At 61.7% G+C, this 56,633-nt stretch carries 54 protein-coding genes and 2 pseudogenes (1 of these 56 cut by a window edge); 27 read left to right on the forward strand and 29 right to left on the reverse strand.

Features of this window, described 5'->3' with window-relative positions:
- The first annotated feature begins 445 nt into the window (after nucleotides 1–445).
- From USDA257_RS10005 to tnpC, 6 genes are all read left to right on the forward strand, one after another.
- Nucleotides 446–1,207 carry an HAD-IA family hydrolase gene (locus tag USDA257_RS10005; RefSeq protein ID WP_014762821.1) on the forward strand — a complete coding sequence of 254 codons (762 nt, stop codon included), beginning with the start codon at nucleotides 446–448 and terminating at the stop codon, nucleotides 1,205–1,207.
- Nucleotides 1,208–1,334: 127 nt separating this feature from the next.
- Nucleotides 1,335–2,447, forward strand: a complete 1,113-nt coding sequence (locus tag USDA257_RS10010) for a pyridoxal-phosphate-dependent aminotransferase family protein (RefSeq protein ID WP_014762822.1) — start codon at nucleotides 1,335–1,337, stop codon at nucleotides 2,445–2,447.
- Between the two features lie 595 nt (nucleotides 2,448–3,042).
- On the forward strand, nucleotides 3,043–4,158 hold the full coding sequence (locus tag USDA257_RS10015) for an IS110 family transposase (RefSeq protein ID WP_014762823.1): 1,116 nt from the start codon (nucleotides 3,043–3,045) through the stop codon (nucleotides 4,156–4,158).
- A 297-nt stretch (nucleotides 4,159–4,455) separates the two neighbouring features.
- A complete protein-coding gene (gene tnpA / locus USDA257_RS10025; RefSeq protein WP_223843413.1) occupies nucleotides 4,456–4,938 on the forward strand; it encodes an IS66-like element accessory protein TnpA in 483 nt (160 codons plus the stop codon).
- Nucleotides 4,935–5,291 (forward strand): IS66 family insertion sequence element accessory protein TnpB, encoded by a 357-nt coding sequence (gene tnpB, locus USDA257_RS10030; protein WP_041414058.1) that lies wholly within the window; start codon nucleotides 4,935–4,937, stop codon nucleotides 5,289–5,291. Before tnpA ends, tnpB begins: the two co-directional genes overlap by 4 nt.
- Before the next feature lie 72 nt (nucleotides 5,292–5,363).
- Entirely contained in the window at nucleotides 5,364–6,896 is a 1,533-nt protein-coding gene (gene tnpC, locus USDA257_RS10035; protein ID WP_014762827.1) for an IS66 family transposase, read from the forward strand.
- A 245-nt stretch (nucleotides 6,897–7,141) separates the two neighbouring features.
- Here the strand turns inward: tnpC and USDA257_RS10040 are convergent, their stop codons facing one another.
- From USDA257_RS10040 to USDA257_RS10055, 5 genes are all read right to left on the reverse strand, one after another.
- Nucleotides 7,142–7,348, reverse strand: a complete 207-nt coding sequence (locus USDA257_RS10040) for a hypothetical protein (protein ID WP_014762828.1) — start codon at nucleotides 7,346–7,348, stop codon at nucleotides 7,142–7,144.
- 12 nt (nucleotides 7,349–7,360) lie between these two features.
- Nucleotides 7,361–8,242 carry an SDH family Clp fold serine proteinase gene (locus tag USDA257_RS10045; RefSeq protein ID WP_014762829.1) on the reverse strand — a complete coding sequence of 294 codons (882 nt, stop codon included), beginning with the start codon at nucleotides 8,240–8,242 and terminating at the stop codon, nucleotides 7,361–7,363.
- Nucleotides 8,243–8,323: 81 nt separating this feature from the next.
- The gene (locus USDA257_RS37510) at nucleotides 8,324–8,659 is read right to left on the reverse strand and encodes a DUF6527 family protein (protein ID WP_086018003.1); all 336 of its coding nucleotides are present in this window, start codon (nucleotides 8,657–8,659) and stop codon (nucleotides 8,324–8,326) included.
- Nucleotide 8,660: 1 nt separating this feature from the next.
- A complete protein-coding gene (locus USDA257_RS10050) occupies nucleotides 8,661–10,052 on the reverse strand; it encodes a HesA/MoeB/ThiF family protein (RefSeq protein ID WP_014762831.1) in 1,392 nt (463 codons plus the stop codon).
- Nucleotides 10,049–11,149 carry a multiubiquitin domain-containing protein gene (locus tag USDA257_RS10055; protein ID WP_014762832.1) on the reverse strand — a complete coding sequence of 367 codons (1,101 nt, stop codon included), beginning with the start codon at nucleotides 11,147–11,149 and terminating at the stop codon, nucleotides 10,049–10,051. Before USDA257_RS10055 ends, USDA257_RS10050 begins: the two co-directional genes overlap by 4 nt.
- A 96-nt stretch (nucleotides 11,150–11,245) precedes the next feature.
- Between USDA257_RS10055 and USDA257_RS10060 the strand changes: the two genes are divergently transcribed.
- From USDA257_RS10060 to USDA257_RS10065, 3 genes are read left to right on the forward strand one after another with little or no spacing between them, the layout of a single operon-like run.
- A complete protein-coding gene (locus USDA257_RS10060; RefSeq protein ID WP_014762833.1) occupies nucleotides 11,246–11,611 on the forward strand; it encodes a helix-turn-helix domain-containing protein in 366 nt (121 codons plus the stop codon).
- Nucleotides 11,612–11,626: 15 nt separating this feature from the next.
- Nucleotides 11,627–11,800, forward strand: coding sequence for a hypothetical protein (locus tag USDA257_RS37090; protein ID WP_014762834.1), 174 nt, complete (start codon nucleotides 11,627–11,629; stop codon nucleotides 11,798–11,800).
- Complete coding sequence (locus tag USDA257_RS10065) at nucleotides 11,797–12,414, forward strand: hypothetical protein (RefSeq protein WP_041414059.1); 618 nt, start codon at nucleotides 11,797–11,799, stop codon at nucleotides 12,412–12,414. The genes USDA257_RS37090 and USDA257_RS10065 overlap by 4 nt, the downstream gene beginning before the upstream one ends.
- 179 nt (nucleotides 12,415–12,593) lie before the next feature.
- Here the strand turns inward: USDA257_RS10065 and USDA257_RS10070 are convergent, their stop codons facing one another.
- Nucleotides 12,594–13,835, reverse strand: coding sequence for a hypothetical protein (locus USDA257_RS10070; protein ID WP_014762836.1), 1,242 nt, complete (start codon nucleotides 13,833–13,835; stop codon nucleotides 12,594–12,596).
- 401 nt (nucleotides 13,836–14,236) lie between these two features.
- Nucleotides 14,237–14,470, reverse strand: a complete 234-nt coding sequence (locus USDA257_RS37685; RefSeq protein WP_231698932.1) for a DUF1612 domain-containing protein — start codon at nucleotides 14,468–14,470, stop codon at nucleotides 14,237–14,239.
- A 655-nt stretch (nucleotides 14,471–15,125) separates the two neighbouring features.
- Between USDA257_RS37685 and USDA257_RS10080 the strand changes: the two are divergent.
- A pseudogene (locus USDA257_RS10080) lies at nucleotides 15,126–16,789 on the forward strand (IS66 family transposase).
- A 2-nt stretch (nucleotides 16,790–16,791) separates the two neighbouring features.
- Here USDA257_RS10080 and USDA257_RS10090 read toward each other — a convergent pair.
- Entirely contained in the window at nucleotides 16,792–17,112 is a 321-nt protein-coding gene (locus USDA257_RS10090) for a hypothetical protein (RefSeq protein WP_014762840.1), read from the reverse strand.
- A 473-nt stretch (nucleotides 17,113–17,585) separates the two neighbouring features.
- Between USDA257_RS10090 and USDA257_RS10095 the strand changes: the two genes are divergently transcribed.
- Nucleotides 17,586–17,840, forward strand: a complete 255-nt coding sequence (locus USDA257_RS10095; RefSeq protein ID WP_014762841.1) for a type II toxin-antitoxin system VapB family antitoxin — start codon at nucleotides 17,586–17,588, stop codon at nucleotides 17,838–17,840.
- A complete protein-coding gene (locus USDA257_RS10100) occupies nucleotides 17,840–18,226 on the forward strand; it encodes a type II toxin-antitoxin system VapC family toxin (protein WP_014762842.1) in 387 nt (128 codons plus the stop codon). The genes USDA257_RS10095 and USDA257_RS10100 overlap by 1 nt, the downstream gene beginning before the upstream one ends.
- Nucleotides 18,227–18,268: 42 nt before the next feature.
- Here the strand turns inward: USDA257_RS10100 and USDA257_RS10105 are convergent, their stop codons facing one another.
- Nucleotides 18,269–18,547 carry a type II toxin-antitoxin system Phd/YefM family antitoxin gene (locus tag USDA257_RS10105; protein WP_014762843.1) on the reverse strand — a complete coding sequence of 93 codons (279 nt, stop codon included), beginning with the start codon at nucleotides 18,545–18,547 and terminating at the stop codon, nucleotides 18,269–18,271.
- 70 nt (nucleotides 18,548–18,617) lie between these two features.
- On the opposite strand from USDA257_RS10105, the gene USDA257_RS10110 reads away from it, so the two are divergent.
- Entirely contained in the window at nucleotides 18,618–19,793 is a 1,176-nt protein-coding gene (locus USDA257_RS10110; protein ID WP_014762844.1) for a site-specific integrase, read from the forward strand.
- A 26-nt stretch (nucleotides 19,794–19,819) separates the two neighbouring features.
- On the opposite strand, the gene USDA257_RS10115 is transcribed toward USDA257_RS10110, so the two are convergent.
- The 7 genes from USDA257_RS10115 to USDA257_RS10145 form a co-directional block, all read right to left on the reverse strand.
- Complete coding sequence (locus USDA257_RS10115; RefSeq protein ID WP_014762845.1) at nucleotides 19,820–20,302, reverse strand: RES family NAD+ phosphorylase; 483 nt, start codon at nucleotides 20,300–20,302, stop codon at nucleotides 19,820–19,822.
- On the reverse strand, nucleotides 20,299–20,730 hold the full coding sequence (locus tag USDA257_RS10120) for an antitoxin Xre-like helix-turn-helix domain-containing protein (RefSeq protein ID WP_014762846.1): 432 nt from the start codon (nucleotides 20,728–20,730) through the stop codon (nucleotides 20,299–20,301). Before USDA257_RS10120 ends, USDA257_RS10115 begins: the two co-directional genes overlap by 4 nt.
- Nucleotides 20,731–21,302: 572 nt before the next feature.
- Entirely contained in the window at nucleotides 21,303–22,214 is a 912-nt protein-coding gene (locus tag USDA257_RS10125; RefSeq protein WP_014762847.1) for a nucleotidyltransferase and HEPN domain-containing protein, read from the reverse strand.
- A 318-nt stretch (nucleotides 22,215–22,532) separates the two neighbouring features.
- On the reverse strand, nucleotides 22,533–23,264 hold the full coding sequence (locus USDA257_RS10130) for an amino acid ABC transporter ATP-binding protein (protein ID WP_014762848.1): 732 nt from the start codon (nucleotides 23,262–23,264) through the stop codon (nucleotides 22,533–22,535).
- Nucleotides 23,245–23,904, reverse strand: a complete 660-nt coding sequence (locus tag USDA257_RS10135; protein WP_014762849.1) for an amino acid ABC transporter permease — start codon at nucleotides 23,902–23,904, stop codon at nucleotides 23,245–23,247. The genes USDA257_RS10130 and USDA257_RS10135 overlap by 20 nt, the downstream gene beginning before the upstream one ends.
- Nucleotides 23,901–24,605 carry an amino acid ABC transporter permease gene (locus USDA257_RS10140; protein WP_014762850.1) on the reverse strand — a complete coding sequence of 235 codons (705 nt, stop codon included), beginning with the start codon at nucleotides 24,603–24,605 and terminating at the stop codon, nucleotides 23,901–23,903. Before USDA257_RS10140 ends, USDA257_RS10135 begins: the two co-directional genes overlap by 4 nt.
- A 67-nt stretch (nucleotides 24,606–24,672) precedes the next feature.
- Nucleotides 24,673–25,476 (reverse strand): transporter substrate-binding domain-containing protein, encoded by an 804-nt coding sequence (locus USDA257_RS10145; RefSeq protein WP_014762851.1) that lies wholly within the window; start codon nucleotides 25,474–25,476, stop codon nucleotides 24,673–24,675.
- Between the two features lie 290 nt (nucleotides 25,477–25,766).
- On the opposite strand from USDA257_RS10145, the gene USDA257_RS10150 reads away from it, so the two are divergent.
- Nucleotides 25,767–26,786, forward strand: coding sequence for a LacI family DNA-binding transcriptional regulator (locus tag USDA257_RS10150; protein ID WP_080605774.1), 1,020 nt, complete (start codon nucleotides 25,767–25,769; stop codon nucleotides 26,784–26,786).
- Between the two features lie 45 nt (nucleotides 26,787–26,831).
- Here the strand turns inward: USDA257_RS10150 and USDA257_RS10155 are convergent, their stop codons facing one another.
- From USDA257_RS10155 to USDA257_RS10180, 6 genes are all read right to left on the reverse strand, one after another.
- Nucleotides 26,832–27,932: an ABC transporter substrate-binding protein gene (locus USDA257_RS10155; RefSeq protein WP_014762853.1), complete on the reverse strand. Its 1,101-nt coding sequence runs from the start codon at nucleotides 27,930–27,932 to the stop codon at nucleotides 26,832–26,834.
- Between the two features lie 47 nt (nucleotides 27,933–27,979).
- The gene (locus tag USDA257_RS10160) at nucleotides 27,980–29,044 is read right to left on the reverse strand and encodes an ABC transporter permease (protein ID WP_014762854.1); all 1,065 of its coding nucleotides are present in this window, start codon (nucleotides 29,042–29,044) and stop codon (nucleotides 27,980–27,982) included.
- Nucleotides 29,045–29,060: 16 nt separating this feature from the next.
- Nucleotides 29,061–30,557, reverse strand: a complete 1,497-nt coding sequence (locus tag USDA257_RS10165) for a sugar ABC transporter ATP-binding protein (protein ID WP_014762855.1) — start codon at nucleotides 30,555–30,557, stop codon at nucleotides 29,061–29,063.
- Nucleotides 30,558–30,654: 97 nt separating this feature from the next.
- Nucleotides 30,655–31,248, reverse strand: coding sequence for a BON domain-containing protein (locus tag USDA257_RS10170; protein ID WP_014762856.1), 594 nt, complete (start codon nucleotides 31,246–31,248; stop codon nucleotides 30,655–30,657).
- 72 nt (nucleotides 31,249–31,320) lie between these two features.
- The gene (locus USDA257_RS10175) at nucleotides 31,321–32,055 is read right to left on the reverse strand and encodes a DUF1236 domain-containing protein (protein ID WP_014762857.1); all 735 of its coding nucleotides are present in this window, start codon (nucleotides 32,053–32,055) and stop codon (nucleotides 31,321–31,323) included.
- A gap of 394 nt (nucleotides 32,056–32,449) precedes the next feature.
- Nucleotides 32,450–33,154 (reverse strand): SDR family oxidoreductase, encoded by a 705-nt coding sequence (locus USDA257_RS10180; protein ID WP_014762859.1) that lies wholly within the window; start codon nucleotides 33,152–33,154, stop codon nucleotides 32,450–32,452.
- Between the two features lie 108 nt (nucleotides 33,155–33,262).
- On the opposite strand from USDA257_RS10180, the gene gcvA reads away from it, so the two are divergent.
- The 9 genes and pseudogenes from gcvA (at nucleotide 33,263) to USDA257_RS10225 (ending at nucleotide 42,894) form a co-directional block, all read left to right on the forward strand.
- Entirely contained in the window at nucleotides 33,263–34,171 is a 909-nt protein-coding gene (gene gcvA, locus USDA257_RS10185) for a transcriptional regulator GcvA (protein ID WP_014762860.1), read from the forward strand.
- Between the two features lie 270 nt (nucleotides 34,172–34,441).
- On the forward strand, nucleotides 34,442–36,820 hold the full coding sequence (locus tag USDA257_RS10190; RefSeq protein ID WP_041414061.1) for a putative bifunctional diguanylate cyclase/phosphodiesterase: 2,379 nt from the start codon (nucleotides 34,442–34,444) through the stop codon (nucleotides 36,818–36,820).
- 2 nt (nucleotides 36,821–36,822) lie between these two features.
- A complete protein-coding gene (locus tag USDA257_RS10195) occupies nucleotides 36,823–37,545 on the forward strand; it encodes a substrate-binding periplasmic protein (RefSeq protein ID WP_014762862.1) in 723 nt (240 codons plus the stop codon).
- Between the two features lie 578 nt (nucleotides 37,546–38,123).
- Nucleotides 38,124–40,586 (forward strand): phosphoketolase family protein, encoded by a 2,463-nt coding sequence (locus USDA257_RS10200; RefSeq protein ID WP_014762864.1) that lies wholly within the window; start codon nucleotides 38,124–38,126, stop codon nucleotides 40,584–40,586.
- A 17-nt stretch (nucleotides 40,587–40,603) separates the two neighbouring features.
- Nucleotides 40,604–40,921 carry a histidine phosphatase family protein gene (locus tag USDA257_RS10205; protein WP_223843415.1) on the forward strand — a complete coding sequence of 106 codons (318 nt, stop codon included), beginning with the start codon at nucleotides 40,604–40,606 and terminating at the stop codon, nucleotides 40,919–40,921.
- The gene (locus tag USDA257_RS10210; RefSeq protein WP_014762866.1) at nucleotides 40,918–41,178 is read left to right on the forward strand and encodes a hypothetical protein; all 261 of its coding nucleotides are present in this window, start codon (nucleotides 40,918–40,920) and stop codon (nucleotides 41,176–41,178) included. Before USDA257_RS10205 ends, USDA257_RS10210 begins: the two co-directional genes overlap by 4 nt.
- A 14-nt stretch (nucleotides 41,179–41,192) precedes the next feature.
- A pseudogene (locus tag USDA257_RS10215) lies at nucleotides 41,193–41,611 on the forward strand (glucoamylase family protein); the annotation flags it as partial.
- Nucleotides 41,612–41,722: 111 nt separating this feature from the next.
- A complete protein-coding gene (locus tag USDA257_RS10220; protein ID WP_041415112.1) occupies nucleotides 41,723–41,923 on the forward strand; it encodes a DUF2905 domain-containing protein in 201 nt (66 codons plus the stop codon).
- 80 nt (nucleotides 41,924–42,003) lie between these two features.
- A complete protein-coding gene (locus USDA257_RS10225) occupies nucleotides 42,004–42,894 on the forward strand; it encodes a hypothetical protein (RefSeq protein WP_014762869.1) in 891 nt (296 codons plus the stop codon).
- 41 nt (nucleotides 42,895–42,935) lie between these two features.
- Here the strand turns inward: USDA257_RS10225 and USDA257_RS10230 are convergent, their stop codons facing one another.
- Nucleotides 42,936–45,479: an NAD-dependent epimerase/dehydratase family protein gene (locus USDA257_RS10230; protein WP_014762870.1), complete on the reverse strand. Its 2,544-nt coding sequence runs from the start codon at nucleotides 45,477–45,479 to the stop codon at nucleotides 42,936–42,938.
- A 321-nt stretch (nucleotides 45,480–45,800) separates the two neighbouring features.
- Between USDA257_RS10230 and USDA257_RS10235 the strand changes: the two genes are divergently transcribed.
- Nucleotides 45,801–47,030: a glycosyltransferase family 4 protein gene (locus USDA257_RS10235; RefSeq protein WP_014762871.1), complete on the forward strand. Its 1,230-nt coding sequence runs from the start codon at nucleotides 45,801–45,803 to the stop codon at nucleotides 47,028–47,030.
- Here the strand turns inward: USDA257_RS10235 and USDA257_RS10240 are convergent.
- The 4 genes from USDA257_RS10240 to USDA257_RS10255 form a co-directional block, all read right to left on the reverse strand.
- Nucleotides 47,024–47,851 (reverse strand): HpcH/HpaI aldolase family protein, encoded by an 828-nt coding sequence (locus tag USDA257_RS10240; RefSeq protein WP_014762872.1) that lies wholly within the window; start codon nucleotides 47,849–47,851, stop codon nucleotides 47,024–47,026. The genes USDA257_RS10235 and USDA257_RS10240 overlap by 7 nt on opposite strands.
- A 70-nt stretch (nucleotides 47,852–47,921) precedes the next feature.
- The gene (locus USDA257_RS10245) at nucleotides 47,922–48,935 is read right to left on the reverse strand and encodes a TRAP transporter substrate-binding protein (RefSeq protein ID WP_014762873.1); all 1,014 of its coding nucleotides are present in this window, start codon (nucleotides 48,933–48,935) and stop codon (nucleotides 47,922–47,924) included.
- Nucleotides 48,936–48,973: 38 nt separating this feature from the next.
- Entirely contained in the window at nucleotides 48,974–50,254 is a 1,281-nt protein-coding gene (locus USDA257_RS10250) for a TRAP transporter large permease subunit (RefSeq protein WP_014762874.1), read from the reverse strand.
- Between the two features lie 109 nt (nucleotides 50,255–50,363).
- Nucleotides 50,364–50,915: a TRAP transporter small permease gene (locus tag USDA257_RS10255; RefSeq protein ID WP_014762875.1), complete on the reverse strand. Its 552-nt coding sequence runs from the start codon at nucleotides 50,913–50,915 to the stop codon at nucleotides 50,364–50,366.
- 185 nt (nucleotides 50,916–51,100) lie between these two features.
- On the opposite strand from USDA257_RS10255, the gene USDA257_RS10260 reads away from it, so the two are divergent.
- The gene (locus tag USDA257_RS10260) at nucleotides 51,101–52,150 is read left to right on the forward strand and encodes a LacI family DNA-binding transcriptional regulator (protein WP_014762876.1); all 1,050 of its coding nucleotides are present in this window, start codon (nucleotides 51,101–51,103) and stop codon (nucleotides 52,148–52,150) included.
- A gap of 29 nt (nucleotides 52,151–52,179) precedes the next feature.
- Nucleotides 52,180–52,941, forward strand: a complete 762-nt coding sequence (locus USDA257_RS10265; protein ID WP_041414063.1) for a fumarylacetoacetate hydrolase family protein — start codon at nucleotides 52,180–52,182, stop codon at nucleotides 52,939–52,941.
- Between the two features lie 342 nt (nucleotides 52,942–53,283).
- Here USDA257_RS10265 and USDA257_RS10270 read toward each other — a convergent pair whose 3' ends face one another.
- Nucleotides 53,284–55,146: a HAMP domain-containing methyl-accepting chemotaxis protein gene (locus tag USDA257_RS10270; protein ID WP_041414064.1), complete on the reverse strand. Its 1,863-nt coding sequence runs from the start codon at nucleotides 55,144–55,146 to the stop codon at nucleotides 53,284–53,286.
- Nucleotides 55,147–55,484: 338 nt separating this feature from the next.
- Entirely contained in the window at nucleotides 55,485–55,874 is a 390-nt protein-coding gene (gene crcB / locus USDA257_RS10275) for a fluoride efflux transporter CrcB (RefSeq protein WP_041414065.1), read from the reverse strand.
- Between the two features lie 667 nt (nucleotides 55,875–56,541).
- On the opposite strand from crcB, the gene USDA257_RS10280 reads away from it, so the two are divergent.
- Nucleotides 56,542–56,633, forward strand: the 5' portion of a protein-coding gene (locus USDA257_RS10280; protein WP_014762881.1) for a methyl-accepting chemotaxis protein. It continues 1,828 nt past the right edge of the window; the window shows 92 of its 1,920 coding nt (coding positions 1–92); the start codon lies at nucleotides 56,542–56,544; its stop codon lies beyond the right edge, outside the window.

The raw sequence follows: 56,633 nt of genomic DNA on the forward strand, positions 1-56,633 counted from the left end.
CGAGCGCCTCAATGAGCGCCGGAGCGAATTTCTCAGTGCCGCATAGCGATCCACTGCCACATTGCCGTTTGATTGAGGGCATCGGTGAGGGGTTCCAGGTCGATCAAGGTCGCGCCGGCGTGATGCTGTGTAGCGCTGGGCAGATAGGCAGGAGATGCGGCCATAACCGGAGCCGTACAAGGCTGTGGCAAAGCCATGCTGGGCAGCCGTCGCAAGTCTTTCGTAGCGAGAAGTCAGAGCCATCGAGTAAACAGGCCGTCTCAGACCATTGCGGCATGCCAGACGCGGACACGCTGGCGATCTATTTAGCAAGGCTTTGGGCACTCGTGTGATCTGGCCGGCAAGACAGCGTGTCACAGGGAGCCGCCCGGATTCCCGATTGAAGGCGGGGGAACTTCGCTTAACCTTGGGCTCGGGGCACCGTTTCTGAAGAGGCCGGTTGGACATGCCACTCAAGGGGCTGATTTTCGATGTCGATGGGACGCTCGCCGAAACCGAGGAGCTTCACCGTCTCTGCTTCAACGACGCGTTTGCGAATGCTGGGCATGACTGGGAGTGGCCCCGTGAGCTTTACTGCCAGCTCCTGAAGGTCACGGGCGGCAAGGAACGCATCCACCACTATCTCGACTGCATGGGCCTTGACCTCGGCACGGACGCTGCGGCGCGGATCGCCGAGCTGCATGCCGAAAAGAACAGGCTTTATGCGCGCAGAACGGCTTCGGGCGTGGCGCTCCGGCCGGGCGTGAGGCGTCTCATCGCCGAGGCGCGCGCATGCGGACTAGCGGTGGCGGTTGCCACGACGACCAGCCGAGGCAATCTCGACGCCCTGATTGCGGCGGCGTTCGGGACCGCCGCAGCGGGTTGGTTCTCGGCCGTTGTGACCGGCGAGGACGTCAGCCGGAAGAAGCCGGACCCCGCAGCCTATCTTCAAGTGCTGGACCAGCTTGGCCTAACGCCGAGCGAATGCGTTGCCTTTGAGGACTCGCGCAATGGGCTGCTGGCGGCAAAGGCGGCCGGGCTGCCAGTGATACTTACTCCGAGCCTCTACACCCAGGATGAGGATCACGGGGAAGGCGATTGCGTCGTTTCTGACTTGGGTGAGCTCGGTCGGCCCCTGCGGCACATCAGTGGCTGGAAGCCGGCGGGCGATGTGATCGACCTCGCCGCCCTGCAGGCATTGCTGGAGCATCGCACCTGCGAACGGTGATGACGGCGGTAAATCTTGCTTAGCGCAATGCTAAGCAAAGTAAACTTTACTTATCGCCGCTCGTGCCGTCATCTTTGCTCTGCGCAGCAACAAGCCGGTTGAACCGGCCGGCAGAGGGAATGCCCGAATGAATGCTTTTTCGCCACCGCCCCGCCTGCTGATGGGCCCCGGTCCGTCCAACGTCGCGCCGGAAGTGCTCGCGGCACAGGCGCGACCGACGATCGGCCATCTCGATCCAAGTTTCGTCGGATTGATGGACCTCATCAAGGACCAACTCCGCGTCGCTTTCCGAACAGACAACCGGGTGACCTTCCCCCTCTCGGCCCCGGCCTCGCTCGCCATGGAGATGGCGTTAGTGACGCTGCTCGAACCGGGCGACACTGCGATCATCGCGCAAAACGGCGTGTTCGGCGGACGCATGGCCGAAATTGCGCGGCGGGCGGGCGCGGAGGTGCGGCTGGTTTCCGCCGAATGGGGCAAGCCTGTTGATCCCGAGGCGGTCCGCGCATCGATCCTGGAGGCGCCGCAGGCCAAGCTGCTCGCTTTCGTGCACGCGGAGACCTCGACCGGAGTGCGGTCGGATGCGACCGCGCTCTGCGGCCTGGCGCGCGAGGCGGGCATGCTGTCGGTCGTGGACACCGTGACTGGCCTCGGCGGCATTCCGGTGCTGGCCGATGACTGGCAGGCGGACGCGGTCTATGCCGGTACGCAGAAATGTCTGTCCGCGCCGCCGGGCCTTGCGCCGATCACCTTTTCCGACCGCGCCGTCGCGGCGGTGAAGGCGCGCAATTCGCCGATCCAAAGCTGGTTCCTCGATCTCGGTCTGATGCTTGGCTACTGGGACGGGGAAGGTGCCCGCTCGTACCACCATACCGCGCCGGTCAATGCGCTGTACGGCCTGCACGAGAGCCTTTCCCGCCTGCTTGGGGAAGGATTGGAGACCGCATGGGTGCGCCACAGCGCAGCCCATGAACGGCTGGTTGAACGATTGCATGGGCTCGACGTCGCCTTCGTTGTCGACGAGGAGCACCGCCTGCCGCAGCTGAATACAGTATGGATCCCGGAAGGCGCGGAGGACGCCCGCGCACGCAGACGTCTGCTCGATGAATTCGGGATCGAGATTGGCGGAGGACTCGGGCCGCTCGCCGGGCGCATCTGGCGCATCGGCCTGATGGGCGAAACATGCCGAATGGAGAATGTGGACCGTCTGGCCGACGCGATCGCGGCAATTCTGCCGTAGGGAACGCCAGCTGGTCATGCCGCGCAGGAATCGCCATTTAACGTGTTCGGGAGGCTTCGGCGGTGCGGGGGGCGGCGATAGCGTGCGTGAGTTGTTGGAGTTGAGCAGGTGCGCGTATTGCTGGACCTTCCGATCAGCCGGATCGGGACTGTATCGAGACGCGCGACACTGCCTAGTCGCATCTTGAAAAAGTCGGGCGGAAGGAGCTTCGAGCGTTGGAGAAGCCTCTTGCGGCCTTCGTGGAACGCTCCAGCGAACTACCGGTTGCCCAAGCCTGGACTGCTCATCCGCGCATAGCAGCCGCGCAGCACCTGCCCAATGGACTTCCGCAGTCCACCCACCTGAGACGATCGATGGATGGCCGATGCGACCGTCGCCCTCGGGAGTCGACTGTGCATCCGTCGCCTTGAAGGGATTCGAACCGTCGCCCCAGCGATGCCCGATCGCTTAAGCTACTGAATCCTTAGGGCTTGGGACCACTGTCTGGGTGTAAGACCGTATGTCCGTTTTCGTGCCTGAGGTGGCTCGCCCTACACTGGTCTTCCGAGGGTTGCTCGGATAGGCCGAGCCGATCCTCATCACAGGAGGACGAGCCGTGGCAGATTATAGAGAAGCCTTTGTCGGAATCGATGTCGCCAAGCTGAAGAATGCTATTGCTGTTGCTGAATCCGGCCGGGAGGGAGAGATCCGCTATGTCGGCGAGATCGAAGCGTCGGATGTCACCATGCGCCGTATCATCCAGCGGATCGCCGCTAAGTTTGATCGCGTGCATTTCTGCTATGAGGCCGGGCCCACCGGTTACGGTCTCCACCGGCTCATCGTCTCACTTGGCTACGAATGCATAGTCGTCGCCCCATCCTTGATCCCAAGGAAGCCAGGCGACAGGGTGAAGACGAACCGTCGAGATGCGCTTGCGCTCGCCCGGCTACTGAGGGCCGGCGAGCTCACGCCGGTGTGGGTTCCAGACCAGGGTCACGAAGCGATGCGAGATCTCGTTCGTGCTCGAGCTGCCGCAGTCGAGACATTGCGGGTCCATCGGCAACAGATAAGCGCCTTCATGCTCAAACATGGCCGCATCTACCCACGCAAGAAAGGCTGGACAATGCGATACTTGCGCTGGCTGCAGGAGCAGCAGTTCAATCATCCGGCACATCAGATCGCACTGCAGGAAATGGCCGAGGCGGTCCGCGTCTCGAAAGAGCGCGTCGAACGGTTGGAGAAGGTGATCGAGGAGTTCGTCCCGAATTGGTCTCTCGCCCCTGTTGTTCGAGCGCTGCAGACCCTTCGAGGTGTGGATCTGATTGTCGCCGTCACCTTCGCCACGGAAGTTGGTGACGTCACTCGATTTGAAAGCCCTCGCCAACTGATGGGGTATCTCGGTTTGGTTCCGGGTGAGCGCTCCACGGGCGAGACGGTGAGACGAGGCGGAATAACGAAGGCGGGTAACGGTAGGGTCCGGCACCTACTGGTCGAGAGCGCATGGACCTATCGGCATCCGCCAAGGGTCGGCACAAGGAAACTCTACCTCATGGAGCATGCGCCCTCGAGAGTTCGAGAGATCGCTTGGAAGGCTCAGAGTCGGCTAACGGCTCGCTATCGCAAGTTGGCTGGACGGGGTAAACGAACGACGGTGGTTTGCACTGCAATTGCCCGCGAGCTGGCCGGCTTCATGTGGGCGGTTGCAAGGGAGGCGCAGGCGATCAAATCGTAGGGCATCACCACGAACATACACCTCGCGCATTGGCGGAGGCGGGACAACGGCAGGGGAATATCCGTCACCGCTTTGTGGCCGGCAGCGACCGACGCCCGCAGTAAGATAGGAACAGCCCCGGACGCACAATCGGGAATGCGGTAGCCAACCCGCGCATCAGAGTTTGATCACCGACGTCCTTGAGTTCCGCCTCCACCAATGCGCGACGATCTTTCTCGGCCGTTCGTTCGAACGGGTGCTTACTTGTGCCAAAATCGTTGACAACGGGTGTTTTGCGCCCACCTTCCGGATCACGTCGTGATTGACGATGTTGAGCCCGAACGAGGGCTTGGACATATGTCGATTTCACAGCTTACGCTTAAATCTAGCGATGAAGAGCCGGCGCGCCGGTTCGAGGTTTTCACGGGCAGCGGCCGACGGCGCGAGTGGAGCGACGAGCGCAAGGCGCAGATCGTCGCCGAGAGTTATGAGCCGGGTGTGAAGGTCTGTGCCGTGGCTCGGCGTCATGGATTGACCCCGCAGCAATTGTTCACCTGGCGTCGGCTCGCCCGCAAGCCGCTCGAAGCTGTGCCGGTCGTCGAGGACGTTCCGATGTTTGCGCCAGCGGTCCTGGATGTGCCTACGAAGCCTGTGGCGAAAGAGCCCGCGCGTGCATCGAGAAAGAAGTCGAGCAGCGGCGTAATCGAATTGGAGATCGGCGGCGCGATCGTCAGGATCGCATCCGGCGCGGACGCCGCTACGATTGCCGCCGTCATTCAGGCGGTAAAGGCACAGTCGTGATTGGGCCGTCGGGAGCGGTAAAGGTCATGGTCGCCACCCGGCCTGTCGACTTTCGCAAAGGTGCGGAGGGCCTGGCGGCGTTGGTCAAGGCAGAGATGGGTGCTGACCCGTTCTCCGGCACGATCTACGTGTTCAGAGCCAAGCGGGCAGACCGGATCAAGCTCGTCTTCTGGGATGGCAGCGGCGTGTGCCTGGTGTCCAAGCGGCTTGAGGATGGCGAGTTCCATTGGCCCCGGATGCAGGATGGTGCGATGCGTCTGACGGCCGCTCAGTTCTCAGCATTGTTCGAGGGGCTGGATTGGAAGCGCGTTCATGCACCAATCGAGGCGCGTGTTCCGGAGAAGGCGGGATAGCCCACCGCGACCAATTGAATCAGGCTCACCCACACCCTCGTCTTGGTCGCTGGATTATGCTGTTGTCGCTCCATGACGATGACGGCCGACGAGCTTCCCGACGACCTGAACGCGCTCAAGGCCATGGTGCTTTCGCGCGAGGCGGAGAATGCCCGGCTCCGCCAGATCATCAAGGAATTGCAGCGCCATCGCTTCGGCCGCCGCGCCGAGACGCTACCCGAGGATCAGCTTCTCCTGGGGCTCGAAGAAGCCGAACAGGTCGAGGCGGACGGTCTGGAGGAGAAGGAGCAGGCTTCGAGCGATCTGCGCCGGGAGCGGGCTGCAAAGCGGCGAATGAACCGGGGCGCTCTTCCCGCTCATCTGCCGCGCATCGATGTGGTGGTCGACATCGAGAGTCATGACTGCCCCTGCTGCGGCAACGACCTGCATCGGATCGGCGAGGATGTCAGCGAGAAGCTCGACATCGTGCCGGCCCAGTTCCGCGTTCTGGTGACGCGCCGTCCCAAATATGCCTGCCGTGCATGTGAGGAGGTCGTCGTCCAGGCTGCAGCTCCCGCGCGCCTGATCGAGGGCGGCATTCCGACCGAAGCGACCGTTGCCCAGGTGCTCGTTTCCAAATACGCCGATCACCTGCCTCTTTACAGGCAGGCGCAAATCTACAAGCGCCAGGGGATCGATCTCGACCGCTCGACGCTCGCCGACTGGGTCGGTCGAGCCGCCTGGCATCTGCGCCCGGTTCACCAGAAGCTTCTCGAGCACCTGAAGGCCTCGTCCAAGCTCTTCGCCGACGAGACGACCGCCCCGGTGCTCGATCCGGGGCGGGGAAAGACGAAGACCGGGCAGCTCTGGGCCTATGCTCGTGACGACAGGCCATGGCAGGGAGCCGATCCGCCCGGTGTCGTCTATGTCTATGCGCCCGATCGCAAGAGCGAACGGCCGATGGCACACCTCAATGGCTTCGTCGGCGTCCTGCAGGTAGACGGATACGCGGGTTATCGAGCGCTCGCCGCCGGCAACAGCGTGTCTTTGGCATTTTGCTGGAGCCATGTGCGTCGGCGCTTCTATGAACTGTCGGCCGCCGGTCCCGCGCCCATCGCCAGCGAAGCGCTCAGGCGTATCGCCGCACTCTACAAAATCGAGGACGATATCCGCGGTATTACCCACGAGGAACGCCGCGCCGTCAGACAGGAAAAGAGCCGCCCGATCACCGACAGTCTCGCGCCTTGGCTGACCGAGCAACTCACCCTTATCAGTCAGAAGACCAAGCTCGCCGAAGCCATCCGCTATACGCTCTCACGTTTGGACGGGCTGACCCGCTTCATCGACGACGGCCGCATCGAGATCGACTCCAACACCGTCGAGCGTTCCATCAGGCCGATCGCCCTCAATCGGAAGAATGCACTCTTTGCTGGCTCCGATGCGGGCGCTGAACATTGGGCTACCATCGCCTCGCTCATTGAAACGGCAAAGCTCAACGGCGTCGAGCCGATGGCCTATCTGACAGACGTGATCACCAGGGTCGTCAACGGCCATCCCAACAGCCAAATCGACGAGCTGCTGCCGTGGGCCTATGCAGAGAAGCCAGAAACCAAGGCCGTGGCCTGAGAACACCGCTTACGTCTGGGTCAGAACTTGGTTCGTTCTTCCGACCGGCCGATTGTACCGTTCGACGAGCGCCAAAGGTCCAGGCACTAGAGATCGGTTCTTTGATCGATCGATTTTCGATGTACATGGGCCGCGCTCCCGTCCAAAAGCGTGCCCAGTCGGACGGATTTTGTGCAGTCGAACTCTGTCTGCAACATGTGCCTGCCGCCCCAATCCAGGGTAGCATGCAGCTAGACGTATCCGGTCTAGCGGGAGTAGGTCATCCGAAGTTCAGTATTGCCCTGCCGCTGGCTGGTTGACGGCTTTCCACCAAAGGACGGAGCGAGGTCGTATTCGCCCGACCCGAAGCCAGCATTGCGTAGTTGCTCTACCAACTCGAAGGCTTTACGGATCGTGTCGGCATCACGTTCGGCCTTTGGGTTTGCTTTCATGTGAGCTTCGAACTTATCCATCTCTTTCGTCCTTCACATTGCCACAAAGCGTTCGCGCGTCTGCAGCGCGACGGTGACCCCAATTCCAGTCATGTGATCCTGCAGCAGTCGATAATACGAACGGACCTTCCTGTTCAACTCTGGATTCGCTCCAAAGTTCTCGATCAAGAGATTTAAATCACCTTTTAGGACGTCCATTGACAACCCGCGCCCATGCGAGCGCCAGCGCTTCGTGTCGTTCAGTTTCTTCGCGATCCCTGATGCACGCGCCTCACGCATCTTGCCAGAAACCGGCTTTCGACTGGTTTCAGTCACGGCCCAATTTTTGAACTTATACTGCACCAGCCATTTTTTCAGAAGATCCACCGAGTGATCGCGAGCCTGCTCGAAGCGATGAATTTGAGCCGGGTCGAACTTCTGAATGAGAAAAGCGAGTTCCGCGGATAATAAGCTTCCCTTACTGGATCGCTTCATCAGCTCGTCATATTTCTCCAAGTATCCCAATGCCGGTACGAATTGGCCGTCGCGATTGCGCACCTGCGGATCGATTGGGCCCAGGATCGAATAATAATCCATGTAGATATTGTCACCAGACATCACCAGGACAGTGCCGGCCGACATAGCATAGTTGGGGACCAAGAAATTCACTTCGTCCGGATAATGATAGCGGAACACGTCCGCGATCCGCTCCGCCGTCTCGATCGACCCCCCATTGGTTTCGATGATGACAAGGAGTTTCTTGCGCTTATCCTGTATGTCCTCGATATAATCTCGGATCAAGTCATCCATCGGCTGGCTGATCGGGTGAATGCACGTAATGACATCGCAGTCCAATTCCTCTTCGATGGACTTGAGACGTCGCGTCAGCTCGGACTCAACGTATTTTGTCGTATGCGTAAGCTCGTCGATTTCCACCATCGCCCCCGAATGGTTTTGATTCGACAATCATAGGATGAATTTTAGACCTACGCTATGGTTGCTGCGGCTGCAAACTGGTCAGCACCAATGTATTTCTCCATGGCGCAGCCAGAAATGTGATCGGCAGCCGTCAGCGATCCATACCGAAGGATGAAGGGATGGAAGGCCACTGTTGTCAATCGAGAGATCCCATCGTGGCTTGACCTCGTCAAGTAGCATAACTTCCAACCGACGCCCACAACCGCAGGGGCAGTTAAGGCCGGCACTCCACAGCTCGCCATCCTCGCGCGCAACGTATAAATTTCGTGTTGCGAAATGGACCGGTAGCTCGTCGCCCTCAATGAACTCCACCCCGCGTGGCCTCTCCGCAAAGAGGCCACGTACCCACGAGATCAGTTTCTGAAAGAGTTTCATTTTAAGCTCCGAGTTCCGGCAAGCCAAGCAACGGCTCCCGCACCCCTACTGCGACCTCCAAGATACCGCTGTTCGGAAAATCGGCCTCCCGGAAATGATCTTCATCACCATCCGCCAGAGCGAATACGCTCCTGGCCATTCCCGCGTTACCCTCATGGCGGAACGGGAAAGCGCGCGCGACGAACTCAAGAACGGCGGCACTGGCGGCACGCATGTTGAGCGCAATGACTGACGGCGCCTCCTCAATCGTTCCCTTGATATAGCCGGCTTCCAGTTCTGACGCATAGCTCTCCGGAGCTACACGGGCGAGATATTCGGCGCGCAAAGATGCGGCCGTGTAGACGGCACGATCACTCAATGTGGAGCCGGACGGTTGGATATAATCAACGCGACCAATAACCTCGGCGATTGCCGTATGGCCATCGGGACGCCGTCGCGTGGGTATTGAGACGCCCACATCAAAAAGCGGGATCATGAAGGCCCGCGCGATCCGGTCTGCAATGTGTCGACCTTCCGCTGAGTCGACGCAGGAGAAGATGACATCAGCCTCAGCAGCGGCAAGAACCGCCTCGCGCGACGCAATCGTCTGGCCGACAGTTACGACCTCGAGATCGGCGCGATAGCTGGCAATGGCTGCGGCAAACATGTCCACCTTGCGTGCATTGCTGTTCGCATCCGACAGGGTGGAATTCAAGATTCGATTGAGGTTCTTGGCTTCCACAAGATCGTAGTCGATCAGGGTCATTTTCCCAAAACCCATTCTAGCCAGTTGCTCGGCGACAATGGAGCCAGTGCCGGAAACACCAATGATGCAGGCATGCAGCTTTCCAAGTTCGCGGGTCATACCGGCGCCAAATGCCATCGGCGCCTCGCTGCTTTCGCAACCGTGTCGCCAAAACCTTATTACATCACCCACGACAGAGACTACGTCGACCGACCTGCACTGGTGCCGATTGTCATAGACCCGTCCAATCAGCTCACCATCCGGCATCATGATCGCAGAGCCGTGACCAGCTCGCGGCGCGTCGCCGGCCCACCCAGCAAAAATGGACGCAATTACCTCCGCATCGCTTTCGTTGTCGAGATCCGAAAACTGCCGAAAGCCACCAGGATGGGAGTGCAATAGAATAATCGAAAGGCCATCTTCCTCGGCCACATTGATCGCATCAGCGATGAACTGGCCAGGCCAAACGAGAAGATACGGGGATCTGCGGCACTGATCGTGGGGAACCAATGTCACATCAACGACCATCAGCTTGTGATCGCTCACGCCTGCATCACGGCACAGAAGAACCGCCGCAGCTTCAAGGCCGTCCCCAGGGAATAGATGCGAGTGGAGCTGGCCATGCTGCCTCCCCGTCATTGTCAACAATGTACGAGGATGGATTGTCATACTTCGACCTCACGCAACAGGGCAGCCTCGACAAGAGCGAGATGGGTAATGACGTTGTCGAGGCCAGGCCGCCACGGAGCAATCGCGCCGCGGTGACGAGACCAGCGTTGGAACCCTCTTCCCTCAATAGCTTCGGTCACCTGCGTCTGCGGTATCGTCATTCCGTCCTGACGGCTCAGCTGCGGATAGCAGTAAAACATATCCAGTTCCGCGGTGGGATAGCTGCTGGGAATTTCGATCGCGATAGACGTTGATGCGACGGCATATCCGGGAGGCAGTTCCATCGCGTGGAGCACCAGCCACCGTCTGGCGCCATCAACGAAGGTTTCCCAACGAAGACCACGTGCAGTCAGCCCCTCCTCATCGACCGGCAGCAATCGAAACTGCCGGCGCGACTGAGGAACTTCACCATTGTTGATTTCGCGTGGGGTCAATCGGAGCTTCTCAATCCCGGGCGAGCGCAGATCGACCATCTCGTCGATGGTGACCTGTCGTTTTCCGTCGCGCGTCTTTAGCACGATGATCCAACCCTGTTCCGGGTTGAAGCCCGCCTTCACGAGCGCATCGCGCACAAGCACATCCGGTCTGTCGAACTTTACCGTGACGCCCTGCACGTTCAGATCCCACTGCGCAAGCCTCGAATACACGCTTTCGACGCCGAGGTCGGCCAGCGGCAGGCTACTACCGACTTCGATCGGGCGATCGGACTCGACTTCACGGCGCACATACAGCAGCTCGGCGCTCGGAATCTTCCCAAGGATACGCAACGCAGCTTCTGAAATGCTGCGGTCGGGCCAGCTCAACGAACGATCGTTTAGGAAGAATCGATACAACCGATCTGCCTTTGAGACTATGAACTTGGCTGCCGTCTGGCCATCGAGATTGACGGTTTCGTCCGATCGCACCTCCTCGACATCGCCTTCCGACAACCACTGCAGAACAATATATTCTTCGCGAGGAGCGACATCGCAGTATCCCAAGATCTGGCGTCCTGTAGGCGACCGGTCGGCTATGCTGACGGGACGAAATACAAGATCAGTACCGGCTACCTCGATAAAGAGGCCTCTAGACTCTTCGGTCGTTACATCAGTGCTCATTCAGGCCTCCTGTTTCAGATGTAGATTTCAATTGCATTCTTGCAATCACAATGCGAATATGAGCGTACAGAGGATAAATTGCAAGAGTGAAATTCAATGTCGAAGTCGGAATTTAGAGGAAACGCGTTTTATCAGGCGCTCGACAGCGCTCGCGCATCGAGAAAAATGAACTGGAAACAGGTCGCCGAGGAGTCAGGCGTTAGCGCATCTACCTTGACCAGAATGGCTCAAGGCAAGCGGCCTGACGTCGATAGTCTGACAGCGCTCGTCAGATGGGCCGGCCTCAGCGCGGACGCTTTTGTGAGAGATCCGTCGGAAATGGCCTACGAAACCGAGCCCCTGACCCAGATCACCGCCGTTCTGCAGGCCGACCCAAGCCTGCCGGACGACGGTCGTGACGCGATGATTGACATGATTACGGCCGCATATACCCGCCTCCGGCGGAACCCGGACCGCAAGTAAGTAAGGAGCGGACACATGAACGAAGCTGAAAGACAAGCGATCCGCGCAATGTTAAAGCGGCGGTCCGACGAAAAGACCCAGACACCCGAGATGGCCAGGCAATGGCTCATCGAAGAAGGCCTGTATGACGGTGATGGTGATCTGAAGCCGCAATATGGCGGGCAGCCTGAAAAGCGTGGTGAAAAGTGACTTCACTGCGCACGAGCTTTGTTCTCGGTTTTCATGGCTGCGATCACAACACCGCAGCAGAGTTGTTGCAAGGAAAGCCGTTCCGTCAGAGCACAGAAGATTTCGACTGGCTTGGATCCGGTGCCTATTTCTGGGAGAGTGACCCTGGTCGGGCAATGGAATGGGCCGAATCGAAGGTTAAAAGGGGATCGTATAGGAAGGCCGCGGTGGTTGGCGCGATCATCGACCTGGGTAATTGTCTGGACCTGACGGTTCGTGAAAACCTCGAACTTCTTTCCGACGCCTACCGAAGTTTTGAGACTGCCCGAGCCAAGGCAGGCCTCGATCTTCCGGTGAACAAAGATGTTCGTGGGGTGAAAGACGGCGACAAGCTGCTACGCTTTCTGGATTGCGCCGTTATCAAGCATTTGCATCAGAACATTGAGGACGAGGCGCAACAAGCGCGGCAACGGGGCTCGGAGCCACTTTTCCCCCCGTTCGATACCGTGCGCGGCCTGTTTGTGGAGGGCGAGCAGGTCTATCCGGGTGGCGGCTTCTACCAAAAGACACATACGCAAATCGCAGTGCGGACCGAAGCCTGTATCATAGGCGTCTTTCATCCTCGGAATCGCTAGCGCGCTTACCAGCCCTGCCCTTCTTGAGAATTTCCGATAGCCTCTGCGCAAAGGCGTCACTCACCTGACGCACGATCTCGTCAGCAGAGTCACCCTCGATGTACGATCTCAGATCGTCATCGTCTGGCCGGGGCTGGTTTATGGGGCGTCGGATTCGGTGATTGTCCATAATCAATTCCTCATCTTTTGCGCTGAGGATCGTATCGGGGATTGAGGGAAACATCAAAATAATGTTTCCGGCGAACCCAAATGAACCCTTCATTCTTCGTTAAAATTGCGACATCGATCGGACCACCGACGGTTTCAAGATCGTTCGAGTAACGGCGCTTGCGTGACGTAAGTTCCACAAGGGAATATGCCACCTCTCCAAGCTCCTTCTTTGAAAGATGGTTTACCACCGACCTGAGATTGTCCGAGTTCTTCTTTTTTAGGCGCTCTAGCCCGATCCGGAATTGCTCAGCGGCGGCGGTCTTCACGAGGTCTGCCTTTCCGTTCCGAAAGGCTTTCTTATTTTGATCGACGATCTGCCCGACCAGGGCCGAACTCAGATCCTCGAGAGCGCCTTCGAACTCGCGATCGATACCCAACATGAACCGTTCCGGCATATCCTGCTGGGCGAACGGCACAACCGCGGCCGTCTCGCCCCGGCGATCGATATCGATCAACTTCGATCCCAGAATTCGAAACCGGTTGAAGTACACGCCATCGATCTCTACCGAGCTGAGAGTTGGAAAAAGCTCCTCGCGGCCGAATCCTGCAAACACCAGACCCGTGAAGGCTGCCGACCGCTCGTTCGACTTGATGACTGCAAACATCATCTCGCATAAGGCATCTTCAATGTCGTCGGACATGTCGAGCTTTACGCCTTTGGCCACCTCGACAATGGCCGGTCTATAAATTCGTCGAAAATCCTCCAAGGAGACGTCTGTTAGAAAGTCTTTAAGTGGGGCTTCCAGCGCCTCGTTTTGGCGGACCTTGCATTGACGTAAGATGAAGTGTTCGCTGGACTCATCAGCCTTGCGCCTTCGGCGGGTGATCGATCCCAGGAAGTGAGACATCAGCTTGGCGCGAAGGTCCCCCACCTCTTTGAGGACCATCCCGCGAAAATGGTCAAGCTCGTCCTCTTCGCTACGTTTGAAGTCAAGGAGGTATTTTTCGAAATCTGGCCACACCTGAATAAGCGAGGCGAAAGAATTAACCGTGAGTCTCTCACGGTAATCGCGGATTATTACCTCGAATGGCGCGTTCATAAACTGCGCATTGTTATAGATCATCAGCGCTATGGGCTGATAGCGCGAGAACTCAAAGATCTTCTCAGCGGAGTCGTAAGTCTTGTGGCGCCGCCCGTCGCTGAGAGTAACGACACTATCGGCCGCGAGCGCGACCGCGGTCCGGTTAAGGATCGCAATCTCGGCGGTCATTGTATCGTGACACTGTTTGTCTGGCGCATTTCAAACCCCAAATTGATAAATAACCATCGCGAATAAGCGCAGCACAGGCAAGCGCTGATTCGCGACTTCACACCGTTTTTGGACGCCTCGTTACGGCCATATAACCGACCAAACAAGCGCGAAGCTTGCATGCGATAGTCGGCTCGCGCGAGACAAGCGGTGCACAGATGTTTGAAGCTGTTGCGAACTCACTCGATCCGTCGAATGACGGTTGCGGCTTCGGCTTTATGCGGCAATCAATTCTTGCCGACGGGATAATCAAAGCGGCTTCGCTGGCGAACTCAGCTCATAATCCCCACCCCGAAACCTCCCCTCCCCTTCACGTCGCACCGACCGGTCGTGATTCTTCAGCCCGGTCTCGGCGGCGGCCATCAGGCCCTTGGCAATGGCAAACAGCCGGGTCTCTCGATTGCGATGGCGACGCAGATCGACCGGGATAGTTCAGGTCGAGATTGGCGGAGGCGAGGTGCAGTGCCGGCCTGGATTGAAGTAGCCAGCAGTCGGCTGAGCCAAGGCGTTTGCTCCACCACGGCCAAGACATTCCAGGCATCGAGCGCGACGCCCGTCTGCAGAAATGGCGGCAGACCCTCGGTCTCCGCAAGCACGAAGCGCCACTCTTCCAGCAGATCATTCTCGTCCCAGTCGAGATCATAGACATGGGGATCCCTTTCACGCTTTGGACGTCGGCCGGCGCCGTCAATCCGTCAATGCGGCTCAGGAGCGAACGAGCACGCCGTCGATCGCCGAATGAACGGGTTCGGCATGTCCAGCGCCGGCGGCGCGGCGCGCGGTGTCCCTGTTAACCGAGTCGTCGGTATTGTCGCTCTCCGCGCCTACGTTTGATGCGTAGTCCCTCCGGACTGTGCGAAAAGCCAGGAGGTTGCCCGGCAAATGCGCCGGCGGGTGGGTGCAGCACGTCGCGCTTTGGGCGGCCGGCACGCGGTTGTCGTGGCCGGCGTTTTGGAGAACCAACCCCTCGAGTGGACGACTTCGCCGTTGATCCCCAGCGAGACGCAGGCATCGGCGGATTGCACCCGTTCGATTCCATTCCGCTTCCGAACGGGGAGTGGGCGATCCGCTCGTCGGACCACACCTCCCGGCGTCCGGCGGTTTCAGGTACGTGGGGCAAAATGGGTGGCACGCGCTGACCGAGCACGACCCGACGCGGAATTCAGTTAGTTGTGCATAATCCTCGGGCTTGAATCCAAAGAGCGTTGGCCCCGATTCCGCCGACAGGGCAAATCATGATTCCCTCCAGCCATGAAGAAGCGGCTGCCCTCGGTCGAACATATTGAGACGCTGTCGCTGCTCGCGATGCGCCGGCTCGTCGGTGGCCTTGTCGAAGAGCTTCAAGCGCTCAAGGCTGAGGTCGCAACACTGCGATCCGAGAACGAAGCCTTGCGGGAAGACAATGCCCAACTTCGGCTCGACAATGCCCGCCTCAAGGCTGAGAACCAACAATTGCGCGACGAGATTGCCCGCCTGAAGAACCTGCCGCCGCGTCCGCCGTTTCGACCGTCCGGTATGGAGAAGGCGACAGAACCCGGTAACGGTGATCGTGCGGCTGGTAAATCGCCACGCGGCCCCAAGCGTGACACGAACCGGATCACGCGCACCGTGACACTGAGGGCAGACGCGCCGGAAGGCTCTCGGTTCAAAGGCTACAAGAGCTTCTTCGTGCGCGACCTGGTGCTTGCGGCCGAACTTGTGAACTACCGACGCGAACGTTGGCTGACACCAGAGGGTAAGGTGATCATCGCGCCTTTGCCAGAAGGGGTCTCCAGCGGCTTTGGTCGGAACCTGCGCCGCGCCTGTCTGGCGCTGCATGCCCAGGGGCAGGTCACGACGCCGCGCCTGACCGCGATCCTCAACAGCATCGGCGTCGAGATCTCGAAGCGGCAGGTCGTCCGGCTACTCACCACCGACCTTGAGCAGTTCGTCGAGGAAGACAGTGCGGTTCTGCATGCCGGGCTGGTCTCGGCACCGTTCATCACGGTCGACGATACCGGTGCGCGGCACAATCGGCGGAATGCCTTCACCACCCAGATTGGCGGCGAGCGCTTTTCGACCTTTCGCACCAGCCTGTCGAAGTCGCGGCTTAATTTCCTGTCCGTCCTGCGGGCAGGTCATCAGGGCTATGTTCTCAATGACGAGGCGATGAACTGGCTGAAGGCGCAGGGCGTCGAGCATGCGATCACGACAAAGCTCCAGATCAATCGCCCCGCAATATTCGCCGACCAGGCTGCGTTCCTCGAGCATTTGGTCAGCAAGGGCATCGATATTCTCGACCGACAGCTTCTGCGTCCTGTCGCGGAGGCGGCAATCTGGGGGGCGATCCGCCACCATGGACTGCTCGGCAGGTGATCGTTTCGGACGATGCGGGCCAGTTCCGTGTCGCCAACCACGCCCTGTGTTGGGTGCACACGGAACGCCTGCTGCAGAAACTGATGCCGGCGACACCGAAAGAGCAACGGCTGGTCACGACGACCCGCGATCTCGTCTGGCGCTTTTACAAGGCGCTGAAGGTCTGGAAACAACAGCCTTCACCGCAGTTGATCAACGGGTTTCGGCGCAGGTTCGAGCAAATATTCGCGCGACGTACCGGCTATGCGGCGCTCGACAAGCTGCTCTTGCGCCTCCATCGACGAAAGGCTGAACTGCTCAAGGTGCTAGAACACCCGTATATTCCACTGCACACCAACGCGTCGGAGAACGATATTCGTTCCTTCGTCACCAGGCGAAAGATCTCCGGCGGCACCATAAGCCTTAACGGCCGGATTGCCCGCAACGTCATGCTCGGGCTGATGAAGACCTGCCAAAAGCTGGGCATCTCCTTCTATCATTTCCTGGGGGATCGCCTCGGCTTGGGAAGCTCAAGACGGCCAATACCGCCTTTGTCGCAACTCGTCATGATGGCGAGCTAAAATCAGGCCTTTCTCGAAAACGGCACCAGCTTGCCGCTCTGCCCCTCGTCAGTTCGCTTTTCCTTTCGCAGCAACTGCGGTGAGACATTCCATTGGCGGGCGTTGTCGCCGTGCACAGTCACCGTTTTGCGGTTTCGACGGATGACGATTCCGGCCTGCGTCTGGCCGTTATTGTCTTCGAACATCACGCGCTCGCCTATCGCCAGTTCAAGCAAGGCATGCGTCGTCTTCTGCTGATGCAGAAAGTGGAGCCGATCGACGACCGCATCGTGCAATTCGATCAGCTCTGCTTCACTCAAGCCGTCAAGGTCGATCCCGTGCATCCTGGGCCTCCGTTCATGACGATGGTCGCCCCAAACATGCGCCAACGCAATCGCGCTGCACGAACAACCCACAAGATCCTCCGGCAAAGGGAAATCCGGTCCCGCCACCCAATCTGCTCCACGTACCCGGTTTCAGCAACTATTCGAACTAGTTCAGGAATCATTAACCATATGAATTAACGAGCGAAATCCCACGAACGGAAGCTAAATCGACCCAACCTTCCGTCATCCGGACGCCCGCCTTTTGGGGCGCCTTACTATCGATAGTATTCAAGTATCGATAGTGATGGATTTCGAGTCGCAGATCGCCTAAGCTCACACCAAACCACAGCCGATAGGAGCAAAAGTCGTGGCGATCCCGAGCGCAAACGTGAGCCGGTCCTCGGAAGTTTCCCCCATATACGACGTCCTGGCGCTTGTGCCCACGCCCAGACGAGGTAGAATATAGATGATTAGGAACCAAGGAACCAGAAATGGCTCTCAGCATTAAAGATGTAGAGACGGAACGCCTCGCAAAGGCACTGGCCGAGAAAACCGGTGAAACCATTACCATGGCGACCCGCCGGGCACTGGAGGAACGGCTGCGGCGCCTCGCAAACGCCGCGAATCGCGATGTCCTTCTTGAGGAGCTTGCTGGCAGCCGTAAACGTTGGGCCAAGCTGCCGGTTCTCGACAAACGCTCTGCCGACGAGATTTTGGGGTATGACGAAAACGGGCTCCCCAGCTAATGGTCATCGACACGTCCGCCATCGTCGCCATCGCCTTCAACGAGCCGGAAGCCGAAACCTACGAACAGAAGGTAGTCGACGCTCCGCGGCGCTTCATCTCCGCCGCGACAGTCCTTGAACTCGCCATCGTCATCGAGGCGCGCCTCGGCGAAGCGGGCGCCGCAGAACTGGATCTCTGGCTTCACAAAGCGGGCGTCGAAATCGTCGCCGTCGACGCGGATCAGATCGCCGTAGCAAGGCGAGCCTGGCGCAGCTACGGCAAGGGCCGACACCCGGCAGGTCTGAACTATGGGGACTGTTTCTCCTACGCGCTGTCTAAGTCACGCAGTGAACCGCTGCTCTACAAGGGCGATGATTTCACGCGCACGGATATCGCGGCAGCATGAGATTGCATCCATTGCACCCGGCAGCCGTCGCAAGCAGCGTGATCAGTCGGCAGCATGCTTGTCCGTCAGGAGCTCGGCATTGAGATGATCGAGGCTCGGCTCCATTACGGACTGCTCGACCGCGGCGAGGTCATCGTCGCTCAAGCTCGCCGTCGCCTCGACGCGACGATCGCGCCGCGACAGCCGCAGATAATCCTCGTAGGCGATGAGCACGGTGTGCGGCCCGCCGTTCTTGGTGATGATCACCGGCTCGCGCACGGCGGCATCCTGATAGGCCGCGAAATTCCTGGAAACCGCCGCAGCGGTGACGGTCAACGCCATTTCAATACTCCCCCTTTCGGGAACACACGGGTTCTCGGGAATGCCCACAAGAGCGTCGGAGACTGAATCCATGATCGACAATCATAGAACGGCAGAATTGGACAGCCAAGCGGCCCACCGCCGCGCCGAAGAGCTCGACGCTCTTGACGCCATCCTCCCATTCGACCGGCGCGACCAGCTCGCCGGGCTGCTGACCGACGAAGACGTCGCAACGCTCAAGCACCTCGCTGGCGAAGGCATGGGCGAGAATACGCTCAGGGCGCTGGCCTCCGATCTTGGCTATCTCGAGGTGTGGTGCCAACTGGCGACCGGCGCGCCCCTCCCCTGGCCGGCGCCGGAAGCGCTGCTCCTGAAATTCGTCGCCCACCATCTCTGGGATCCGGTCAAACGCGCCGAGGATCCGGTGCACGGCATGCCGGCGGAGGTCGAGGCGGGATTGCGTGCCGAACGCCTGCTCCGATCCTCCGGACCGCATGCGCCCGGCACGGTGCGCCGCCGCCTTACCTCCTGGTCGACCCTGACACGCTGGCGCGGCCTGTCCGGCGCGTTTGGCGGCCCATCGCTCAAGTCCGCCCTGCGGCTTGCCGTTCGCGCCGGCGCCCGGCCGCGGCAACGCAAGAGCAAAAAGGCAGTCACCGGCGACGTGCTCGCAAGGCTCCTGGAAGCATGCGCGACCGATCGGCTGGTCGACGTGCGCGACCGGGCTCTGTTGCTCACCGCCTTCGCCTCCGGCGGTCGTCGCCGGTCGGAACTGGCGGGGTTGCGGGTCGATGATCTTGTCGACGAGGAACCGGTTCGCGCAGATCCGACCGACAAGAGCTCCCCTCCCCTCCCCTGTCTCAGCATTCACCTCGGCCGCACCAAGACGACCACCAGCGATGATAGCGAGCACGTGCTGCTGATCGGGCGGCCAGTGACGGCGTTGAAGCGCTGGCTGGCCGAGGCCGCAATTGTGGAGGGGGCGCTGTTCCGGCGCATAGACCAGTGGGGAAACATCGACCGCCGGTCGCTGACGCCACAATCCGTCAATCTGATCCTGAAGCGTCGTTGCCAGCAGGCGGGTCTCGATCCGGCACTGTTCTCGGCGCACGGACTGAGATCCGGCTATCTGACCGAGGCAGCAAACCGTGGCATTCCGCTACCTGAAGCGATGCAGCAGTCGCTGCACAAGTCCGTGGCGCAAGCGGCGAGCTACTACAATAGCGCTGAACGTAAACAGGGCAGAGCGGCTAGAATGATCATCTGAGCCAAGCAGGCGCGACGCCCGCACAGTTACGGTCCGAAGAGGCGTCGATCCCAGTAAACCGGCTGATGTAGGCTGACCTGAATTGCAGGGAACTCCGTATGAGCTGGATTTATCAAAATATTGCGGTCGAGCCGGGCGACAACACTGGGGACCAGCAAGATAACGCTCCTCTTTTCGAGACACCATTGCTCGCCAAATCCCTTGCTCACTGTTGGCGGCATCGTGTCCCAGCCTGGGAGGCCCGGCGGCGAAAATACCTCATAGGTCAAGCCGCCCGGTATTGTGATTTCCACGTAGTGCTGGTTTGGCGGCAATCGACCGCTGCCATGCACCAGCTTTTCGAGTACCGCCGTTGAGTAGTGCTCGCTGCTGTAGATGATTGGGCTTGCTGGCGTGTTCCAGCGCCCACGGGCTATGGTGGAGCCGGTTGCGTCGAATATGGGGTAGGTCCCTTTCGGGTCGCCTATTCGAAATGCGGACAGCGTGCGATCAAGAATCTGAGCGCTCACGCAGCGCTGCCGTATTTCAGGCTTGCGAGGGTTTCCAGGACGAGTTCGGCGCCGATCTCACTCTGAATGACCACATCAATCGGACGTTTGTCCTCGAGCATGGGGTGGGGCCGAAACAGGAAATCACGGGCCTCCTCCTCGCTTTGCCAAACATCCAGTGCCAGATTCCAGACACGGGCGACACGCGCGACGCGCATCCCCTCGTCCGGTGAGAGCCGAAGCGTCGCCTTTCGGCGTTCATAGGTAGCCTTCGGCACCAAGCGATACTTGAATTGGCTGTCATTTGGAGCCAGAAGGTGGACCACGCGCTCCAATGCCGCGACGGGCAACCCGCCCTCTATGCGCGTAATCAGCCCGAGCGGAGAACGCGCTGCCGTTTCCTTCGCCGGCAAACCCAAGACATCGGCAACATTCTCAAATGCTAGCATTGTTCATCTCCGTTCACTTGAGGCGAAATATAGTCGCATATGAGGCATCGTGCAAGAGTGACCCCGATATGCGCTGCCGGCAACCGAGGCTTCTACGTGGCAAGAAATCGTCCGCATGGTCGCGGCATCAATTCGTATCACCTGGGCCCCCTGCCACCACTCGATAATGCCAGGAGCGCTCACCCTCCTTGGCCAACAGCCGCGAAAACGCGCTTTGTGTCCGTCACCGCCGGGCTCGCGTCTGGAGACGTCCACAAACGATCGTTTCAGCGCATCCCTAAACTTAAACAGGGGCGTTGCTCCCGACCTGTCGATAAAATGCAGTTCCATCGACACGTTCGCGACATGTCGTCGCTATCGACGTAGAGGGCCGATCTGCCATAATTGAAATTTTAGCTGCCATACCGGGGGGAGGCCCTGTAACGGATCCACCAGCACTGCCCTCACTAGGACGTCGAACCGGTAACCGTTCTGGCGGATCTGAGGGTCTCCGACGAGCTCACCTCGAATGATCGGTGCTGACCTATTCCATCCCGCTGCTCGAAGCGCAGCCGAGTTCGGAAAAACAGCTGTCAGTTGCCGCCGCCTGCCTGCACCAACTGCGCCAGCCGCTCCGTGCAGATCGTCTCGACGAGCCCGTGAAGATGTTCGGTTCGCTCAAGAAGCCAGCCAAGCGCTTCGTCAGTGATTTCGAAGTGCTTCGAGTAACGCGCCTTAACATAGGCCTCGTTGAGGATGTTGTACCAAGCGATGTAGCGGTGCTGATCACGAGGCCATGCTTCGACGAGTCGCCGGTCGTGGTCTTCCGCTAGCCCGCGCAGGAACTTCAAATTGTGCGAAGGTGGGCTGTAGTCTGTGAGAGTTAACAGAAGGCAAGAGTAGGCAGACTCGATGCTCTGGTGCAGTTGGAACGCCGCCAATCTGTGGTTTCCTTTCTGAACAAGGAATTTCGCCGTATCCATGAAGTCCTTGGAGTCCGGAAAGCGCCTCTCGAAATGCTCCCTCGCTACTCGAAGCGCATCGGCGGGAGAAAGACGCTTCGGCTCCGCCAGCGGCCGGTCGTCGAGCTCATAGAGCACGATTCCCTCGCGTAGGATGTCGACGAAGAAATACTGCCCGTCGGCCAGAAAGTTATTTACCTCGCGGGCGCCATGGACGATCGGGCTGACCGGCGTCGAGATCCCCTTGTCCCACATCAGCCGGTCGGTCGCCTTGTCCCAGTATTCCGGTTCGGCAAGCTTCTTCGAATTGACGATAACGAGAATGTCGTAGTCGGAGCGGTAGCCCTTCAGCGTGTGCGGCTCGTCGACGAAGGTGCCGCGGGCGTAAGAGCCGAACAGGATGATCTTCAGGATCCGGCCGCGCTTCTTGAAGGCCGCCGAACTTCCCTCGAGCGCATCGGAAAACTCCTCATGAATGATCTCGACCACGCGGGCAAGCTCGCGCTGCTTCTTCTCCGGCAGATGTTCGAGGCTCGATCTCATACCAAACCGATAGGCGAAAGGCGATTCGTCGTCTACTCCGGGAATTCACTGGACGTAGGCTTATGCGGCGGCGCCGAGACCAGGATCCCTCCTGCTCCGGATCCTACGCTCCTTAAGGTCAGCCCTAAGATCGCTTGCGGAGCCCAGTTTCGCGTCGCGTGCCAGTCGTTGCCTTTCGCTCGCCCGTGCGGAAAAGGAGTGATTATTACGGCGAATGCTAGGGCTGGAAGCGTCCATCACGTTTACAAAACTCGATGAGACCGATCGCAGGTCAAATGTCGGTGGTGCGCCCCGAGGGGCTCGAACGAGCGTCAGCCGTCATTTGACGTCGGATTTCACGAACTGGCGCAGTTCCGGCGTCTGCGGATCGGCGAAGAGCGCGGCCGACGGCCCCTCTTCCCAGATCTTCCCCTTGTGCATGAAGATCGTCTGGGTGGCGACGCGCCGGGCAAAGCCCATTTCATGGGTCACGAGGATCATGGTCATGCCGTCGCGGGCGAGGTTCTCCATCACCGTCAGCACTTCTTCGGTCAGTTCCGGGTCGAGCGCCGAGGTCACCTCGTCGAACAGCATGACCTTTGGCCGCATCGCCAGCGAGCGGGCGATCGCAACGCGTTGCTGCTGGCCGCCGGAAAGCTGATCCGGATAGGAATCGAACTTTTCCGACAGCCCGACGAGTTGCAGCACCTCGCGGGCAACCTCCCGGGCCTTCGTCTTCGCCACGTCCTTGACGATCCGCGGCGCTAGCATGATGTTTTCGCCGACCGTCAGGTGCGGAAAGAGATTGTAGCTCTGGAAGACGATGCCCACGTCGGTGCGCAGCTTGCGAAGCGCCTTTGCGTCTTCCCCGAGTGCGTGGCCGGCGATCTCGATGCGGCCCGAGGTGATCTTCTCCAGGCCGTTCATGCAACGCAGCAGGGTGCTTTTGCCCGAGCCCGACCGACCGATCAGCGCAAAGACCTCGCCGCGCCCGACCGTCAGCGACACGCCCTTGAGGACTTCGAGAGCGCCAAAGCTCTTGTGCACGTTTTCAACGACTACTTCCGGCATGAAGCCTCCTTTCCAGCAAGCGCGAGAGCTGGGACAATGGGTAACAGACAACGAAATAGAGGGCGGCGACCGCGAGGAAGACGCGGAACGGCTGGAACGTCGCGTTGTTGATGAGCTGCCCGGCCCGGGCCAGTTCGACAAAGCCGATGATCGAGGTGATCGAGGTGTTCTTCACCACCTGGACGGCAAAACCGACGGTCGGCGGCAGGGAGATGCGCATGGCCTGCGGCAGGATCACATAGCGATACTGCTGCAGCCTGGTCATGGCGAGGGATTCCGATGCTTCCCATTGCGGCTTCGGCACGGCCTGGATGCAACCCCGCCAGATTTCCGCAAGATAACCGGACGCGTAGATCGTCATCGAGGCGCCGGCGGCAATGAGCGGCGGCAGTTCAAAGCCGGCGAGGCTCAGGCCATAATAGGAGAGGAACAGGATCATCAGCACCGGGATGCCCTGGATGATCTGGATATAGCTGGCGGCGGCGATCCGCACCGGCTTCAGCTGCGACGTGCGGGCGAGCGCAACGGCGAAGCCCAGGAGCCCGCCGCCAATGAGCGCGATCACCGTCAGGAGGAGCGTCCATTGCAACGAAAAAAGAAGAAAGCCGAACTGATCGAGACCGAAGGTTTTGAGCGTCATGCCTGCACCTCCGGGCGTGCCGTCATCGTTCGCCTCGCGACGCGGCGCCCGAAGAGCCACATGCCGATCAGCGCAAGGGCGGCGCGCAGCGCCAGAGCCAGCGCGAGATAGATCAGGGTCACGGCAATATAGATCTCGAAGGACCGATAGGTCTGCGATTCGACAAAGGCCGCCGAGGCGGCGAGTTCCTGGGTCGAGATCGCCGAGCAGATGCTGGACGCCAGCATCATCAGCACGAATTGGCTGCAGAGCGCGGGATAGACCTTGGCGATCGCCGGAACGATGATTACGTGCCGATAGATCTGGAAACGGGTGAAGCCGAGTGCCTCACCGGCCTCGATCTGCGACTTGTGGATCGCCTCGATGCCCGCACGGATGATCTCCGTCGAATAGGCGGCAAGATTGATCGTCATGCCAATCAGCGCCGCCGTATCGGCACCGACGCGCAAGCCCAGACCCGGCAGGCCGAAATAGACGATGAACAGTTGAACGAGGAAGGGCGTGTTGCGTATGATCTCGACATAGGCATCGACGAGAAAGCGGACCGCGCCGCCCCAGATGGAGCGGACCGAGGAAAGCACAATGCCGGCGGCGCAGCCGAGGATAATCGACAAGACCGAAATCTTGATCGTCAGCCAGATGCCGCTGAGGATCTGATCCTGGTATTGCGCCAGCACGCCGAACTGAAATGTGTAGGACATGGAGACTCCGTCGAGGTTGCGCACCTCGCCGGCAAGCCTTCGCCGGCGAGGTGTCACGTGGACGCAATCAGAAGGACGGAAGCGTCGGCATCGGGCGGCCGGTCCACTTCGTCGCGATCTTGTCGAGATCGCCGGAGATCTTCATCAGGTAGATGGCGGTGTTGAGCCACTGGCGGATCTCAAAGTCCTCCATCCGGGTCGCCATCGAATTGCCCTGCTGGAAGAAGGTGAAGCCAACCTGCAGACCGGCATCTGGGCGCTGCTTGATGATCGCCTCACCGACCGTCGAGGGCAGCGCGACCGCATCGACCTGGCCGGCGATCAGCGCCTGTGCGCTGGTGGAATCATCCTCGTAGACGACGATTTCCAGGCCGGGAACTGCCGCCTTGCGCAGCGCCGTCTCCTGCGACGAGCCACGGTTGACGGCGACGCGCTTGCCTTCGAGATCGGCAAGCTTTGCAAATTTCTGGTCGGGACCGGAGATGATGTCCATGTTGAAGGCGCTGTAGGGCTGGGTGAACATCACCGTCTTGGCGCGCTCCCCGGTCGGCGCCAGGGTGGCGACGAGGAAATCGACCTTGCCGGTCTGCAAAGCGGGAATGCGAGCCGGCGGCGTCAGCGGCACGAGCTCGACCGGCAGCGACAGATAGCCGGCAATCAGATTGGCCACGTCGACGTCGTAGCCGGTTGGGTTGCCCTGTTCGTCGACCATTCCCATGGGCGGCGCGCCGGTCAGGACTCCGATGCGCACGGTACCGCGCGAGATGATGTCGTTCAGCGTGGCGGCCTGCGCCTCCGCAGCCGCAACGAGGCCGGCCGCCGCTATTCCGATGGCTGCCACCATTGTCCGCACAAAGTTCGAAATCGTCATGGTTTCTCCTCCACTTGGTAGATCGTCATTTCCGGACCTCGCCCCGCTCCTCGCGGGCTTTCGAGGCCGAACCTCACCGTTATGACCTTCGCGCCGCCCGCATTTTCCGGTCGCAGCAGGCCGATCTCGCTGCGACCGCGATGCAATCGCCCGCAAGTCAACAGCTCGTCCATTCACCGGCTATTTCTCTTGAAAGACGCCGAAGGTTATCGTTAACTTAGCTGATGTTATCGATAACAAATCGGCACGTCAATCGGTGAAGCGATGTTTGGATGGAAAAGGAGGACGCGGTGAGTTTGCGCGGAAAGGTGATTACCCTGCACGAGGTGGCCGTCCGGGCCGGCGTCAGCCGGATGACCGTCTCGAAAGTCCTGCGCGGCGCGGGCAACATTTCAGCGGAAACGCGCCGGAGGGTGAAACAAGCCGCCGAGGAGCTCGGCTATCTGCCGAACAATCTTGCCGGGTCGCTGAGTTCGCGCAAGAGCCGGATGGTGGCGGTGATCATCCCATCGATCAGCGACGTCGTGTTTTCGGAGGTGCTGAGCGGCATCAATGCAATGCTTCGGCCGCAGGGGTTTCAGACCTTCATCGGCGAATCGCTGTTTGAACCGGAGACCGAAACCGAGCTCATCCGCGCCATGCTGTCGTTCCGGCCGGCAGGCATTCTTCTGAACGGCGGTATGGCGCGAAGCGCCGATGCGGAAAAGTTGTTGCAGCAGCGAAACTGCCCGGCCATCCAGCTCTGGGATTGCGACAGGCGGGCGCTCGATTTCAGCGCCGGTCCATCGCACGAGGCGGCCGGACGCCTGGTCGCAAAGCATTTCCTCGAGCGCGGGCTGCGGCGCATTGGCTATGTGGGCGCCGAACTCGACAAGGATCTCTGCGCTCGCCGCCGTCATTCGGCGCTGCAGTCGTCGCTTGCCGCCGCAGGTATCGATCTTGTCAGCGTGACTTGCGAGGACAGGCCACGGCAGGCGGTCACGGGACGCTTTCTGACGGAGCAGCTGATGCGGACGCATCCCGAGATCGAGGCCATCCACTTTCTCAACGACGCCATGGCGCTCGGCGGTCTGTCTTACATGCACGAAGCCGGGCTCCCAGTGCCCGAGCGGGTCTCCGTGGTCGGCTTCAACGGCACATCGCTGGCAAACGCGGTCAGAACGCGGCTCACCACGATCGACCTGCCGCGAACCGAGATCGGCGAGAAGGCCGCCCGGGCGCTGTTGCAGATGATTGGGGAGGAGCCGGTGCCGGACGCCTGGCAAGCGCCGCTCGAGCTGGTGCAGGGCAATACGACCGTGGCCGTATAGGTCTAAAAAGAGGGGCACCATTCGCGGTGCCCCAGTTCTGGGAGATTACATCTTGCCCCAGAGTTTCTTGTACTGATCGCGATAGCCGTTATCGGGATCGAAGGTGTTCTTGGGGCCGCCATCGAACTCGACATTGTCGGCCGTCACCACGTGCAGCGGCGACAGGTAGCCCGACCATTTTTCTCCGGCGAAGGCGCGGTTCAGTTCGTCGACCAACTGCCAGCCCTGCAGGTTGAGCGGCTCAGCGACGGTCACCTTCTGGAACTGGCCGGCACGGATGCGCTGATAGGCAGATTCCGAGCCGTCGCCCGCCGCGACGTTGATCGGCGCATCGGTGCCGCCCTTGCCGGCGGCGGCGAGCGACGGTCCCATGAAGTCGAAATAAAGGTCATTGATCGCCAGCGAATGCGTCCACTGGTCGCCGTATTTCTGCAACAGCGACGTGGTCAGCTGTGGCATGCGCTGCGATGTTTCGGCAATCGGCGTGTCGACATATTCGAGCACCTTGCCGCCAAGCGCTTCGATCTCCGCCTTCATCTTGTCGGCCTTGGCGATGGCAATCGCATAGGTCGAGTCGGTGAAGATCACCACGCCCGGCTTGCCCTTGGCATCCGCAAATGCCCAGTTGGCTGCAGCCCTCGACACTTCCATTGCATCGGTGCTGACATTGGCGAAGAGCCCGGTCTTGTCGTCCGGGCCGATCACCGGACCCGCATGCCAGGCGACGAGCGGGATGCCGGCCGCCTTGGCCTGTTCCAGCGCCGGCGCCTGTTCGACAGCGTCGAAGCCGTTGATGACGATGCCAGCCGGCTTCAGCGCCATCGCCTGGCCGAAGGCCGCCGTGCGACCGCCGATCGAACCGGCGCCGTCAATCACCTTCACCTCCCAGCCGATCGCGGTCGCAGCTTCTTCGACGCCGGTAGTGACGCCGAGGATGCCGCCGTTCTTCAGATCACCGGCGAGCACAACGATGGTCTTGCCCTCCTGGGCCTTCGGGCCAGCCGTTGGCCCGTCCCAGGCGCTCACCTTATTCGCGTATTTTGTGACGATCGCCTGGGCATCCGCCATTGGATCGGCCAACGCGACACTCGCGCCCGTCAGCGAGATGGCCGCAACCATGCCTGTCATGAAAGTCCTGCGCTTCATATACCTTTCCTCCCTTGGGTTCGTTTGTTGGTGCAGATTCTTGAGTTTCACTTCGTCCCGGCCGGCTCCGCGACCGGAGCCGCCGGCGCCTTGCGCGCCACCGTTCCCCTCCTGCGCTGCGCATAGCCGGCGATCCCGATCGCGACGAGCAGCGTGACGCCGTTGAACAGCGGTTCGACGAAGAACGAGCCGCCGATTTGCTGGATGCCGGAGATGCCGACCGCCAGAATGATCACACCGATCATCGTGCCCCAGACATTGACGCGGCCGGGCTTGATGGTGGTCGAGCCGAGGAAGGCTCCGACCAGTGCCGGCAATAGATATTCGAGACCGACGCTTGCCTGGCCGATCCGGAGTTTCGAAGCGAGCAGCACGCCGGCAAGGGCTGCGAGCGTCCCCGAGGAGATGAAGGCGCCGATGACGAAGCGGCGAACCGGAATGCCGTTCAGCGCCGCCGCCTTGGGGTTGGCGCCGATCGCGTAGACATAGCGGCCGATCGGCAGATATTCGAGCACGAGCCACAGCACCAGCGCCAGGACGAGGACATAGAAGCCGGTAATCGGCAGGCCGAGCACCATCGTGCCGTTCAAGGAATAGAAGCCTTCCGGCAGGACCCCGACGACCTGCCGCCCGCCGGTGTGCCAGAGCGCCAGCGCATAAAGGATGGTTCCGGTGCCGAGCGTGGCGATGAAGGAGTCGATCCGCGCCACCTCGACGAGCAGGCCGTTGAGGAAACCGGTAAGCGCGCCGAGCAGCAGGACGATCATGACGGCGATCGGCCAGGGGACGCCGAACATCGTCTGCAGGCTTATCGCCAGGATGTGCCAGAGGACGATGCCGTAGCCGACCGTCAGGTCGATGCGTCCGGAGGCCATCGGGATCATCGCCGCCAGCGACAGGATGGCGATGATCGCCTTGTCGGAGATGATCGAGCGGACATTCAGGACGGTGGGAAAGGTCTGCGGCAGGAGCAGCGAGAACAGCACGACCAGCAACAGCGTCAGGAGGACGAGGCCATAGACCGGCAGGAAACGTATGAGCTTCTGCGCCAGACTGAGGCCGGCAAGCTCCCCTCTTGTCGGTTCAAGCGCGGTGGATTCGATCGACTGCATCTTCTTCTCCCGGAACTCAGGCGGCTTCGGAGGCCGAGGCGGCGGCAATCACCGCCGCGGTCGTCAGTTCTTCACCCTGCAACTCGCGGACGATGCGTCCGCGCGAAAAGACCAGGGCGCGATGGCAGATATGGGCGATTTCCTCGAAGTCGGTCGAGACGACGACAACCGCGAGCCCCGCCTCGAGCGCCCGCGCGATCAGCCGATAAATGTCGGCCTTGGCCCCGACATCGACGCCCGCGGTCGGGTCTTCGGCGACGAGCAGCTTGCGGCCGGTGGCGAGCCAGCGGCCGACCACGACCTTCTGCTGGTTGCCGCCCGAAAGGGCTTCGATAGGCAGGCTTTGGTCATTCGGCCTCAGGCCCACGCTTTCACCGATCGCCTCCGCCAGGGCGGCCTCCCTGGCCGGCGCGAGGACCGAAAACAGGCCGCGGCCGGCCGCCTGCGGATTGAGGAAGGTGTTCTCGCGCAGCGACAGCGACATGGCGACCGATTCTTCCGTTCTGTCGCGGGCGATCAGGCCGACACCGGAGCGCATCGCCGCAACCGGGCTTGTCAGGTCCGGTTGCTGCCCGCCGATCGTCACTGTTCCCGAAAACGGCGCGCAGCCGAACAGGGCGCGCCCGACCAGTTCCTGGCCGGCGCCACGCAGGCCGACGAGGCCGATGAGTTCGCCCTTGAGCACATCGAAGGAGACGGGACCGACGCCCTGGCAGGCGAGCTGCCTGACGCTGACAACCGCTTCGCCCGGGGTGCTCGCCGCCTTGACGAAAAGCTGATCGGCCTTGCGCCCAACGATCATTTCGATGAGTTCGTCCGGCGTCGTCTGCGCGACCGGCTTCTGGCCGACGAGACGGCCGTCGCGCAGCACGGCCACGCGATCGGCGATCCGGAATATCTCGTCGAGCCGGTGCGAGACGTAGATCATCGCGACGCCACGCTCTTTCAGCGGCCGGATGGCGTTGAAGAGCCGCTCCACCTCGTCCGCCGGCAGGCTTGCCGTGGGCTCGTCGAGCACCAGCACGTCCGCCTCGACGGCCAGCGCCCTGGCGATCGCCACCAGCGATTTTTCCGTGCGGCTCAGCGTCTGGACGCGGGTCGAGGGATCGAAATCGCAGCCGACGAGACGCAAGGCCTCGCGGGCCCGCTCCTCCGTGCGCCGCCAGTCGATCAGCCGCGTCCGCATCGAAAAGCCTTGTGCCAGGCCGACATTCTCGGCAACCGTCATCCATTCGATGAGGCCGAGATCCTGATGGATGAAGGCGACCGGCTGCCGCTTGTTCGGCTTCGGCGGCTGGTTGACATAGGGTTCGCCGCGGAACCGTATCTCGCCGCCATCCGGCCGGTAGATGCCGGCGAGCGTCTTGATCAGGGTCGATTTACCGGCGCCGTTCTCGCCGAGAAGCGCGAGGATTTCACCGGCTTCGAGGTCGAGCGAGACCTGGGACAGGGCCCGGGTGCCGCCGAACTCCTTGGTGATGGAGCGGAACTCCAAGAGCTTTTGACGATCCATGCGCTCCTCCCAAAGCGGCGGTTGAGGAGGAGCCTATGTTATCGATAACATAGTGGTCAAGGGGGATGTTGAACACGCGCCTGATCAGCCGAAACCATCACAGGCCCGCCCGCCTCACCCGGAGATTGTTTTGCACATAGGAGACGCCGGAAACGGCTTCTGCGCAGTCCTCCGCCCGCCACTTGTCTTGGCGGCTCGAAACCAAGCCGCCCAGCGTCACCTCGCCACCCGCAACCGAGACTTCGATGTCGGAGGCGTCGAGCCATGGGTCTTCGGTCAACCGATCGTTGAGGTCTTCCTCGATCCGCGAGTCTGATCGTTTGTACCCGCGCGGTCCTTTGCCCCGGAAGCGCCCATCTTCGTCGCGGCCCCTGCGGGCGCCTGGCCAATCCTCTTGACCGGACCGGTTCCGGAACGGCGGCGCATTCTCGTAAGGATCGAAGGAACCGAGCTCCTCGATGCGGCGCTTTAGATCGGCGCGTCGGCCGCGAAAGTCGCGGCCACGATCCGAATGTCGCAGCGCGTCCGCGAACCAGGCGCCTTCGCCACTCTCGTCGCCGCTGCGAAGCCACCGCTCCTCGTCAGGCGCTCTGTCGCGGAACCGTCCACCCTGTCCGCCGTAGTCATGGTCGCGCCGCGGCTCCGCGCGCGTCGCGTTCCGCCTGTTGTGGCCATGCCAATCGTCTTTCATCCACCCTCCTCCATCTGTGTTCGAAAAGAGGCCCGCCGGACGATCCGGCGAGCCTAGTTCACGCTCAAATCGCTAGGCCAGGATGATGACGATCTTCAGCGACGACGGCTCGACGATGACGATCCGGCCGTCCGCCAAGACGAAGAACAGATAGCCCTCGTATCTCGGCACGATCTTGATGATGCGGGCCGGAACCGGCCTCAGCTTGACCTTTACGGTTTCGGGAACGGCAACGCCGACGGAAACGTCGAAATCAACGTCGATGGGCTCGACCTTCTCTTCCTTGATGATCTGAGTGATCTCGGTCTTCTGCTCCACCGTCACGTCGACATCCGTGGACGAACCGGTGGCCTGACCCTCCTGGGTCTGCTGCGATTCGTCTTCGCCCGATTGCTGCTGGGTTTCGCCCTGCTGCTGCTCGGTCTCGGATTTGGATGCATCACCATCGGACTGCTGCTGATCGGAGCTATCCTGGCCTTGCTGCTGCTTCTGTTGTTGCTGCGTGCCGGTTTCCTCTTGCTGCTGTTGATCCGGCTGCTGCTGTTCGGTGCCGCCCTGCTCGGCCTGCGGCTGTTGCTCGCCTGACTGGCCCTGCTGGCCCTGGCCGGTCGCCTCGCCACCCTGTTGGGTTGCTCCGTCTTGCGCGTCGGGTTGCTGGCCCTGTTCGGCCCCGCCTTGCGGACATTCCGTGCCAGCCGGACATTCCGTGGACTGACCTTGCGCCGGTTGCTCCGTCTGCGCGAGCGCCGGCCCGTAGGCCACACCCAGGCTCAAGGCAAGGGCACTCTTGATGAGGATACCTTTCATTGACTGTTCTCCAACCTCACAGTCCCTTCCGGTCGCCAACCACGAGGCGAAAGGTTTGTTCCCTAGAGGTTCCGCACCTGTCGTAATCCGTAAGGAGTAGGGCAGGTTATTTCGTTCCCGAACCGTTGCTCCGCTGTTCGTACCTATTTCAGCCATTCATTGTGGAGGCGGCGAGCCGCGTCGATGGCGCGGTTTCGCCCGGTTGGAACGTGCGCAGGCCGAGTTGAACGCCAGGCTCAAGACGGGAACGAAAATGAAGTAAGATCTGGCGGCGATCGCTTCGGCATTGAAACGGCGGCATGCGGGACTATTCGTGCGCGCACTCTGCTCGTAGGCCGGCCGCTGCGATCCCGCGCCGACTCTTGCGCGGGCCCTTGCGCGACGATGATTGGTCTTACACGGAGCGGGTCAGCCCGCCGTCGACACGGATATTCTGGCCGGTGATATAGCCGGCGCCCTCGGAGGCGAGGAAGGCGACGGTGGCGGCGATCTCCTCGCTCGTCCCGTAGCGCTTCATCGGCACGCTGTCGCGCCGGGATTCGGTTGCCGGCAGGCTGTCGATCCAGCCCGGCAGCACGTTGTTGATGCGGATGTTGTCCTTCGCATAGCTGTCCGCATAGATCTTCGTGTAGGCGGCGAGGCCGGCGCGGAAAACGGCCGAGGTCGGGAACATATCGGAGGGCTCGAAGGCCCAGGCCGTCGAAATGTTGATGATCGAGCCCGAGCCTTGGCTCTGCATGACCGGGGTCACCAGCCGCACCGCGCGGATGACGTTCATCAAATAGGTGTCGAGGCCTCTGTGCCAGTCGTCGTCGCTGACTTCGATAATCGGCGCGCGCGGTCCATGGCCGGCGCTGTTGACGAGCACGTCGATCCGCCCCCAGGTGGAAATGGCAAGATCGACGAGCTTTTTCAGGTCCTCGTTCGACTGGTTCGAGCCGGTGACGCCGAGGCCGCCGAGTTCCCGCGCCAGCGCCTCGCCCTTGCCGGAGGAGGAGAGCACCGCAATCCTGTAGCCATCCGTGGCGAGCCGGCGCGCCGCCGCCGCCCCCATGCCGCTGCCGCCTGCCGTGACGAGCGCCACTCTATTCTCTGTCATGTCCAGTCCTTTCGCGGGAGATTGCCTGAAAATTCGGCCGAGTTTGACATGGCGCGCGGTCCGGGTCTAAGCAGAAAAATACTCTCGTGCCTGTAGGAAAACTACTGGATGGCTGGCGGACAAGGACCCTACACACTTCCCCCTCTGAACGCGCTCCGGATGTTCGAGAGCTCGGCGCGCCACCTGAATTTCCGCGTCGCGTCGGAGGAGCTGGGCGTCACACAAGGGGCCGTCGCGCAGCAGGTGCGCGCTCTCGAGCAGCATCTGAACACCAGGCTCTTCGATCGCCGCGCTCGGGGTCTCGAACTGACCGAGGCAGGCCGGCGCTACATGAAGCCGCTGCAGCGTGCTCTGTCGCTGATTTCGGACGCCACGCAGGAACTGAAACCCGCAACGACCGTCGTGACGATCAGCGTGACGCCGTCCTTTGCGGCGAAATGGCTGATCCCGCGCCTCGGCAAATTCTCCGATTCGAACGCCGACACGCAGGTGCAGGTGCTTGCGGGCAACGGGCTTGCAAATTTCCAAAGCGACGGGGTCGATCTCGCCGTCCGCCAGACGAAGCCGCCCTTCGGGCCCGGGCTGACCGGCGAACTGCTGTTTCCTATGCGTTTCATTGCGGTCTGCAGCCCTACCATCGTCGCCGAAAGCCAGATCCGTACCGTCGAGGATCTGACGCGGCACGTGCTGCTCCACGACGCGCACGGCATGTGGCCGGTGTTCCTCGAGCGCGCCGGCGTTGCGGCGGACGTCAGGACCCTCAAGTCGCTGCGGTTTTCGCACAGCTCCTTGGCGATCGATGCCGCCGTGTCCGGCCAGGGCATCGCGCTCGCCACCGAGGCGCTCGTTGAGGACGATCTTGCTGCCGGGCGCCTCTGCCGCCCCCTCGACTTTGCCGTGACCGACGAGCTCGGCTTCTACATCGTCCATCCGCGCAGTCCCCACAAGGCCGGGCATGTCCGATCGATGCGGGATTGGCTCCTCGCCCAAAGCCACGGCAGCCGCCAGACGCCATGAAGACCTGGACAAGGACGATTCCCGGTCGGCGCCGGCGACATCTGCGCAAATCGGATGTTCCAACGCGATCCGGCTATCGGCGAGCAGTATTATTTACCGAAGTCTAATGTTTTCAATGGACCATAGGCTCGGTTCGGTTTTGCTCGCATTGCTGATGGGTTTGGCGACAGATCGCTGCGGCCCTGCCGCGGAGCGGAGCTCGGACCGGAATTAAGGCCGCAGGTGAACCTCGCGTTGCCTTCTCGGTGCGGTGTGGTCCTGAGCAAATTGATGAATACGCATTCGGTAGAAAGCCGCTTCATACTGATCGTTTCCAGCGCTCTCTTGCTGTTGATCGCGCCGCTCTTCGTGCTTTTCTTCTATCTCTCGAATGAGCGCGCCTATCGCGACGTCATCGATCACGGCCAAGTCCTGCTCAAAGCCAATTCGCTGGCCCTTGGAAAGCCGCTTTGGGATTTCGACGAGGAGAGCGTCCGGCAGATCGCCAGTACGATCCTCGCAGACCGTTCGGTGGTTTCCGTCCGTGTTTACGAGGTCGCCGGCGGGCTCAACGTCAGGCTGCCGGAGCGCTCCCGCGATAAGGATCCGCCCGGGCAGATTCTCTCCACCCCCGTCCATTATCACTCAGTCGATGGAATCAAGACGGTCGGAAGTCTGGAGATTGCGCTGCGTCAGCGCGACCTCCGCTCGGATTTCGAGGTCGACGATGCCGTCTATATCGGCATCTTCCTGTTTGCGATCGTGATCATCACGGCGGCGGCAATCCTGGGCAACCGCATGATGGTGACGCGGCCGCTGCTCCGCCTGACACACGCTATCGACGCGACGCGCCGGCTCGGATCCCGCCATCTGGTGGACTGGGTATCCGCCGACGAAATGGGAATGCTGGCCGCCAACTTCAACGAGATGCAAGCGCGTCTCGCCCAGGAGGAAAACGATCTCAAGCGCGCCCACCAGAAGACGACGCGCATCTACAATCTGACGCCGGCGAAGCTCTATTCCATCGACGACGACGATCGCCTGACGGCGGTGAGCGACTATTGGCTGCTCGCCACCGGCTACGATCGCCACACCGTTGTCGGCCGCGCCTTCACCGATTTTCTCGACCCGGCGACGCGCGCCGCCTACGAAAACCGCAAGCGGCAGGCGAGCGAGGACGTGGAAGCCGCCACCGTTACTGTCAAGTTCCGATGCGCCGACGGCCGCCTGATCGACGTTCTGATCAAAGAGGTGCAGGCTCTGGAGGCGGGCGAAACCCTGTCGCTGGCCGTGATGACCGACGTTACGGAACTGAAGACGGCGGAACAGCGCAACCATGTTCAGGCGATCACCGATCATCTGACCGGCCTCCTCAACCGCCCTGGCTTCGAGATGGCGCTCGATGCGGCGATCCGGCAGACCGCCGAAGACGGCGGAGAACTCGCCTGCCTGCTCATCGACCTCGACCGCTTCAAGCAGATCAACGACAATCTCGGCCATGCCGCCGGCGACGAAGTGCTGCGCCAGATCGCCGGCCGCATCCGGGCGCAGGTGCGCGGCGAGGATAAGGTCGGGCGACTGGGCGGCGACGAATTCGTCGTGTTGATTCCGGCAAGCAAGGCGCAGAACGCCGCGCTGCAGATCTCCGAGCGCATCGCCGCCGCCTGCGCGGAGCCGGTCATCGTCGACGGCAACACGCTGTCGCTGAGCGCCAGCATCGGCATCGCGCTCTATCCGATACAGGCGATAACCGCCGCCGAACTGCTGCAGAAGTCGGACATGGCGATGTATGCCCGCAAGCACAATGGCAAGAACGGCGCGAAACTGTTCGACCCGAGGATGGCAAGCCTTGCTCAGGAACGGCTGAAGATCGACACCTATATCGAGGAGGGGCTGCGGCAGGACTGGTTCGACGTGCATCTCCAGCCGATCGTCGATCTCAAGGTCGGGCGGATCGCCGGCTTCGAAGCGCTGATGCGCCTCAACCATCCCGAACACGGCGTGCTGCCGCCGGCGGATATCATACGGGTCGCCGAAGAGACCGGCGCGATCCTCAGGATCGGCGAGCGCATCTTCGAGAAGGCCGTCGCCCACCTGGCCCGCCTGACGTCCGTTCCGGGCCTGGAAAATGCCTATCTGGCCGTCAACTTCTCGCCCCTGCAATTTTGCCCCAAACTGCCGGCCAGCACCGTTTCCACCTTGATGAAATGGGGGATCACCCCCAGCCGCATCGTCATCGAAATCACCGAAGCGGTGTTGATGCACCACAGCCCCGATATCCGCGACGTACTCGGCGCTCTGAGCAGCGCCGGAATGAAGATCGCGCTCGACGATTTCGGCACGGGCTATTCCTCGCTCAGCTACCTCGTTCATTTCCCGGTCAATATCATCAAGATCGACCAGGCCTTCACCCGATCGCTGACGGACGAAAGCGAAATGGTCCGCCGGCGGGTCCGCAAGCTGGTCGCCGGCATTCATACGGTGGCGAAGGAGCTGAACTGCCAGGTCGTCGCCGAGGGGATCGAAACCGAGGAGCAGCTGAACGCGCTCCTCTCCTTGGACGTAAACTCAGGGCAAGGTTATTTCCTCGGGCGCCCCCAGCCCGTCGGCGCAATTCTATCCGGACTCGAATGCGAGCAACGGCCGTTGCTGGCCGTGCCAAGGACCTGACAATGAAACAGCTCTTCTTCTTGATACCATTTCTCTTCCCGCTGGTTGCCCAATCGGCGGACGTGAAATTCGTGACCGAGTCCTACCCGCCCTTCAATTTTCGCGAGGGCGAAGTCTATAAGGGCGCTTCCGTCGAGCAGGTCCGGCTTCTCATGGAGGATGCCGGCCTCCCATATACGATGGAGATGATGCCGTGGGCTCGGGCGCTTTTCCTGGCCGAGAATCACGAGATGCATTGCGTCTTCACCACCGTCCATAACAAGGAGCGCCACGGCCGCTTCAAATGGGTGGAACCTTTGCTGAAGAGCCGCACGGTGCTGATCCGCAAGGCCGGTTCGCCCGCCAATCCGAAGTCGCTCGACGAGGCCAAAGCCTTCAAGGTCGGCACGCAGCGCGACGACTTCACCCAGACCATTCTCGAGGAAAACGGCTTTCCGCGGATCGACCTCGCCACGGACCTGGAATTGACACTCAAAAAGCTTCTGACCGGCCGCATTGACCTGATGCCGATCTCGGAGAAATACTTCGACAAGCTGAAGCGCGAGGGAACACCCATCGAATCGACGGTGGTCCTTGCCGAGGACATCTACTCGATCGCCTGCAATCCCTCTGTACCGGACGAATTGATCGGCCGCATGCAGAAGGGCCTCGACAAGGTCATTGCCGATGGAACGCAAGCGCGTCTTTTCGAGACATACGGCCTCGCGACCGACGAGCAGAAGTAAGCCGCTGTCTCAGCCTACACCGTCGTGCGTCGTTTCAGACGCACAACGCTTCAAGCACTCACCGCGCATGACTGACGCTCCCGATTTTCGCCGGCATATCCGGCGATGTGCGATCGCTGGTGGCGTGGGTGAGCGCCGCCACCGCTGCCGTACCGACGGCAGTCTTGGTGAAACCCGACAAGCGATTTCTCGCTGCCGGATCAAAACCGGATCGTTCGCTTCGAATTTACTGTGCCTTGGATGCTCTTTGTGCGAAAGTCGAAGTCTCATCAGCATATTGCATGGTAGCACGAAGGTTTCCCTGACGGCGGGACGAACATATCGAGCCGCAAGCGTATACGAAGTGCTCCTATCTGCCGCGATTGCGGCTAGCGGCGCTTCCCGCTCGTGATGAATGCTGAGCGTGGCGAACATCCAGTGACGAACGTCCAGTGATAATGATTTCGCGACAGCAATTGTGCCTCGGCCTTAGAACGCGTTCCGGTAACCCGAATTGGCTTGCAAGTTCGTGCAGGCCGCAAGTGGGATGACCCGTTCTCCTCTTCCAGCGGAATGGGTTCTCGACGGCGGAGGTTCCCATGGTTTCGCTTAACACGGCACGGCAGTCAAAGCTCGCACTCAAGGAGCGGTCGGAAACAGGCGGTCCGCTTTCTCAAGAAGAACTGCAGTCAATGGATGCTTACTGGCGGGCATCGAACTACCTTTCGGTGGGCCAGATCTATCTCCTCGATAATCCTCTCCTGAAGGAGCCGCTGAAGCGCGAGCACATAAAGCCGCGACTGCTCGGCCACTGGGGCACGTCGCCAGGCTTGAACCTGCTTTACGTCCATCTCAACCGCGTTATCAAACGCGACGACCTCAACATGATCTATATCATCGGACCGGGGCACGGCGGGCCTTCATTGGTTGCGCACGCCTATCTCGAAGGCACCTACAGCGAAGTCTATCCAAATATCGGCCAGGACGGGGAGGGCATGAAGCGGCTGTTCAAGCAGTTTAGCTTCCCCGGCGGCATTCCTAGCCATGTAGCGCCGGAAACGCCCGGCAGCATTCACGAAGGCGGCGAACTTGGCTATGCATTGAGCCACGCCTACGGGGCGGCGTTTGATAACCCGGATCTGATCGTCGCCTGTATTGTCGGCGACGGAGAAGCGGAGACAGGACCGCTGGCGACCGGTTGGCACGGCAACAAGTTCGTCAATCCGGCCCGCGACGGGTGCGTGCTCCCGATCCTCCATCTCAACGGGTACAAGATCGCCAACCCGTGCTTCCTCGCCCGCATCCCCAGGGACGAGCTGCAAAAATTTTTCGAGGGCATGGGCTACGCCCCGTATTTCGTCGAGGGCAGTGACCCGGAGAGCGTGCACCAGCAGTTGGCCGGTGTGCTCGATACCGCCGTGGCGGAAATTCGGAAAATCTGGACCGATGCGCGCAGCAACGGCAACGTGAAACGTCCCGCCTGGCCGATGATCGTCTTCCGTACACCGAAGGGCTGGACCTGCCCGCCGGAAATCGACGGCAAGAAGTGCGAGGACTACTGGCGCTCACACCAGGTGCCAATGGGCGATATGGACAAGGCCGAGCATATCCGAATTCTCGAAAAGTGGATGAAGAGCTATCGGCCAGAGGAACTGTTCGACGACGGCGGCCGCCTCAAGCCCGAACTGGAGGCGCTCGCGCCGACGGCCCGACGGCGGATGAGCGATAATCCGCACGCCAATGGCGGCCTATTGCTGCGCGACCTGAAGATGCCGGATTTCCGCGACTATGCGGTCTCCGTTCCCAAGCCCGGGGCGACGACGGCCGAGTCGGCACGGTTAATGGGCAAGTTTCTCCGGGACGTGATGAAATTGAACATGGAGAGCAAGAACTTCCGTCTGTTCAGCCCGGATGAGAACAATTCGAATCGCTGGCAGGATGTGCTCGAGGTCACCGATCGCTGCTACATGGCAGACATCTATCCGGAGGACGATCATCTGGCGCCGGACGGCCGGGTCATGGAAGTCCTCAGCGAGCATCAATGCCAGGGATGGCTGGAAGGCTATCTGCTCACCGGGCGCCACGGCTTCTTTTCCTGCTACGAGGCGTTCATTCACATCATCGACTCGATGTTCAACCAGCACGCCAAGTGGCTGAAGGTCTGTAACGAAATCCCGTGGCGACGTCCCATCGGCTCATTGAACTACTTTCTGAGTTCTCATGTCTGGCGCCAGGATCACAATGGTTTTAGCCATCAGGACCCGGGATTCATCGATCACGTGGTCAACAAGAAGGCGGACGTTATCCGGGTCTATCTGCCGCCGGATGCCAACACGCTTCTGTCGGTGACGGACCACTGCCTGCGCAGCCGCAACTACGTCAACGTCGTGGTCGCGGGCAAGCAGCCCGCGCCACAATGGCTGACGATGGACGAGGCGATCAAGCATTGTACCGCGGGACTTGGCATCTGGGAGTGGGCAAGCAACGACAAGGGGGCCGAGCCTGATGTCGTGATGGCCTGTTGCGGTGACGTTCCGACCCTGGAAACACTGGCTGCAGTCGAATTGATCCGTGAGCACCTGCCGGAATTGAAAGTGCGGGTGATCAACGTGGTCAATCTGATGAAGCTCCAGCCGTCGGAAGAGCATCCGCACGGCCTGTCAAACCGCGACTTCGACGCATTGTTCACGAAGGACAAGCCGATAATCTTCGCCTTCCATGGTTATCCGTGGCTCATCCATCGGCTCACCTATCGTCGAACCAACCACGACAATTTGCACGTCCGCGGCTACAAGGAAGAGGGAACGACGAGCACCCCGTTCGACATGGTGGTCATGAACGAAGTCGACCGCTTCCATCTCATCGAGGACGTCATTGACCGGCTGCCGCAATTGGGTGCGCGCGCCGCTTATTTCAAGCAGGCAATCCACGAGAAACTCATCGCCCATAAGCTGTACATCGAGAAGCATGGCGAAGACATGCCCGAAATCGCCGGCTGGGCGTGGGGACAGGCGGCGGCCGTGGGTGGTCGGCGGGGTTCGACGGAAGCGGACAACGTCTGAGCCGGGAGGGCCTGGACGTGAACATATTCGTCATCAGGCATGGGGAGACCGAGTGGAGTCTGAGCGGACGACACACGGCAACGACAGACCTCCCCTTGACCGACAACGGACGACGACAGGCGGAACGGATGCGGCCGGTGCTGGCCGGCAGAACCTTCGCCCTCGTCCTCGTAAGCCCGCTGCGGCGGGCACGGGAGACTTGCGACCTGATGGTCGGACCCGAGACCATCGCCGACGGAAATTTGATGGAGTGGAACTACGGCGAATACGAGGGGCTGACGCCCCAGCGGAAGCGCTGGAGGCTCACCAGGAGGAGCTTCAGGGCTCGAACTTGACCGCCGCCGAAGTATCGCTGGTCAACCAGCTTGCCGCGCGCATCCTGTTCGCAAATCCGGCCATGCGGCTGGCGAGTGCATTCAAGAAAACCCGCCTGGATCGGGAAGCGCTCTGGTCACGTGGGATTTCCGGGGACCGTCCGATCGTTCTGGTTCGCGTCGATGGCGACAGGGACAATGCTCTCATTTCGAGATGTGACAATGGCGCACGACTTTGCCCGTCGCCGCGGTTTGGAGTTCGACTTCGTCTTGTATGACAAGCGTGGCGCTCATGTCCGAAATGATCACGACCGCCCCCGAGCTCGATCGTTTACCGACGGACCAGGATCTGGCGCGGCTGCAATTCACCACCTTGTTGTACTATCTCCAATGTACGAACCCGGACAACGGCCTCGTCCGCGACAAGACCGAGCCGCATGCGCCGGCAAGCATCGCGGCAATCGGCATGGCGCTGGCGACGATCCCCGTCGTTGTCGAGCGCGGGGTGGTCATCCGCGAATTCGCTGCCAAGATCACCCGCAGGCGAATGCGTTTCCTGCTGGATTGCCGGCAGGGGCCGGAGCCCGGTGCATCCGGGTACAAGGGCTTTTCTATCATTTCCTGGACATCGAAACGGGCCGCCGGGCCTGGCAATGCGAATTGTCCACCATCGACTCGGCTTTTCTGTTCGCCGGCGCTCTGACGGCAGCCACCTAGGGGCTGGCTTTAGGTCGGATGCATCGTCTCATGCAGTAGGCCATCGGCGGCAAGCCCTATATGATCGGTGCAGTCTTCGCTTTTCGCGAGCCTGGACAGGCACAGATGTCCCGTATCCTGATTATCATCGGCCTCATCATCGTCGCTGTCGGTATTCTCTGGCCGTGGCTCATGCGCATCGGCTTCGGCAGGTTGCCGGGCGACATTCTGATCGTGCGCGACAATTTCACCATCTACATCCCGATCACCACCGGCCTACTCGTCGGCATCCTCCTGACCGTGATCCTCTGGCTGGTTAACCGGTAGAGCTTCCTGAAGGGGAACCAATCCGATTTGGCTCGGTTAGCTTCAGGACGATAACATCCTGAATCCCAAGGGAGCTTTCCATGAGCGACCCGCTCTACACGAGTCCCGCAACAGCGCCCGCCGAGCCTCTGGTCGCCATCGCGCCCAACAAGCTTTCCTGGGCAGCGATCTTCGCCGGCGTTGCCTTGGCGCTGGCAGTCCAGCTTCTGCTCAATCTGCTCGGCGTCGGCCTCGGCGCGGCAGCCTTCGACCCCGGCAGCGGCGACAATCCCGGCCCCGGCACGTTCTCGATCGCGAGCGGTATCTGGTTCGCTCTTTCCGGGATCGTCTCGGCCTTTGCCGGCGGCTATCTGGCCAGCCGGCTTTCGGGGCGATCCGGTACGGCGACCGGAGCCTATCATGGGCTGACATCGTGGGCCGTCACGACGCTCATCGTCGTCTATCTGCTGACGACTTCCGTCGGTGCGCTGCTCGGGGGGGCGCTCAGCGGTCTCTCCTCTGTCGTCGGCGGCGCCGGGCGCACCGTCGCGACGGTCGCAACGACGGCGGCTCCCACGCTTGCAACGGCCGACGACCCTTTCGCAGATATCGAGCGGCAGATCCGCGAAACGATCGGAGGCAATGATCCGGCCGCGATGCGGGATGCGGCCGTCGCGTCGATCCGCGCTCTCGTCACCGGCGACGAGGCACAAGCGGAGGAAGCGCGTAACCGAGCAGCCGACGCCCTTGCGCGTGCTCAGAACATCCCCCCGGATCAGGCGCGCGCCCGCGTTGAAGACTACGAACAGACCTACCGCAGGGCCGTTGAGGATGCGCAGCGGAGGGCCGCCGATGCGGCGGATACGGCCGCCACCCTCGTCTCCAGCGGCGCATTTCTGGGTTTCTTCTCGCTGCTGCTCGGGGCGGCTGCCGCCTGGCTTGGCGGCTGGTACGGCACGCGTCGCCTCGACGGGCTGTCGGACGTGTCGTAGGCCAGGTAGACAGGCGCCCCGCGGGACAAGCTCCAGATCATTCAGACGATCGCCCGATCCCAGCCGCCATAATGCTCCTCGCTGCGCGTCCCGCGCGGCAGGCTGAGGGCAATCAGGCCCAGGCCGATCAGCACATCCGCTAAGCTTGCAACTGTGCCGCCGCCGGAAAGCAGGAACGGCGAGGCCGCGACCCAGGCGCCGAGCGCGACATTGAGGAAACGCACCGGTCGGGCGACCTCCGCCATCGCGGTGACGGCGATCATGATGACGAGGCAGCCGATCACATGGTCGCTGTAATAAAGCGGCGGAGCGCTGCCGAAGATGAGCGGCGTCGTCATCAGGACCGCACCGAGAACCACGCTCGCCACCAGCGTCCACGGGAAGTTCACGCCGCCGGTAATGAATTCCTTGATGAGTTCGGAAGCCGGCCGCTCGAGATCCGGCTCCGGTGACTGGTTTTCCGAAAGGGCTGGGCCGCCCCGCCAGAAGGTGCGCCAGAACGGCTCGCCAGCCTTTGTTGCCCGCCAGAGGTACTGGACGGCTGCCAGCACCTCGTCGATCGAATAGGGGATCAGCACGACGGTGACGGCCGCCTGGATGATGCAGAGCGTGCAGAGGGCGCCGATCAGCGGCGGCTGGATGATGATGAAGGAGACGCTGACTACGCCGAGCGGAATGATCAGCAGGCCGAAGAGCAGCACCATCCACGGCATGGTACGCCAGCGGCGCCGATCGCCGATCGCGCCGGCGAGGATGTCGAGTGCATAGGCGAAGGCGCCGAACCCGGCATCGGCGATCGGGAAGCCCTTCGATACCCAAGAGGTCACTACCGCTTCGCTGCCATTGCCGACGGCAGCCCCGCCGGGTCCGAAGAACGGGTCCCAGAGGCCATCGATATGCCCCATCTGGTAGGCGGCGAGATAGCGCGAGACGAACAGGCCGACAAAGGCGAGCGCCACGATCGGAATGCGTTGCGTGAAGGCGGAGGGGGAATAGCTCCAGCCGAGCGGCCGGTCGTCATCTGCCGCGAGCGCCCGCCTGCTGATGCCGGGCGTCGGCGGGATCATCACGGCGAACACCGGGATCAGCAGGCCGGCAAGCGTGTCGATGGCGTAGGCGGCAGCGCTGGTCGTCCAGAATATGAGCGGCGCAAGCATGATCCAAACGCCGAGAGCCGCCGTGATCCATTGCGTCCAGGCCCAGCGGCGGTACATGCCGAGAAATGCAAACAGTACGACGAGCAATCCCGACGCGATCTCGCTCATGCCGAGACGCGCATTGCGGATGTCGGCCGCCGCGATCTCGTGCCCGAGGGCAGGCGGTATCGGCGCGGCGACCGGGTCGAAAAGGCCGAGCGTCAGCGGCGAGGCGACGAGCCACAGCCCCAGCGCGACATTGACCATTGGCGCCCAGAGGGTGCGAAGCCGCTGGCGCTCGACGGCGGCCTCGACCTGCCTGTTGCTGCGCTCCAGCGGCGCTTCGAGCCGTCTTTTGGCCTGCTCGATCTCCGGCTCCGAAGCTGCAACGGTGGAGGGTTCGAGCTTGTTCTTCTCGTACCAGTCGGTCGGATCGTCCTGGAGGCGCCGGATCATCTCCGGCAGGGTCCGGGTGAGGCTGTGCTTCGGCTCCCAGCCGATCAGGCTGCGGGCGCGGGAAATGTCGATCTCGAAATGGTCGTCGGAATTCTCAACCATCCACGGTTTTATGTCGCTCTCCTGATCGAGCACCTCCGTCTGCATCCACGACCCGGTCTTGGCCAGGCCCTTTGGCAGGACAAAGGTGCGCCAGTCCTCGCCATGGAGAAGCCGTCCGATGCGCTTCTGCAGATCCCCATAGGAAGGCGTCTCCTCCTCGCCGACCAGCATCACGCTTTCGTCCGGCAGTTCGGCGCGGCGGTCGACGGTGCGCACGAAGGCCTCGACCAGATCGTCCTTGTGCAGATAAGGCTGTCCCGCCTCGAGATCGCCGGTGAACAGATAGGCGGTCGGCAGCCTTTCGAAGATGCGGGCAATCTGCTGGGCGATGAAGGCGGCCCGGCAATCCTCGTCATAGACGCCGGCGAGCCGCAGGATCACCGTCTTGATCTGCCCGCGCTCCTTGTCAATCACCGCTTCGGTCTTCGCCTTCGATTGCGGATAGACCCAGGAAGGCTCGAGCGGCGAGTTCTCATTGATCCTCACGCCCTTCTCAGGGCTCGGCGCATGCACCAGCAGAGTGCTGGAAAAGATGAACTGCTCGGTCTCAAGTCCCTTGAGTGCAGCGAGCAGCCGACGCGTGCCCTGAACATTGACCGCATCATATTTCGGATCGCCCTTGCCGGTCGTGTCGTAATAGGCGGCGAGATGGATCACCGAGGCGACCTGCCCGCCGCTCCGCTTGCCCACCTCCTCCACCGCCTTTGTGACGCTTTCGTCGGAGGTAAGGTCGATCTCGATCGTCTCGAGGCGGTCCGACGAGCCTTTCGGTGCAGCCACATCCAAGCCGATGACGCGGTAGCCGTCTTTGAGGCCGCGCGCGATCGCCTGCCCGAGGAAACCACTCGAGCCAGTGATGAGAACAGTTGGTCTCTTCGTCTCGTCCGGCATCTTTAAACCTTCGCGGGAGTTTTGTTCGCAAACGTCCCTTCGAAGAGGAAGGTTCCAACCCGATTGCCCGGACCGCTGGCAACGCCCTCGGAAGCTTGACACCGATCGGCGAAGTCACCTGCCGGAGGCGAGCTTCCAGGTCTTCTTGGCTCTCGACACAACCCTCTTGCGAAGCGAGCGTCCCGTCTGCAGCCACAGGCAGCCAGCCGATGCGCTTCGGGAACAAGAGCGGCTCTCGGCAATTGTTGCAGGTGAGATCGGCCTTGCCCTTCTGAGCGCACGCACCGCGCCGCTCCTTGGCGCGGTCACAGGAGTTTAGCAATGAAAGTTGCCCAGATCGCCCCGCTTGCAGAACGCGTTCCGCCGAAGCTTTACGGAGGAACGGAGCGGATTGTTTATTGCCTTACCGAAGAACTCGTCAGGCTCGGCCATGACGTCACGCTTTTTGCGAGCGGCGACTCGCTCACCTCTGCCGAGCTGGTACCCTGCTCGGATGTCGCCCTCAGGCTCAACCCGGATGTCACCGACTTCCTTCCCCACCACGTCGTCATGCTGGAGGAGGTCCGGCGTCGTGCGCGGGAATTCGACGTCCTGCACTTCCATATCGATCTTCTGCATTTTCCCCTGGTCAGGGATTTCGCCGACCGGACGGTGACGACACTTCATACACGTCTCGACCTAATGGACCTCCAGCCCTTCTATCGCCTCTTCACGGATATTCCCGTCGTGTCCATATCCGACGATCAGCGCCGGCCGATCCCGCCCATTAACTGGAGGGGCACCGTCTATCACGGCTTGGACGAGGCGGTGTTGCCGTTTACCGAAAAGCCCGCCGGCAATTATCTCGCCTTTCTGGGACGGATTTCGCCCGAGAAAGGTCCGGAGAGAGCAATCGATATTGCCACCCAAGCCGGCATGCCCTTGAAGATCGCCGCAAAAGTGGACAAGGCGGATCGGGCCTACTGGGAGAGCGTGGTCGAGCCGTTGGTGGCAAGCCATCCGAATGTCGAGTTCATCGGCGAGATCGATGAACACCAGAAGGCGGACTTCCTCGGCAACGCGGCCGCCCTCCTCTTTCCGATCAATTGGCCGGAACCCTTCGGCCTGGTGATGATCGAGGCCATGGCCTGCGGCACGCCGGTGCTCGGATTTCGGTACGGCTCCGCCCCGGAGGTGATCGAGGACGGCGTATCGGGGATTCTCGTGGATTGGGTAGAGGAGGCCGTGGGAAGGATGGATGAAGTCTTGAGCCTCGACAGGCGACTGGTGCGCGAAGCCTTCGAGCGACGCTTCACCACCGAGCGGATGACACGCGACTACCTGGAAATTTATCGTAAGCTTCCTGGCGTCCGGACCGAGACGAGCGCGACGCGCGCGGCGGCCAGCGATCGGATCGGCCTCGAGGTCGCGCAGCAACCCTGGCGGAACTCGGTGGAGCAGGTTCCGCGGCTGGGCGATCGGACCAACAGCAGTGATGCCATCCCGGTGGCCCTGGAAGGCTCCAAGACCATCGGCACGGAACGACCCGGCGGCGGACGGCCCGGTCAGTAAGACTTCTGCAAGTGTGAGGATGAGGCGACCTGTTCGCCGCCCTTTTCCGCCTGCCGCAGCGCCCGGTATTCGGCCATCGCGGCCAGACCGGCATCGCGCAGCAGCGCCACGTCATGCGGGCCGGCGATGACGCGGTAGCCGCGGTCGATCAGTTCGGCGACCGAGGCGCCGGCATTAGGCACGGTGCCCATGATCTTGCCGGAGGCGAGAATCGCCTTCTCGGCGCGTTGAACCAGTTCGCGCACCTCCGGATGGCCGGTCTGTTCGAGACGGCCGATCGAACCGGCGAGATCGTTGACGCCGATGAAGATGATGTCGGCGCCTTCTGTTGCCGCGATCACATCGGCATTGTCGACTGCCGTGTGGGACTCGATCTGCACCGCGATCAGCATGTTCTCGTTGGCCTTGTGGACATAGCCGGGCTCAAGTCCGAAGGTCGAGGCGCGCACCACGCCCGCCGCATAGCCCCGGATGCCTTGCGGCGGATAGCGGCAGGCCCGAACGGCCGCCAGCGCCGCTTCTGCCGTATCGACCGAGGGGATCATCACCGATTGCACACCCGCATCGAGCACCCGCTTCAGGAAAACATGGTCGTTCCAGGGGACCCGGACCAGAGCCGGCGAGGGCGTCGTTTCGATGGCGCGCAGCGTGTCGATGATCTCGCTGGTTTCGCCGACGCCATGCTCGTGATCGACGAGCAGGAAATCGAAGCCGGCATGGCCGAGGATTTCCGCATTGGTCGGCGAGCCGCCGCCGACCCAGCATCCGAACGCGACATGACCGGCGGCAAGGTGGGCTTTCAGGCGGTTTTTGGTGTACATGGACAGTCAGCCTCGAATTGGAAAAGGGAGGAAGGCACGGGAGCTTGACGCCCCATGCCAAGTTCAGATCTCAGTTTGCGGCGCGCACCCGCTCGATCGTTTCCTTGAGCGCCTTGACGAGGTCCGGATTGGCGGAAGCCGCAAATTTATCGGCAACCGGCTTGGTCTTCTCGCGGAACCGGGCGATTTCCTCCGGCGGTAGCTTGGTGACCGTCATGCCCGAAGCGGCAAGCGCGTCGACCGCCTTCTGATCGGCATCGCGGGAGAGCTGGCGCTGGAAGGCGGCCGCCTCGCTCGCGGCTGCCTGCAACAGGTCCTTTTCGTCCTGGTCGAGCTTCTCCCAGAGGGGCTTCGAGAATAGCAGCACCATCGGATTATAGGTGTGGCGGGTCAGCGTGATGTATTTCTGCACCTCGTTGAGCTTTGCCGTCAGGATGCTCGGCGCCGGGTTCTCCTGGCCGTCGACCGTGCCGGTCTCGAGCGCCGTATAGACTTCCGGGAAGGGCATCGGCACCGCATTGGCGCCGAGCGCCTGGAACATTTCCAGATAGATCGGCGACTGCACGACGCGGATCTTCAGGCCTTCGATGTCGTCGACCTTCTCGACGGGGCGGCGGCTGTTGGTGAGGTTGCGGAAGCCGAGTTCCCAATAGGCGAGCACAACAAGGTTCTTGCCGTCAAGTTGCTTGGCGAAGGTCTTGCCGACCTCGCCATCCATCACCGCATCGGCTTCCTTGGTCGATTCGAACAGGAAAGGAAGGTCGAGCACGGCGAAGTCCGGCGCAAGGCTCGCCATCAGGCCGGCGTTCATGACGGACATCTGCAGAAGCCCACCCTGCAGCGCGGTCACTGACTGAAGGTCGCCGCCGAGCATGCCGGCCGGGAAGACCTTGACGTCGATCTTGCCGCCGCTCTTTTCCTTGACGATCTCGGCGAACTTGCGCTGGCCGATGACGAGCGGCGAGCCTTCGGCGCCGGCGCTAGCAAAGCGGAGCGTCTGCTCGTGGATCTCGGCGCTTGCCGAGAGCGGCGCGGCTGATGCCAGCATCAGACCGGTTATCACTGCCATCAATGTCTTACGCATGTCGTTTCCTCCTTGATACGATGCGATTCTTTCGGAAATCAGCGCCCCAGCCAGGCGGCGGGCCAGGTGACGAGTTCGGGGAAGGCGATCATCAGCGCCAGCACGACGAGCTGGGCGACCATGAAGGGCGTGACGCCCCGGATTACCGTTTCCATGTTGAGCCGCGAGACGCCGGCGACGACGTTCAGCACCGTGCCGACCGGCGGCGTGATGAGGCCGATGGAATTGTTGATGATGAACAGCACGCCGAAATAGATCGGATCGATGCCGGCTGCCTGCACCACCGGCACCAGCACCGGCGCAAGGATCAGAATGGTCGGCGCCATGTCCATCGCCGTGCCGACGATGACGACGAGGATCATGATCGCCAGCATCAAGAGCTTCGGGCTGTCCATGAAGGGCGACAGGAGTTCGATCACCTGCCCCGGCAGATCGGCGATGGTGATCAGCCAGGCCGAGACGAGCGCCGCCGCGACGAGAAAGATGACGACGCTCGTCACCTTGGCGGAGGAGACGAAGACGGCGTAGAGCTGGCCGAGGCTGAGCTCGCGATAGATGCAAGTGGCGACGAAGATCGAATAGACGGCGGCCACCACGGCGGCCTCGGTCGGCGTGAACAGACCGAATTTCAGCCCGAAGATGATGATCACCGGCAGGCCCAGCGCCCAAAGGCTTTCGCGAAGCGCCTTCAGCCGCTCGGCGCCGCTGGCGCGCGGCCGCAATTCGATCTCCTCCTTGCGCACCATCAGCCACCAGGCGACCGCGAGACCGGCACCGATCATCAGACCCGGCGCAATGCCGGCCATGAACAGCTTCGAGATCGACAGGTTGGCGGTGACGCCGAACAGGATGAAGGCGATAGACGGCGGGATGATCGGTCCGATGACCGAGGCCGAGGCGACGAGGCCGGCGGAGCGCGCCTTGTCGTGGCCGGCCTTGACCATCATCGGCACGAGCAGCGCCCCGAGCGCTGCCGCGTCGGCGACGGCGGAACCGGAGAGTGCCGAGAGGACGCAGGCGGCGATGATCGCCACATAACCGAGCCCGCCGCGCACATGGCCGACGAGCGTCAGGGCGAGCGCCACGATCCGCTTCGAGAGCCCGCCGGCATTCATCACCTCGCCCGCCAGCATGAAGAAGGGAACGGCCAGCAGCGTGAAGCTGTCGGTTCCGCCGACGAGGTTCTGGGCCAGGATCTGCGGATCGAACATGGCAAGCTGGACCATCAGCGCCACGCCGCAGAGGAGCAGCGCATAGGCGATGGGCATGCCGATCGCCATGGCGGCGAGGAGGGCGGTGATGAAGACCAGAATTGTCATCGCGGACCAACCTTTGCCGCTGGTGCTGAAGGGGATCACGCCCCTCTGATCGCGGCTGCAACTTTCGGAAAGCGCCGGCGCGGCGCATCGAGACGGCTCGGCAACACCCTCAGCGCGGCGGCCCGCTACCAGGCGGCAATTGCGCGATACCGAAATCCTCTTCCGATTCCTTGACGCCGATCAGCTCCTCGTCGCTGATCCGGCCGCTCAGCGAACGCAGGAGCGACAGGCAGAACCAGGCGGCCGCGAAGGCCGTGAAGATCAGCACCGGCACGAAGAACCAGACCTGGGAAATGCCCATGACCGGCGTCGTCATGCCGAGATTGATGCCGGCCTGCTGCCAGGTGCCGGAAAAGATCAGCCAGGTCGTATAGAGCATCAGCAGGTTGGAGAGCACAAAGCAGACGAGGCGGCCCTTGCGGGAAAGGCGCCTGATCAGCGTGTCGACGCCGAGATGCGCCTGCTCGAACAGCGTCACCGCGGCGCCGAGAAAGACCAGCCAGACGAAGAGCAGGCGCGACAGCTCCTCCGACACGGAAATGCCCGTGTTGAAGGCATAGCGCAGCACGACATTGCCGAAGACCAGAACCAGCATAGCCGCGAGACAGGCGGCGAGCAGGAACTGCACGGGGCTTAGCAGGAATTTCCGAATCGCGTGCATGGCGGTTCCTCCTCCGATGACGGCTTTCCCGATCATGCGCCTCGGCACATGATCGCCTCCGGAAGCCGGTCAAGATGTAAGCGCTTACATAGCACTTTCATGCGATGTGTCAAACAGAAAGTAAAGCTATTGGAAAATGCGATGTAACCGTATACATACCTGATCGATAGAGGAGAATTGGCCCCATGGGACGTGGAGGAAGAGAGCGGAACTCACAGGCGGGGGCACGCGCCCTCGACGTGGCGGCGCTGGCCGGCGTTTCGACCGCCACGGTGTCGCGGGCCTTCAATGCGCCGGAGAAGGTCGCGCCGGAAATTCGCGAAAAAGTGCTGAAGGCGGCGGCCGAGCTTGGCTGGATGCCGCATCCGGCCGGCGCGGCGCTCGCGAGCCGCCGCACCTGGCTTGCCGGCGTCCTCATTCCGACGCTCGACAACGACGTCTTTGCTTCGCAGGTCGGCGCCTTACAGACCCGCTTGTCCGGAGACGGCGTCACGGTGCTGATCGGCTGTTCGAACTACGACGCCGACCAGGCCGCAAACCAGGTCCGGACGATGCTGGCGCGCGGCGTTGAGGCGCTGGCGATCGTCGGGGAATCGCATCGCCCCGGCCTGTTCGAGACGATCGCGGCGCGCGGCGTCCCCTACGTCCTCACCTATTCGCACCGGCCCGGCTCCCCTCACCCGAGCATCGGTTTCGACAATGCCGCCGCCTTCCGGCGGATCGCCCGCCATCTGCTCGATCTCGGCCATCGCGATTTCGGATTTATCCATCAGCCGTCGATCGACAACGACCGTGTAGTGGCCCGAATTGAAGGCCTGTGCGCAGCACTTGCCGAAGAAGGCGTGGCGCTGCGGCCCCAGCACGTACGCGAGGGGCCGGCGAGCATTGCCTTCGGCCGCCAGAGCCTGCGCTCGATCATCGAAGCCCCCGGGCCCCGCCCGACGGCAGTCGTCTGCGGCAACGACGCGCTGGCGATCGGCGCGCTCATCGAGGCGCGGGGGCTCGGCATCGACGTGCCGGGAGAGCTCTCCATCACCGGTTTCGACGACGTGGCGATGGCGGAACAGACCGACCCGCCGCTCACCACCATGCGCGTCGACAATTCCGAGATCGGACGGCGGGCGGCGGATTATCTGCTAGCTTGCCTTGCGGGTGAGCAACCGCCGCCGCCGCCGCCGCTCGAAAGCCGCCTGATCCTCAGAGGGTCGACGGGTGTCGCCCATTCCGCTGCCTGACCCTCTCCCTCTCATTCCGGATGATTACCATGATAGACGCTGCAAGCACCTTCGATCCCGCTGAACTCGCCCAGCGCTTCGCGACCGCAAAGGATCGCATCGCCGCCGCGCAACTGCCGGGACCCGAGACCATTGCCGAGGCGATCGCCGTGCAGGCTTTGCTCGTCACGCCCGAGGAAGCGCCTGCCAGCGGATACAAGGTGGCCCGCTCGCCCGAAGGCGTCGGCGTCGCCGGCCGCCTCTCGCCGGTCGCGATCGCCGGGCCGGATGGGCAACCCGTGACCTTCCGCTGGCGGAAAGGCCTGCGCGTCGAGGCGGAGATCGGCTTCCGTCTCGCCTCGGACCTGCCGCCGCGACAGACCGGCTACAGCCGGGGCGAGGTGATCGCCGCGATCGGCGCGGTCCATCTCGGCGTCGAGGTGCTCGACAGCCGCATCGAGGAAGGCGGCAAGGCGCCGTACCTTCTCTTCCTCGCCGATCGTCTCGGCAATGCCGGCTATGCGCTCGGGCCCGAACTGCCGCGCAATCTTCTCGATGGCGCGGAGGCGCGGAGCCTCGAAGTGAGCCTCGACGGAGCGCCGCTCTTCGCCGGCGAGGCCCACCACCCGGCTGGCGACGTGCTCGCCTGGCTCGTCGGCTGGGCCAATGAAACGCAAAGGGCGGAAGACACACTCGCTACCGGAGAGATCGTCACCACCGGCAGCCTGTGCGGCGCCCTCGATGTCGCTGCACCCGGCCGCCTCGAAGTAAGGCTCGATGGCAGCTGGACCCTGCCGGTTCGGTTTGAATAGCTAGAACCGCATCCGATCGAATTGCAGCGGCGGATCGGGAGTGCGGATGTCGACACCCCCTCTGCCCTGCCGGGCGTCTCCCCCACAAGGGGGAAATTGGCTAGAGGCACCGATCTGCCTTAAGATCGATGTCACGAGCTCACACCGCATCCATGATCACGGCAAGTGTAGAGCGAGCAGCCGATCCCCCCTTGTGGGGGAGATGCCCGGCAGGGCAGAGGGGGGTCCCACTTAGGGCAGGACGACAAAGCCGCCGGCGACATCAAAGCGCCTGCCATTCCTCCGCCACAGTGCATTCCCCCGGAAGGATTGGACGATCTTGGCGACCAGCTGGCAAGCCGGTCAAGCAGCCGAGCGCCGGCTGGGAGCCGACGACGTGTGCATCGATGCCGCGCCTGCGCCGATATCGAACTGGCGCAACAATTGGAACAGTGCGTCCGCCTCCCTGGCAAGACCGTGGGCGGCGGCCGTCGCTTCCTCGACCATGGCCGCGTTCTTCTGCGTCCCCTGGTCCATCGTGTTAACGGCCGTGTTGATCTCCTTCAAGCCCGTCGCCTGCTCCTTCGAAGCTTCGACGATCGCGCCGACATTGCCGTCGACCTGTTGGACCTGCTCGACGATTTCCCGCAGCGCCTTGCCGGTTTCCCCGACGAGGGCCACGCCATTCTTGACGTGGTCGTTCGAGGTGTTAATCAACTCCTTGATCTCCTTGGCGGCCTTGGCGGAACGCTGTGCCAGCTCGCGTACCTCCTGGGCAACGACGGCGAAGCCCTTGCCGGCCTCGCCGGCACGAGCCGCCTCGACGCCGGCATTCAGTGCCAAGAGGTTGGTCTGGAAGGCGATCTCGTCGATCACGCCGATGATATTGCCGATCTCGACCGCCGAGGCTTCGATCTTGCCCATGGCGTCGACCGCGTCTCGGACGACGCGTCCGGAACGCTCCGCACTATCCTTCGTCTTGCGAACGAGTTGCCCCGCCTCCTGAGCGCGGTTGCTGGAGTCGGCGACCGTGGTGGTGATCTCTTCGAGTGCGGCGGCCGTCTCCTCGACGGAAGCCGCCTGCTGTTCCGTCCGTTTGGAAAGATCGTCGGATGCAGATCGGATCTCCTGCGCGCCTCCTGCGATGGCGCTTGCATTCTCGGCAACCGCCTGCATCGCCTCGCGCAGCTTTTCGACCGCGGCGTTGAAATCGAGCCTCAACTTGTCGAGCGACGGAATGAACGGCGTATCGATCCTCTGGGTCAGGTCGCCGTCGGCCAGATTTTGCAGCGCGGCGGCAAGCTGATGGACGGCCTCACCCGTCTGTTCTGCCAGGGCATCGCGCTGCTTCGCATCCTCTTCGAGCCGCTGGCGCGCCGTTATCGCCCGTGTCGCCTCTGCATCCGCCTCGCGCTCAGCCTTTGCGGAGATCGCATCCCGCAGCGCGGCGACCGCACGGGCCAACGTCCCGATCTCGTCGCGGCGCGCCTCAAGGCGGCGGTCGCCGCTCAAGTCGCCCTCGGCCATCGCCTTCAGTGACAGTTGAAGCTTGGAAAGCGGGCCAATAATCGAGCGCGCCGTCAGCGCGGCGGCGACGATCGAAAGAAGCGCCGCGACACCGAGCGCCGTGAATGCCACGGATTCGAAACCGCTCACGGTGTCGCGCACGTCGCTGCCGATAGATTTGTTCAAGGCTTCCTGGTAGTCGATGAATTTGTTGATAGCGCCGAGCCAGGCCTCGAAAAGCGAGCTGGCCTGTTCCAGCAGGATGCGGCGCGCCGCCTCTCGGTCCCCCTTCTTCTGCAGCGCGATGATTTCTGCGACGAGCGGATTGGTCTTGGCCTGGATCGCGGCGATTTCGGCGAGGATGGTTCGCTCCTGTTCGGTCGCGCCGGCCGGAGAGGCGATCATTTCGGCCATCCGCTTTTCGTTTTCGGCGTAGGTGGCGGCGAGTTTCGCGATCGTGGCGACCGCCGTATTGTGGTCCTCATTGGAGGTCACCAGCGTGACGTCGCGGATAGCGATGGCCCGGTCATGGACGCTGCCGCGATAATTGATCGCAAAGCGTTGCTTCGCACTGTTCACGTCATTGATGGTGGCGAGATTGCCGTTGATCTCTTCGACCTCAACGGCGCAATAGATGGTCAAGCCGACCATCATGAGAAGCAGGAAGCCGAAGCCGGTGGCGAGGCGTGCGGCGATCCCGAAGCTTTTGAAATGGCTCATCGATGTTTCCTTGTCCCTGACGCTTCGCGATTGCGCACAGCCGGATCGCGCCGCTCGCCTGCCCTCAATATCCAATGAGATGAATACGTGCGATCTGCATGGCATGCAGGTGCTTCACCACATCTCGCCATGCCGACGCTGCCGCCGTCATCCGTCCGATGCAGTGAAAACCCAGTTCATGCGGGCGAGTTGCTCGCTGTTGGTCACCGCCTTCATGGCGGCTGAGACGCGCGTTGCGTCGCTCCGTTCAGCCTTAAGAAATGGCACTTCTTGGTTTCGAATTGGTGAAGAATTCGCGCCTGCTACAGAAGATAACACTAATATTCAGCGCGCAGCGATCACACCGCCTGTCCGGCTGTGACGAAGCGGACGAGCATCAGGCCGGCCACCAGCCCGAGAAGCGAAAAGGCCAGGGAGGCAGCGGCGTAGGCCGCAGCGCCTATCCACTCGCCGCGCTCCCAGAGACTGATCGTGTCGAGCGAGAAGGCGGAGAAGGTCGTGAACCCGCCGAGCACGCCCGTCGCCAGGAACAGCCGCACATCCTGAGGCAGATGGCCGCGCAAGGCGAAATATTCGGCAAGGAGGCCCATCGCGAAGGAACCAGTGACGTTGACCGCCAGCGTGCCATAGGGGAAAGCGACACCCAGGACCTGGGTGGCCAACTGGTTAACGCCATGGCGCATCGCCCCGCCCAGTCCGGCACCGAGGAATACCAGCAAATAGGCCATCACTATGCGTTTTTCCTTCTACAGCGCCGCTCGTCTTATCAGACGCGCAAAGGTCGCTAGCACTTTGAATTGCTGCCTGTCTCCTTAGATCGAGGTCGATTTAAGGAGAACATGCAGAGTTCGGGACAATAGGCGGACAGTGCGCCGCCGGCAATCGCCCGAAGCGGCGACGTCCGCCGCGGCATTGCCAGCCGTTTGCACGGGGTGGGGCCGATGCGGTTTCGGAACGAAACACTGGTCCTATCCACTTTCTGCACGGACGTGTCCACTTTCCGCCGCGAACTGTTCGACATGCGTTGTATTTAAGCGTTTGTTTACTCAACACCGCTTGGGTGGTGATTGCGACGGCGATCGCCAATGCAACCGGGGGACGGTATCCGATTCCTCGGAGTCTCGATCTCCAGAAGGCTCCGGCCTTTCCTCCGTTCGCTCCTGCGGGATGAGCCCGCCGGATTTTCAAGACCGCATGATTTCGAGGATCGGCTGGCCGCGCTCGGCAAGGGGCGCGAGAGGACGGCTGCGTGCTCGGGCTCTGAAGCTGTCCCCGCTGCCTTCGAAGGACAATCCTCCCGTTGTCCTGGCTTCGAAGCGACCGGGCAAGCTATCGCGGCAAAATTCTCGACCACGCGGAGATTCGTCTCCCGAATACAGCTCAGAGGTAGTCATAGTGAAACGACCAAGTGTGAAATTGTCGCTGATAGGCTCGATTGCCGGTATGGTCCTGACGACCGCCGCCATCTCCTGGGTATCGATCAGCTC

Origin of the sequence: Sinorhizobium fredii USDA 257, assembly GCF_000265205.3 — a bacterium.
In the GTDB taxonomy this organism is placed as follows: Bacteria; Pseudomonadota; Alphaproteobacteria; order Rhizobiales; family Rhizobiaceae; genus Sinorhizobium; species Sinorhizobium fredii_B.

Coding starts and splice junctions, on each gene's coding strand:
- USDA257_RS10005 (WP_014762821.1), top strand. CDS start 446: ATGCCACTCAAGGGGCTGATTTTCGATGTCGATGGGACGCTCGCCGAA.
- USDA257_RS10010 (WP_014762822.1), top strand. CDS start 1,335: ATGAATGCTTTTTCGCCACCGCCCCGCCTGCTGATGGGCCCCGGTCCG.
- tnpC (WP_014762827.1), top strand. CDS start 5,364: ATGACGATGACGGCCGACGAGCTTCCCGACGACCTGAACGCGCTCAAG.
- USDA257_RS10040 (WP_014762828.1), bottom strand. CDS start 7,348: ATGGATAAGTTCGAAGCTCACATGAAAGCAAACCCAAAGGCCGAACGT.
- USDA257_RS37510 (WP_086018003.1), bottom strand. CDS start 8,659: ATGAAACTCTTTCAGAAACTGATCTCGTGGGTACGTGGCCTCTTTGCG.
- USDA257_RS10050 (WP_014762831.1), bottom strand. CDS start 10,052: ATGACAATCCATCCTCGTACATTGTTGACAATGACGGGGAGGCAGCAT.
- USDA257_RS10055 (WP_014762832.1), bottom strand. CDS start 11,149: ATGAGCACTGATGTAACGACCGAAGAGTCTAGAGGCCTCTTTATCGAG.
- USDA257_RS10060 (WP_014762833.1), top strand. CDS start 11,246: ATGTCGAAGTCGGAATTTAGAGGAAACGCGTTTTATCAGGCGCTCGAC.
- USDA257_RS37090 (WP_014762834.1), top strand. CDS start 11,627: ATGAACGAAGCTGAAAGACAAGCGATCCGCGCAATGTTAAAGCGGCGG.
- USDA257_RS10070 (WP_014762836.1), bottom strand. CDS start 13,835: ATGACCGCCGAGATTGCGATCCTTAACCGGACCGCGGTCGCGCTCGCG.
- USDA257_RS10090 (WP_014762840.1), bottom strand. CDS start 17,112: ATGCACGGGATCGACCTTGACGGCTTGAGTGAAGCAGAGCTGATCGAA.
- USDA257_RS10095 (WP_014762841.1), top strand. CDS start 17,586: ATGGCTCTCAGCATTAAAGATGTAGAGACGGAACGCCTCGCAAAGGCA.
- USDA257_RS10100 (WP_014762842.1), top strand. CDS start 17,840: ATGGTCATCGACACGTCCGCCATCGTCGCCATCGCCTTCAACGAGCCG.
- USDA257_RS10105 (WP_014762843.1), bottom strand. CDS start 18,547: ATGGCGTTGACCGTCACCGCTGCGGCGGTTTCCAGGAATTTCGCGGCC.
- USDA257_RS10110 (WP_014762844.1), top strand. CDS start 18,618: ATGATCGACAATCATAGAACGGCAGAATTGGACAGCCAAGCGGCCCAC.
- USDA257_RS10120 (WP_014762846.1), bottom strand. CDS start 20,730: ATGCTAGCATTTGAGAATGTTGCCGATGTCTTGGGTTTGCCGGCGAAG.
- USDA257_RS10125 (WP_014762847.1), bottom strand. CDS start 22,214: ATGAGATCGAGCCTCGAACATCTGCCGGAGAAGAAGCAGCGCGAGCTT.
- USDA257_RS10130 (WP_014762848.1), bottom strand. CDS start 23,264: ATGCCGGAAGTAGTCGTTGAAAACGTGCACAAGAGCTTTGGCGCTCTC.
- USDA257_RS10135 (WP_014762849.1), bottom strand. CDS start 23,904: ATGACGCTCAAAACCTTCGGTCTCGATCAGTTCGGCTTTCTTCTTTTT.
- USDA257_RS10140 (WP_014762850.1), bottom strand. CDS start 24,605: ATGTCCTACACATTTCAGTTCGGCGTGCTGGCGCAATACCAGGATCAG.
- USDA257_RS10145 (WP_014762851.1), bottom strand. CDS start 25,476: ATGACGATTTCGAACTTTGTGCGGACAATGGTGGCAGCCATCGGAATA.
- USDA257_RS10155 (WP_014762853.1), bottom strand. CDS start 27,932: ATGAAGCGCAGGACTTTCATGACAGGCATGGTTGCGGCCATCTCGCTG.
- USDA257_RS10160 (WP_014762854.1), bottom strand. CDS start 29,044: ATGCAGTCGATCGAATCCACCGCGCTTGAACCGACAAGAGGGGAGCTT.
- USDA257_RS10165 (WP_014762855.1), bottom strand. CDS start 30,557: ATGGATCGTCAAAAGCTCTTGGAGTTCCGCTCCATCACCAAGGAGTTC.
- USDA257_RS10170 (WP_014762856.1), bottom strand. CDS start 31,248: ATGAAAGACGATTGGCATGGCCACAACAGGCGGAACGCGACGCGCGCG.
- USDA257_RS10175 (WP_014762857.1), bottom strand. CDS start 32,055: ATGAAAGGTATCCTCATCAAGAGTGCCCTTGCCTTGAGCCTGGGTGTG.
- USDA257_RS10180 (WP_014762859.1), bottom strand. CDS start 33,154: ATGACAGAGAATAGAGTGGCGCTCGTCACGGCAGGCGGCAGCGGCATG.
- gcvA (WP_014762860.1), top strand. CDS start 33,263: ATGGCTGGCGGACAAGGACCCTACACACTTCCCCCTCTGAACGCGCTC.
- USDA257_RS10190 (WP_041414061.1), top strand. CDS start 34,442: ATGAATACGCATTCGGTAGAAAGCCGCTTCATACTGATCGTTTCCAGC.
- USDA257_RS10195 (WP_014762862.1), top strand. CDS start 36,823: ATGAAACAGCTCTTCTTCTTGATACCATTTCTCTTCCCGCTGGTTGCC.
- USDA257_RS10200 (WP_014762864.1), top strand. CDS start 38,124: ATGGTTTCGCTTAACACGGCACGGCAGTCAAAGCTCGCACTCAAGGAG.
- USDA257_RS10220 (WP_041415112.1), top strand. CDS start 41,723: ATGTCCCGTATCCTGATTATCATCGGCCTCATCATCGTCGCTGTCGGT.
- USDA257_RS10225 (WP_014762869.1), top strand. CDS start 42,004: ATGAGCGACCCGCTCTACACGAGTCCCGCAACAGCGCCCGCCGAGCCT.
- USDA257_RS10230 (WP_014762870.1), bottom strand. CDS start 45,479: ATGCCGGACGAGACGAAGAGACCAACTGTTCTCATCACTGGCTCGAGT.
- USDA257_RS10235 (WP_014762871.1), top strand. CDS start 45,801: ATGAAAGTTGCCCAGATCGCCCCGCTTGCAGAACGCGTTCCGCCGAAG.
- USDA257_RS10240 (WP_014762872.1), bottom strand. CDS start 47,851: ATGTACACCAAAAACCGCCTGAAAGCCCACCTTGCCGCCGGTCATGTC.
- USDA257_RS10245 (WP_014762873.1), bottom strand. CDS start 48,935: ATGCGTAAGACATTGATGGCAGTGATAACCGGTCTGATGCTGGCATCA.
- USDA257_RS10250 (WP_014762874.1), bottom strand. CDS start 50,254: ATGACAATTCTGGTCTTCATCACCGCCCTCCTCGCCGCCATGGCGATC.
- USDA257_RS10255 (WP_014762875.1), bottom strand. CDS start 50,915: ATGCACGCGATTCGGAAATTCCTGCTAAGCCCCGTGCAGTTCCTGCTC.
- USDA257_RS10260 (WP_014762876.1), top strand. CDS start 51,101: ATGGGACGTGGAGGAAGAGAGCGGAACTCACAGGCGGGGGCACGCGCC.
- USDA257_RS10265 (WP_041414063.1), top strand. CDS start 52,180: ATGATAGACGCTGCAAGCACCTTCGATCCCGCTGAACTCGCCCAGCGC.
- USDA257_RS10270 (WP_041414064.1), bottom strand. CDS start 55,146: ATGAGCCATTTCAAAAGCTTCGGGATCGCCGCACGCCTCGCCACCGGC.
- crcB (WP_041414065.1), bottom strand. CDS start 55,874: ATGGCCTATTTGCTGGTATTCCTCGGTGCCGGACTGGGCGGGGCGATG.